Annotated in this window: 53 protein-coding genes and 2 pseudogenes (2 of these 55 running past the window's edge); 29 read left to right on the top strand and 26 right to left on the bottom strand. The window is 72.9% G+C overall.

Features of this window, described 5'->3' with window-relative positions:
• The 8 genes from ACZ4FH_RS06875 to ACZ4FH_RS06910 form a co-directional block, all read left to right on the top strand.
• Positions 1–1,191, top strand: partial view of a S8 family serine peptidase gene (locus ACZ4FH_RS06875; RefSeq protein WP_467302860.1) — the end only. The gene continues 2,559 nt to the left of window position 1, outside the view; 1,191 of the gene's 3,750 nt are visible here — the last part of the coding sequence; the start codon falls outside the window, past its left edge; the stop codon is at positions 1,189–1,191.
• Positions 1,192–1,435: 244 nt separating this feature from the next.
• The gene (locus tag ACZ4FH_RS06880; RefSeq protein WP_239221042.1) at positions 1,436–1,738 is read left to right on the top strand and encodes an urease subunit gamma; all 303 of its coding nucleotides are present in this window, start codon (positions 1,436–1,438) and stop codon (positions 1,736–1,738) included.
• Positions 1,735–2,082, top strand: coding sequence for an urease subunit beta (locus ACZ4FH_RS06885; protein WP_467302862.1), 348 nt, complete (start codon positions 1,735–1,737; stop codon positions 2,080–2,082). The genes ACZ4FH_RS06880 and ACZ4FH_RS06885 overlap by 4 nt, the downstream gene beginning before the upstream one ends.
• The gene (locus tag ACZ4FH_RS06890; RefSeq protein WP_467302863.1) at positions 2,070–3,773 is read left to right on the top strand and encodes an urease subunit alpha; all 1,704 of its coding nucleotides are present in this window, start codon (positions 2,070–2,072) and stop codon (positions 3,771–3,773) included. The genes ACZ4FH_RS06885 and ACZ4FH_RS06890 overlap by 13 nt, the downstream gene beginning before the upstream one ends.
• Complete coding sequence (locus ACZ4FH_RS06895; protein ID WP_467302864.1) at positions 3,773–4,438, top strand: urease accessory protein UreF; 666 nt, start codon at positions 3,773–3,775, stop codon at positions 4,436–4,438. The genes ACZ4FH_RS06890 and ACZ4FH_RS06895 overlap by 1 nt, the downstream gene beginning before the upstream one ends.
• Positions 4,431–5,159: an urease accessory protein UreG gene (gene ureG, locus ACZ4FH_RS06900; protein WP_467302865.1), complete on the top strand. Its 729-nt coding sequence runs from the start codon at positions 4,431–4,433 to the stop codon at positions 5,157–5,159. Before ACZ4FH_RS06895 ends, ureG begins: the two co-directional genes overlap by 8 nt.
• Positions 5,156–5,872: an urease accessory protein UreD gene (locus ACZ4FH_RS06905; protein ID WP_467302866.1), complete on the top strand. Its 717-nt coding sequence runs from the start codon at positions 5,156–5,158 to the stop codon at positions 5,870–5,872. Before ureG ends, ACZ4FH_RS06905 begins: the two co-directional genes overlap by 4 nt.
• 108 nt (positions 5,873–5,980) lie before the next feature.
• The gene (locus ACZ4FH_RS06910) at positions 5,981–6,724 is read left to right on the top strand and encodes an SDR family NAD(P)-dependent oxidoreductase (protein WP_467302867.1); all 744 of its coding nucleotides are present in this window, start codon (positions 5,981–5,983) and stop codon (positions 6,722–6,724) included.
• On the opposite strand, the gene ACZ4FH_RS06915 is transcribed toward ACZ4FH_RS06910, so the two are convergent.
• From ACZ4FH_RS06915 to ACZ4FH_RS06925, 3 genes are all read right to left on the bottom strand, one after another.
• A complete protein-coding gene (locus tag ACZ4FH_RS06915; protein WP_467302868.1) occupies positions 6,711–7,961 on the bottom strand; it encodes an MFS transporter in 1,251 nt (416 codons plus the stop codon). The genes ACZ4FH_RS06910 and ACZ4FH_RS06915 overlap by 14 nt on opposite strands.
• Before the next feature lie 138 nt (positions 7,962–8,099).
• On the bottom strand, positions 8,100–9,179 hold the full coding sequence (locus tag ACZ4FH_RS06920; protein ID WP_467302869.1) for a hypothetical protein: 1,080 nt from the start codon (positions 9,177–9,179) through the stop codon (positions 8,100–8,102).
• Between the two features lie 115 nt (positions 9,180–9,294).
• Positions 9,295–10,026 (bottom strand): ABC transporter ATP-binding protein, encoded by a 732-nt coding sequence (locus ACZ4FH_RS06925; RefSeq protein ID WP_467302870.1) that lies wholly within the window; start codon positions 10,024–10,026, stop codon positions 9,295–9,297.
• Between the two features lie 175 nt (positions 10,027–10,201).
• Here ACZ4FH_RS06925 and ACZ4FH_RS06930 point away from each other — a divergent pair, with 175 nt between their 5' ends.
• Positions 10,202–10,777: a dihydrofolate reductase family protein gene (locus ACZ4FH_RS06930; protein ID WP_467302871.1), complete on the top strand. Its 576-nt coding sequence runs from the start codon at positions 10,202–10,204 to the stop codon at positions 10,775–10,777.
• A gap of 39 nt (positions 10,778–10,816) precedes the next feature.
• On the opposite strand, the gene ACZ4FH_RS06935 is transcribed toward ACZ4FH_RS06930, so the two are convergent.
• The 10 genes from ACZ4FH_RS06935 to ACZ4FH_RS06980 all read right to left on the bottom strand — a co-directional run bounded on the left by ACZ4FH_RS06935 (position 10,817) and on the right by ACZ4FH_RS06980 (position 22,588).
• Positions 10,817–11,956 (bottom strand): zinc-binding dehydrogenase, encoded by a 1,140-nt coding sequence (locus tag ACZ4FH_RS06935; protein WP_467302872.1) that lies wholly within the window; start codon positions 11,954–11,956, stop codon positions 10,817–10,819.
• Positions 11,953–12,255 carry a putative quinol monooxygenase gene (locus tag ACZ4FH_RS06940; protein WP_467302873.1) on the bottom strand — a complete coding sequence of 101 codons (303 nt, stop codon included), beginning with the start codon at positions 12,253–12,255 and terminating at the stop codon, positions 11,953–11,955. The genes ACZ4FH_RS06935 and ACZ4FH_RS06940 overlap by 4 nt, the downstream gene beginning before the upstream one ends.
• Before the next feature lie 7 nt (positions 12,256–12,262).
• Positions 12,263–12,922 (bottom strand): glycerol-3-phosphate responsive antiterminator, encoded by a 660-nt coding sequence (locus ACZ4FH_RS06945; protein WP_383639333.1) that lies wholly within the window; start codon positions 12,920–12,922, stop codon positions 12,263–12,265.
• A gap of 40 nt (positions 12,923–12,962) precedes the next feature.
• Positions 12,963–14,516, bottom strand: a complete 1,554-nt coding sequence (locus ACZ4FH_RS06950; RefSeq protein WP_467302874.1) for an FAD-binding oxidoreductase — start codon at positions 14,514–14,516, stop codon at positions 12,963–12,965.
• Positions 14,513–16,186, bottom strand: a complete 1,674-nt coding sequence (locus ACZ4FH_RS06955; protein ID WP_467302876.1) for a glycerol-3-phosphate dehydrogenase/oxidase — start codon at positions 16,184–16,186, stop codon at positions 14,513–14,515. The genes ACZ4FH_RS06950 and ACZ4FH_RS06955 overlap by 4 nt, the downstream gene beginning before the upstream one ends.
• An 81-nt stretch (positions 16,187–16,267) precedes the next feature.
• Positions 16,268–17,821, bottom strand: coding sequence for an FGGY family carbohydrate kinase (locus ACZ4FH_RS06960; protein WP_467302878.1), 1,554 nt, complete (start codon positions 17,819–17,821; stop codon positions 16,268–16,270).
• Between the two features lie 82 nt (positions 17,822–17,903).
• Positions 17,904–19,346 (bottom strand): MFS transporter, encoded by a 1,443-nt coding sequence (locus ACZ4FH_RS06965; protein ID WP_467302880.1) that lies wholly within the window; start codon positions 19,344–19,346, stop codon positions 17,904–17,906.
• A gap of 246 nt (positions 19,347–19,592) precedes the next feature.
• Positions 19,593–21,143 (bottom strand): peptidoglycan-binding protein, encoded by a 1,551-nt coding sequence (locus ACZ4FH_RS06970; protein ID WP_467302882.1) that lies wholly within the window; start codon positions 21,141–21,143, stop codon positions 19,593–19,595.
• Positions 21,144–21,362: 219 nt separating this feature from the next.
• A complete protein-coding gene (locus ACZ4FH_RS06975; protein WP_467302884.1) occupies positions 21,363–22,091 on the bottom strand; it encodes a nitroreductase family protein in 729 nt (242 codons plus the stop codon).
• 47 nt (positions 22,092–22,138) lie between these two features.
• Positions 22,139–22,588: a nitroreductase family deazaflavin-dependent oxidoreductase gene (locus tag ACZ4FH_RS06980; protein ID WP_467302885.1), complete on the bottom strand. Its 450-nt coding sequence runs from the start codon at positions 22,586–22,588 to the stop codon at positions 22,139–22,141.
• A 223-nt stretch (positions 22,589–22,811) separates the two neighbouring features.
• Between ACZ4FH_RS06980 and ACZ4FH_RS06985 the strand changes: the two genes are divergently transcribed.
• From ACZ4FH_RS06985 to ACZ4FH_RS06995, 3 genes are read left to right on the top strand one after another with little or no spacing between them, the layout of a single operon-like run.
• Positions 22,812–23,048 (top strand): acyl carrier protein, encoded by a 237-nt coding sequence (locus ACZ4FH_RS06985; protein WP_467302886.1) that lies wholly within the window; start codon positions 22,812–22,814, stop codon positions 23,046–23,048.
• Complete coding sequence (locus ACZ4FH_RS06990) at positions 23,045–24,292, top strand: beta-ketoacyl-[acyl-carrier-protein] synthase family protein (RefSeq protein ID WP_467302888.1); 1,248 nt, start codon at positions 23,045–23,047, stop codon at positions 24,290–24,292. The genes ACZ4FH_RS06985 and ACZ4FH_RS06990 overlap by 4 nt, the downstream gene beginning before the upstream one ends.
• A gap of 20 nt (positions 24,293–24,312) precedes the next feature.
• Entirely contained in the window at positions 24,313–25,257 is a 945-nt protein-coding gene (locus ACZ4FH_RS06995) for an alpha/beta fold hydrolase (RefSeq protein WP_467302889.1), read from the top strand.
• Positions 25,258–25,279: 22 nt separating this feature from the next.
• Here ACZ4FH_RS06995 and ACZ4FH_RS07000 read toward each other — a convergent pair whose 3' ends face one another.
• The 4 genes from ACZ4FH_RS07000 to ACZ4FH_RS07015 form a co-directional block, all read right to left on the bottom strand.
• Positions 25,280–27,688, bottom strand: coding sequence for an endonuclease/exonuclease/phosphatase family protein (locus ACZ4FH_RS07000; RefSeq protein WP_467302890.1), 2,409 nt, complete (start codon positions 27,686–27,688; stop codon positions 25,280–25,282).
• Positions 27,689–27,763: 75 nt separating this feature from the next.
• Positions 27,764–28,228, bottom strand: coding sequence for a DUF5360 family protein (locus ACZ4FH_RS07005; RefSeq protein WP_467302891.1), 465 nt, complete (start codon positions 28,226–28,228; stop codon positions 27,764–27,766).
• A complete protein-coding gene (locus tag ACZ4FH_RS07010; protein WP_467302893.1) occupies positions 28,228–28,554 on the bottom strand; it encodes a DMT family transporter in 327 nt (108 codons plus the stop codon). The genes ACZ4FH_RS07005 and ACZ4FH_RS07010 overlap by 1 nt, the downstream gene beginning before the upstream one ends.
• Positions 28,554–29,090, bottom strand: a complete 537-nt coding sequence (locus tag ACZ4FH_RS07015; RefSeq protein WP_467302894.1) for a TetR/AcrR family transcriptional regulator — start codon at positions 29,088–29,090, stop codon at positions 28,554–28,556. The genes ACZ4FH_RS07010 and ACZ4FH_RS07015 overlap by 1 nt, the downstream gene beginning before the upstream one ends.
• 548 nt (positions 29,091–29,638) lie before the next feature.
• On the opposite strand from ACZ4FH_RS07015, the gene ACZ4FH_RS07020 reads away from it, so the two are divergent.
• The 5 genes from ACZ4FH_RS07020 to ACZ4FH_RS07040 are packed head-to-tail and all read left to right on the top strand — an operon-like array spanning position 29,639 to position 35,561.
• The gene (locus tag ACZ4FH_RS07020; RefSeq protein ID WP_467302895.1) at positions 29,639–30,853 is read left to right on the top strand and encodes an aminotransferase class I/II-fold pyridoxal phosphate-dependent enzyme; all 1,215 of its coding nucleotides are present in this window, start codon (positions 29,639–29,641) and stop codon (positions 30,851–30,853) included.
• A gap of 4 nt (positions 30,854–30,857) precedes the next feature.
• Positions 30,858–31,379, top strand: a complete 522-nt coding sequence (locus tag ACZ4FH_RS07025; protein WP_467302897.1) for a hypothetical protein — start codon at positions 30,858–30,860, stop codon at positions 31,377–31,379.
• The gene (locus tag ACZ4FH_RS07030; protein ID WP_467302898.1) at positions 31,376–32,308 is read left to right on the top strand and encodes a class I SAM-dependent methyltransferase; all 933 of its coding nucleotides are present in this window, start codon (positions 31,376–31,378) and stop codon (positions 32,306–32,308) included. Before ACZ4FH_RS07025 ends, ACZ4FH_RS07030 begins: the two co-directional genes overlap by 4 nt.
• Positions 32,305–34,860, top strand: coding sequence for an MMPL family transporter (locus ACZ4FH_RS07035; protein ID WP_467302900.1), 2,556 nt, complete (start codon positions 32,305–32,307; stop codon positions 34,858–34,860). The genes ACZ4FH_RS07030 and ACZ4FH_RS07035 overlap by 4 nt, the downstream gene beginning before the upstream one ends.
• Positions 34,803–35,561 carry a CPBP family intramembrane glutamic endopeptidase gene (locus ACZ4FH_RS07040; protein ID WP_467302902.1) on the top strand — a complete coding sequence of 253 codons (759 nt, stop codon included), beginning with the start codon at positions 34,803–34,805 and terminating at the stop codon, positions 35,559–35,561. The genes ACZ4FH_RS07035 and ACZ4FH_RS07040 overlap by 58 nt, the downstream gene beginning before the upstream one ends.
• A gap of 32 nt (positions 35,562–35,593) precedes the next feature.
• Here the strand turns inward: ACZ4FH_RS07040 and ACZ4FH_RS07045 are convergent, their stop codons facing one another.
• Together ACZ4FH_RS07045 and ACZ4FH_RS07050 are read right to left on the bottom strand one after the other, a co-directional pair.
• Positions 35,594–35,959: a nuclear transport factor 2 family protein gene (locus ACZ4FH_RS07045; RefSeq protein ID WP_467302903.1), complete on the bottom strand. Its 366-nt coding sequence runs from the start codon at positions 35,957–35,959 to the stop codon at positions 35,594–35,596.
• A gap of 112 nt (positions 35,960–36,071) precedes the next feature.
• A complete protein-coding gene (locus tag ACZ4FH_RS07050; RefSeq protein WP_467302904.1) occupies positions 36,072–36,524 on the bottom strand; it encodes a DUF5709 domain-containing protein in 453 nt (150 codons plus the stop codon).
• Positions 36,525–36,707: 183 nt separating this feature from the next.
• Between ACZ4FH_RS07050 and ACZ4FH_RS07055 the strand changes: the two genes are divergently transcribed.
• The 6 genes from ACZ4FH_RS07055 to ACZ4FH_RS07080 all read left to right on the top strand — a co-directional run bounded on the left by ACZ4FH_RS07055 (position 36,708) and on the right by ACZ4FH_RS07080 (position 42,264).
• Positions 36,708–36,938, top strand: a complete 231-nt coding sequence (locus ACZ4FH_RS07055) for a DUF6296 family protein (RefSeq protein WP_467302906.1) — start codon at positions 36,708–36,710, stop codon at positions 36,936–36,938.
• 210 nt (positions 36,939–37,148) lie between these two features.
• Positions 37,149–37,733 carry a TerD family protein gene (locus ACZ4FH_RS07060; RefSeq protein ID WP_467302908.1) on the top strand — a complete coding sequence of 195 codons (585 nt, stop codon included), beginning with the start codon at positions 37,149–37,151 and terminating at the stop codon, positions 37,731–37,733.
• Positions 37,734–37,897: 164 nt separating this feature from the next.
• Complete coding sequence (locus ACZ4FH_RS07065) at positions 37,898–38,371, top strand: hemerythrin domain-containing protein (protein WP_467302909.1); 474 nt, start codon at positions 37,898–37,900, stop codon at positions 38,369–38,371.
• A 98-nt stretch (positions 38,372–38,469) separates the two neighbouring features.
• A complete protein-coding gene (locus tag ACZ4FH_RS07070; RefSeq protein WP_467302910.1) occupies positions 38,470–39,621 on the top strand; it encodes a winged helix DNA-binding domain-containing protein in 1,152 nt (383 codons plus the stop codon).
• Between the two features lie 97 nt (positions 39,622–39,718).
• Entirely contained in the window at positions 39,719–40,417 is a 699-nt protein-coding gene (locus ACZ4FH_RS07075; RefSeq protein WP_467302911.1) for a response regulator transcription factor, read from the top strand.
• Positions 40,418–41,037: 620 nt separating this feature from the next.
• Entirely contained in the window at positions 41,038–42,264 is a 1,227-nt protein-coding gene (locus tag ACZ4FH_RS07080; RefSeq protein ID WP_467302913.1) for a PP2C family protein-serine/threonine phosphatase, read from the top strand.
• A gap of 19 nt (positions 42,265–42,283) precedes the next feature.
• Here the strand turns inward: ACZ4FH_RS07080 and ACZ4FH_RS07085 are convergent, their stop codons facing one another.
• Positions 42,284–43,126 carry a response regulator transcription factor gene (locus ACZ4FH_RS07085; RefSeq protein WP_467302915.1) on the bottom strand — a complete coding sequence of 281 codons (843 nt, stop codon included), beginning with the start codon at positions 43,124–43,126 and terminating at the stop codon, positions 42,284–42,286.
• Positions 43,127–43,267: 141 nt separating this feature from the next.
• Between ACZ4FH_RS07085 and ACZ4FH_RS07090 the strand changes: the two genes are divergently transcribed.
• Complete coding sequence (locus ACZ4FH_RS07090) at positions 43,268–44,944, top strand: AMP-binding protein (RefSeq protein WP_467302917.1); 1,677 nt, start codon at positions 43,268–43,270, stop codon at positions 44,942–44,944.
• Positions 44,941–46,590 (top strand): AMP-binding protein, encoded by a 1,650-nt coding sequence (locus tag ACZ4FH_RS07095; protein ID WP_467302918.1) that lies wholly within the window; start codon positions 44,941–44,943, stop codon positions 46,588–46,590. The genes ACZ4FH_RS07090 and ACZ4FH_RS07095 overlap by 4 nt, the downstream gene beginning before the upstream one ends.
• Positions 46,591–46,620: 30 nt before the next feature.
• Here the strand turns inward: ACZ4FH_RS07095 and ACZ4FH_RS07100 are convergent, their stop codons facing one another.
• From ACZ4FH_RS07100 to ACZ4FH_RS07110, 3 genes are all read right to left on the bottom strand, one after another.
• The gene (locus tag ACZ4FH_RS07100; RefSeq protein WP_467302919.1) at positions 46,621–46,851 is read right to left on the bottom strand and encodes a hypothetical protein; all 231 of its coding nucleotides are present in this window, start codon (positions 46,849–46,851) and stop codon (positions 46,621–46,623) included.
• A 76-nt stretch (positions 46,852–46,927) separates the two neighbouring features.
• On the bottom strand, positions 46,928–47,512 hold the full coding sequence (locus tag ACZ4FH_RS07105) for a GNAT family N-acetyltransferase (RefSeq protein WP_467302920.1): 585 nt from the start codon (positions 47,510–47,512) through the stop codon (positions 46,928–46,930).
• A 46-nt stretch (positions 47,513–47,558) separates the two neighbouring features.
• Complete coding sequence (locus ACZ4FH_RS07110) at positions 47,559–48,443, bottom strand: hypothetical protein (protein WP_467302922.1); 885 nt, start codon at positions 48,441–48,443, stop codon at positions 47,559–47,561.
• A 284-nt stretch (positions 48,444–48,727) separates the two neighbouring features.
• Here ACZ4FH_RS07110 and gcl point away from each other — a divergent pair, with 284 nt between their 5' ends.
• From gcl to ACZ4FH_RS07125, 3 genes and pseudogenes are all read left to right on the top strand, one after another.
• Complete coding sequence (gcl, locus tag ACZ4FH_RS07115) at positions 48,728–50,512, top strand: glyoxylate carboligase (RefSeq protein WP_467302923.1); 1,785 nt, start codon at positions 48,728–48,730, stop codon at positions 50,510–50,512.
• Positions 50,513–50,740: 228 nt separating this feature from the next.
• Positions 50,741–51,073: pseudogene (locus ACZ4FH_RS07120) on the top strand (transposase); the annotation flags it as partial.
• A gap of 49 nt (positions 51,074–51,122) precedes the next feature.
• Positions 51,123–52,106, top strand: coding sequence for a GNAT family N-acetyltransferase (locus tag ACZ4FH_RS07125; RefSeq protein WP_467302924.1), 984 nt, complete (start codon positions 51,123–51,125; stop codon positions 52,104–52,106).
• Between the two features lie 164 nt (positions 52,107–52,270).
• On the opposite strand, the gene ACZ4FH_RS07130 is transcribed toward ACZ4FH_RS07125, so the two are convergent.
• The gene (locus ACZ4FH_RS07130; protein WP_467302926.1) at positions 52,271–52,804 is read right to left on the bottom strand and encodes a GNAT family N-acetyltransferase; all 534 of its coding nucleotides are present in this window, start codon (positions 52,802–52,804) and stop codon (positions 52,271–52,273) included.
• A gap of 293 nt (positions 52,805–53,097) precedes the next feature.
• Between ACZ4FH_RS07130 and ACZ4FH_RS07135 the strand changes: the two genes are divergently transcribed.
• Positions 53,098–53,934 (top strand): alpha/beta fold hydrolase, encoded by an 837-nt coding sequence (locus ACZ4FH_RS07135; protein WP_467302927.1) that lies wholly within the window; start codon positions 53,098–53,100, stop codon positions 53,932–53,934.
• A 195-nt stretch (positions 53,935–54,129) separates the two neighbouring features.
• On the opposite strand, the pseudogene ACZ4FH_RS07140 reads toward ACZ4FH_RS07135, so the two are convergent.
• Positions 54,130–55,319 (bottom strand): annotated as a pseudogene (locus tag ACZ4FH_RS07140) (dihydrofolate reductase family protein).
• A 30-nt stretch (positions 55,320–55,349) separates the two neighbouring features.
• Positions 55,350–55,401 carry the end of a helix-turn-helix domain-containing protein gene (locus tag ACZ4FH_RS07145; RefSeq protein ID WP_467302929.1) on the bottom strand. Its footprint extends 1,373 nt past the window's final position, so the window shows 52 of its 1,425 coding nt (coding positions 1,374–1,425); the start codon falls outside the window, past its right edge; it ends in the stop codon at positions 55,350–55,352.

The raw sequence follows: 55,401 nt of genomic DNA on the forward strand, positions 1-55,401 counted from the left end.
GACGGCGACGGTGTGCTGATGGAGACCTACACCGAGGACGGCAGCCCGGCGGCCATCCCGGTCGCCTCCGTGCGGCGCCTGGCCGGCGAGACGCTCGTCAAGGCCGCCCAGCGCGGCAAGAAGCTGACCGTCGAGCAGCACCGGTTCGCGGACTACGTGTACGACCTGGTCGACCGTCACGACGGCACGATCCCGGACCGTTCGCTCGCCTTCGCGCCGTCCGCCCGTCAGCTCGCGAAGGTGGAGAACACCTTCTACGGCGACCGTGACGTGGTCGGTGCCGGCTTCCGCTACGACATTCCGGACTACGGACCGGGCGTCGGTTTCACGGAGTACGAGAAGTACCCCGCCACCCGCACCGAATGGGTCACCCCGCTGCCGGGTGCCTCGTTCTGGTACGAGGACCACGCCCACCGCAACGCGACGAACTCGGACACCGCGCTGGAGCAGCGCAGCGACCAGTTGGACTACTCCGCGGGCCGCACCTACCCCGCCGACTGGTTCGCGCCGGTCAGCCGCCCGCGCCTGGGCACCGGCTACTGGGGTCCGTTCCGCTCCTCGTTCAACGACATCCAGTACAACATCACACCCTGGACGGACGCCGGCGCCGGTCACTCCGGTGCGATGCCCGACCTGGAGTACGACAACAGCAGCATCGCCTTCTACCAGGGCGACACGCTTCTCAAGAAGGACGCGGGCCGCGCGGGTTACGCATGGGACCTCTCGCCCGAGAAGCTTCCGTACCGCCTGGTGCTCGACGCCAACCGTGACGCGAAGACCTGGAAGTCCTCGATCCGGACGCACACCGAGTGGAACTTCGTCTCGGGCGCGCTCGACCCCGAGGGGCCGGCCCAGGCCGACATCCCGATGCTCCAGCTGGACTACAAGGTCGACACCGACCTGGCCGGTGACGTGAAGGCCGGCAAGTGGACCGAGATCGGTCTGTCGTCCACCACGCAGGAGTGGCTGGAGGGCGCGGTGAAGGCCACGAAGGCCACCATGTCCGTCAGCTACGACGACGGGAAGAGCTGGAGCGCGGTGCAGCTCAAGAAGGACGCGGCCGGTTCCTGGACCGCCCGGTTCAAGACGCCGAAGAAGGGCGCCGGATCCGTGTCGCTGAAGGCGCACGCGGAGGGCCCCGGCGGTCTCGCGGTCGACCAGGAGATCATCCGGGCCTTCGGCCTCAAGTGACCTGCTGAGCACCGCGTTCGAGGCGGTCGCGCACCCCGGGGGACCGGGGTGCGCGACCGCCTTTTCCGTGCCCCGCGAAGATCAAAATTTGTCTGCTTTGCCCGTATATGGTGGGCGATAACGCCAGAAAGGGACTTTTTGCGGTGCGACGGAAGTTGCCACGGTGCCATCCGGAGGTTTATAAGAGGAACGTGGCCGAGGCGATTCCGGGAATTCCGGGGATCCGCCGCCATGGAGGTTTCCCATGTTTCTCACTCCGTCCGACACGGAGAAATTGCTGCTGAGCGTCGCCGGAATGGTCGCCCGTGACCGCCGCGCGCGAGGCGTCCGCCTCAACTACCCCGAGGCCACCGCTCTGCTCGCCTGCTGGGCGATGGAGCGGGCCCGCGAAGGGGCCCGGGTCGCCGACCTCATGACCGAGGGGCGCACCGTGCTCACCCGCTCCGACGTGCTGGAAGGCGTTCCGGAGATGCTGCACGACGTCCAGGTCGAGGCGACCTTCCCCGACGGGCGCAAGCTCGTCACGATCACCGCGCCGATCCCGTGATCCCCGGCGAGATCCGGCCCGCGGCCGGTACGGTCGTGCTCAATTCCGGACGCCCCGCCATTCGGCTCACCGTGGTGAATGACGGGGACCGTCCCATTCAGATCGGTTCGCATTTCCATTTCGCCGACGTAAATCCCGCGCTTTCCTTCGACCGCGATGCCGCGCGGGGATTCAGACTGGACATTCCTTCCGGTACGTCGCTGCGCTTCGAACCCGGCGTCGGCGCCGACGTCCCCCTCGTGGCGCTCGGCGGACGCGGTGCGGTGCCCGGCCTCGTCGTCCCCGCCGCCCGCCCGGTCCGCACCCCCGAACAGGAACAGGAGGCCGTGAGATGTCCGAGCTGACCCGCGCCGGTTACGCGGCGCTCTACGGGCCGACCACCGGCGACCGCGTCCGGCTCGCCGACACCGACCTCTGGATCGAGGTCGAGGAGGACCGCTGCTTCGGCGGCGACGAGGCCGTTTTCGGCGGGGGCAAGTCGATCCGCGAGTCCATGGCCCAGTCCACCGCCTCGCGCGCCGACGGCGCCCTCGACCTGGTCATCACCAATGTCGTCGTCCTGGACCACTGGGGCGTCGTCAAGACCGACGTCGGCGTCCGCTCCGGGCGCATCGTCGCCCTGGGCCGCTCGGGCAACCCCGACACCACGGACGGCGTCCACCCGGACCTGGTCATCGGACCCGGCACCGACGTGGTCTCCGGCGAGGGGCGCATCCTCACCGCCGGGGCCGTGGACACCCATGTCCACTTCCTCATGCCGGAGACCCTGCACGAGGCGCTGGCCACCGGCACCACCACCGTCATCGGCGGCGGCACCGGGGCCACCGAGGGTTCCAAGGCGACCACCGTCACCCCCGGCGCCTGGAACCTCGCGATGATGCACCGCTCGCTGGACTCCGTCCCGCTGAACGTCCTGCTCTTCGCCAAGGGGTCCACCGTCGGCGAGGAGGCCCTGCGCGAGGCGGCGCTCGCCGGTGCGGGCGGCTACAAGGTCCACGAGGACTGGGGCGCGACCCCCGCCGCCATCGACGCCGCGCTGAGGGCCGCCGACGCGTACGGCCTCCAGGTCGCCCTGCACGGCGACAGCCTCAACGAGGCCGGCTACGTCGAGGGGACGCTCGACGCCATCGCCGGCCGGGGCATCCACGTCTTCCACGCCGAGGGGGCCGGCGGCGGCCACGCGCCCGACATCATCACGGTCGCCTCCCACCCCCACATCCTCCCGGCGTCCACCAATCCGACGCTCCCGCACACCGTCAACACCGTCGACGAACACCTCGACATGCTGATGGTCTGCCACCACCTCAACCCGCGTGTCCCCGAGGACCTGGCCTTCGCCGAGTCCCGGATCCGCGCCACCACCATCGCCGCCGAGGACGTCCTCCACGACATCGGCGCACTCTCCATCACCTCCTCCGACGCCCAGGCCATGGGCCGCATCGGCGAGGTCGTCTGCCGCACCTGGCAGGTCGCCCATGTGATGAAGAACCGTTTCGGAGACCGGGGCAGCGTGCTGCCCGCCGACAACGAACGCGCCCGCCGCTACGTCGCCAAGTACACGATCTGCCCCGCCGTCGCGCACGGCATCGACCATGTCGTGGGCTCTGTCGAACCGGGCAAGCTCGCCGATCTGGTCCTCTGGGACCCCGCCTTCTTCGGCATCCGCCCCGCGGCCGTCCTCAAGGGCGGCATGGTGGTGTACGCGCCGCTCGGCGACGCCAACGCCGCGATCCCCACCACCCAGCCGGTGCTGCTGCGCCCGACGGCGGCGGCCGGGGCCGCCCCGCACCTGTCGGTCAGCTTCGTCGCCCCGGCCGCCCTGGCCGACGGTCTGGCCGAACGCCTCGGACTCGTACGGGAACTCGTCGCCGTACGCCCCACCCGCCACCTCACCAAGGCCGACCTGCCGAACAACACCGCGCTGCCCGTCATCGAGGTCGACCCGGAGACCTTCGCCATCCGCATCGACGGCGAACCGGTCGAACCCGCGCCCGTCACCGAACTGCCGCTCACCCAGCGGTACTCCCTGTTCTGATGGCGTCCCTGGCCGCCCTCCTGCTGGGCGACGGGCGGCTCCCGGTCGGCGCGTACACCTACAGCGCCGGACTGGAGCCGGCCGTCGCGGCGGGACTCACCCGGGACGCCGTCCCCGCCCTGCTCACGGCCCGGCTGCGCACCACCGCCGTCACCGAGGCGGCGGCCGCCGTCCTCGCGCTGCGGGCGGCGCGGGAGGACCGGCCGGACTACGGGCCGGTGCAACGGGCGCTGGCCGCCCGGACCCCGGTCGCCCCGCAGCGCACGGCCTCGGCGGCGCTCGGCCGGGGGGTGCACCGGCTCGCCCGGCGGCTGGCCCCCGCCCACCCCGCCGTCACCGCGCTGTCCGCCCTGGACGGCCGTCCGCTGCGGCCGGTCGCGCTCGGCGCGCTGGCCGCCGTACTCCCCGCGACCGAGGAGGAACTGGCGCACGCCGTCGTCTACGACGAGCTCCAGACCATCGCCTCGGCCGCGCTCAAGCTCCTGCCCGGCGACCCGCTCGACTCGGTCGCCTGGATCCTCGCCGCCGAACCCGAGGCGGCACGGGCGGTCCGCACCGCCCTCGCCGTACGGAGTCCGGGCCTGCTGCCCGCCCGTACGGCCCCGCTCACCGAACAGTGGGCGCTCGACCACGCACGACGCGAACGGAGGCTCTTCCTTGCCTGACACGACCCCCGACCCCCGCCCCGCCCACACCCACGCCGACGCCCACGCGGCCCCGGCCCGCGCCCTGCGTCTGGGCGTCGCCGGACCGGTCGGCACCGGCAAGAGCTCCATCCTGGCCACGCTCTGCCGCGAGCTGGCCGGCGAACTGGCCATGGCCGTCGTCACCAACGACATCTACACCGACGAGGACGCCCGCTTCCTGCGCTCGGCCGGGGTGCTGCCCACCGAGCGGATCCGCGCGGTCGAGACGGGCGCCTGCCCGCACACCGCCATCCGCGACGACGTCAGCGCCAACCTGGACGCGGTCGAGGACCTGGAGGAGGAGTTCGGTCCGCTGGACCTGGTCCTCGTCGAGAGCGGCGGCGACAACCTGACCGCCACCTTCAGCCCGGCCCTCGCCGACGCCCAGCTCTTCTGCATCGACGTCGCGGGCGGCGGCGACGTGGCGCGCAAGGGCGGCCCCGGCATCACCGGAGCCGATCTCCTGATCGTCAACAAGACGGACCTCGCACCCCATGTGGAGGTGGACGTGGCCGCGATGGTCGCCGACGCCGCGTCCGTGCGCGGCGGACTCCCCGTCCTGGCCCTGTCCCGCAAGGACCCGGCCTCCGTCGCGGAACTGGCCGACTGGGTACGGGACCTCCTCGCCCGCCACCGCGCGGGCGCCCATGTCCCCACCGACCCGGGCCCGATGGCGCCGCACAGCCACGCCCACGCGTGAACGAGCCCGTGGTCGTCGGCGTCGAGCGCGACGCCTCCGGCCGCCATGTCGCCCGCGAACTGCGCCCCGGCGCCTTCCTCGCGCCCCGTCCGCTGCTGCCCGAGCCGGACGGGATCAGGATCGCCCTGGTCGGCACCCGGGCCGGGCTGCTCGCCGGCGACGACCTCGGTCTGCGGATCTCCGTCGGCCCCGGCGCCCGCCTCGAACTCGTCGAGCCGGCCGGGCTCGTCGCCTACGACCACCGGGGCGGTCGCTCCCGGTGGCGGGCCCGGGTCGAGATCGCCGAGGGCGGTGAACTCCTGTGGTGCGGGCAGCCGTTCGTCGTCTCCGACGGGGCGGACGTGCTGCGCGAGATGGACGTCGACCTCGCCGTCGGGGCCCGCATGCTCTGGCGCGACACGCTGGTGCTGGGCCGCTCGGGGGAGCGCGGCGGCAGCGTGCGGGCGGTCACGCGGGTGACGTACGACGACGAGGAACTGCTGGTCGAGGACCTGGACCTGACCGATGCCGCCGTCCGCGCCCTGCCGGGGCTGCTGGGCCCCCACCGCGTCGTCGGCGCGGTCACGGCGCTCGGTGTGCGCCCGCCCGGCCCGGCGCATCCGTGCCGCGCGGAGCTGGCGGGGCCGGGTGCGCAGATCCGCCTGCTGGACACCGCCGCCCCGGCCGTCGAGGCGGAACTGACGGCGGTCTGGGAGGCGTGGAGCCGCCCCTGAGCGCCCGTGCGCCGTATTGATATGCACCATACATATCTGATGTATGGTGCATATTGAGAGGCGTACGGCGGGGGCGGCGCCGCACCAGCGAGTCGAAGGAACAGCGCAATGACACTGGAGAACAAGGTCGCCGTCGTCACCGGAGGAGCCTCCGGCATCGGCGAGGCCGTCACCCGGCTCTTCGTCGAGCGCGGCGCCCGCGTCGTGGTCGTCGACCTCCAGCAGGAGGCCGGGGACGCCCTCGTCGCCGACCTGGGCGACGCCGTCGCCTTCCTCCGCGGCGACGTCTCCGACCGGTCCGTCGCCGACCTGGCCGTCGCCACCGCCGTCGAGCGCTTCGGCCACCTCGACGTCCTGGTCAACAACGCCAGCGCCTCGCGGGTGCGCCCCTTCACCGAGCAGACCGAGGACGACTGGAGGCTCGCCCTGGACACCGGCCTGTTCGCCACCCGCAACTTCATGCTCGCCGCCCACCCGCACCTGCGCGCCCGGCAGGGTGCCGTGATCAACTTCGCCTCGGGCGCGGGCATCGACGGCCAGCCCAACCAGGCCTCCTACGCCGCCGCGAAGGAGGCCATCCGCGGGCTGAGCCGGGTCGTCGCCAACGAATGGGCCGCCGACCAGATCCGCGTCAACGTCGTCTCGCCGATGGCCCGCACCGCCGGGGTGGCCGCCTGGGCGGAGGCCAACCCCGAGCAGTACGCCCTGTCCGCGGCCAAGGTCCCCCTCGGCCGCTTCGGCGACCCGCGCACGGACGTCGCCCCCGTCGTCGCGTTCCTGGCGAGCGACGACGCCCGCTACATCACCGGTCAGACGCTGATGGCCGACGGCGGAGCGATCAAGCTCCGCTGACCGCGTCCGTCCGCGCGCCGGTGTCCGGGGCCCCCGCACTCCGGGACCCGCGGGCACCGGCGCGCAGCACCAGCGGCGCGCACAGCAGGGCGGGGGCCGCCGCCAGGGCGAAGCACAGCGCGAGCGGCAGCCGGTCGATCAGCAGACCGGCCGCCGCGCTGCCGCCCGCCGAACCGGCGTTGAACGCGGTGTTCACCCACGCCCCCGCCCGGGTGCGCCGGCCCTCGTCCACCGAGGCGTCCGCGATCAGATACGCGGTGGTGAGCGCCGGGGCGACGAACAGCCCGGCGACCGCGATCAGGACCGCCAGCACCGGCAGTCCGGGCGAGAACCCGGCCGCCAGCAGCGTCACGCCCAGCGCGGCGGCGACCAGCGGCAGCCGGGTCCGGTCGGACGACTTCCACCGCACCGCCCCGTAGGACAGCCCGCCGACCGCGCTCCCGGCCGAGAGCGCGGCCAGCACCCAGGACACCGAGGACGCGGAGTGCAGCGACTCGGTGAACGCCACGACCAGCAGCTCCAGCGACCCCAGGCCGAGGCCCACCGCGCCCGTCACCAGGACCGCGTGCCGCAGCGGGGCGATCCCGCGCAGCCGCAGCCGGGGCGCGGCGGAAGCCTTGCCCCCGGCCGCCCGCGCACGGCTGCCGCGCGGCACCGCGGGCGAGGTCGCCAGGACCGTCGCCCCGGAGAACACCAGCACCGCGCCGACGAGCACCCCGGCCGAGGGCCCGGAGACGGTGAGCAGCACCCCGACGAGCAACGGGGCGGTGATGTACATCAGTTCCTCGGCCACCCCGTCCAGGCTGTACGCGCGCTGCAACAGCGCCCGGTCGGGGACCAGGGCGCTCCACACCGCCCGCATGACCGGACCGAGCGGCGGCGTGCAGGCACCCGCCGCCACGGTGAGGGCGCCGACGAGGGCGACGGGGGCGCCGGGCCGCCAGGTGAGCAGGGCCACGACGACGAGCAGCCCCGCGTACACCCCCGCCATCGGCGGCAGGGCGCGCGGGGCCCCGTACCGGTCGATCAGCGCCGCACGGGTGGGGGACAGGACGACGCTCAGGGCCCCGAACAGGGCCATCACCCCGCCGGCCACCGCGTACGAACCGGCGGCGTTCTTCACGGCGAGGAGCAGGGCGAGCGGGACGATTCCGTAGGAGAGACGCCCCACCAGGGTGGCGGCGAAGGGGCGCGCGGCCCGTGGGACGCGCAGGACGGAGACATACGAAAGAGACACGACGGCATTCCTCGTGGGAACGGCGCGGCAAGCGCGCCGGGAACGTGCGGGGACACCGGAGCGGCCCACCCGGGACGGGGTCCGGGGCGCGGCCGGGGCGCGGGTCTACGCACGGAGGAATGACATACCGGCAAATTATCAGAGCGGCCGCGGCGGCGGCAGGGCGCTGCCCCCGGTGCACTCCGTGATCTCGGCGTTGGCCGCCAGGATCTCCTCGGCCGTCTCCCACAGCCGGGGCAGGAACCGCAGCACCTTCTCGCCCCGGGCCGGCAGATCGTCCGGCCCCGTGACCCCGGTGAGCGCGGCCACCGCCGCCCGGAACGCCGGCAGCCGCTCCGCGTGCAGCGACGGGGCGTCCGTGGCCAGCACCGTGTGGCAGCGGGCGAGCGTCGCCACGATCCAGAAGACGGCCTCCCGGTGCTCGCCGCGCTCCACCAGGTCCCGGCTGCCGTCGACCGCGACGGGCCGCGCCCCGGCGGTGAGATCGCCGCTGAAGAAGAACGGGGTCCGCGCCACCGGCACCGTCGCGTCGAACGTCCGCTCCAGCTCGTCCAGATGGTGCCGGACCACCTCCGCCGGCACCTCGGCGCAGCCCAGCAGGTCCAGCAGCTCGTGGTGGAACTCCGGCCGCCCGTACGCCTCCAGCACCTCGCGCACCGCCCGGTAGCGCAGCCGGATCGTCGGATTGCGCAGCGCCGCCACCAGCAGCACGTGCGTGGTCACCCCGGTGGGGAACATCCACGCCGTCACCTGCTCGTGGAACGGGGCGCCGGGATCGTACGCGGCGAGCCGGGACTCCACCCGGTGCCGCGCGTCCAGACACCGGCTCCGCACCCGCTCCCGCTCGGCGAACCGGGGCGCCACGGCGGCGTGCAGCGCCCGCAGCGCGCCGCTCGGATCGTCGATCGCCGTATCGGTGCGGAAGGCGCCCGCCAGATGGTACGAGGAGAGCACGGCCGCCGGGTCGCGCAGTTCGGCCCACGGCACGAGGCTGATCTCCAGCAGGGCCCCCTCGTAGCGGAACTTGCCCGGTTTGACGGGGACTTCGTCCGCCTCCGTCACCACCATCACGTCCACGTCGGACGACGGAGCCAGCGCGGCGCCGTCCGGCATGCCCACCGTCGATCCGCCGAAGTAGGCGCCCCGGTAGCCGGGAAGGTCACGGGCGTGCGCGGCCACCCAGTGGCGGGCGGCGGCGCGTGCGGTTCCGACTCTCATCCGGGCGGCTCCTCGGGGACGGTGCGGCGGGGGCGGTCCGCCGAGCGTAGATCACGACGGGGACCCGGCCGCGGGGCGTCCGCGCCGCCGCCGGGCGCGAGGGCGGGCCCCGGTCTCACGCGGCGAGCCGCTCCAGCCGCGCACGGATCGCGCCGGCGCCGGGGCGGTCCAGCTCCTCCACGAGCAGGCCGTCGTCGAGCAGCAGGACCCGGTCGGCGCGGGCGGCGGCGTCCGGATCGTCCGTCACCATCACACAGGTCCGGCCGTCCCGGTCGACGGCGTCGCGCAGCAGCGCCACGATCCCGTGTCCGGCCGCGCGGCCCAGGGAACCGTCCGGCTCGTCCGCGCACAGGATCCCGGGCCCGGACGCCAGGGCCCGCGCGATCGCCGCCCGCTGCCGCTGCCCGGCGGAGAGCGCACCGGGCCGGCAGCGCTCCCGGCCGGCCAGCCCGACCCGGGCCAGCGCCTCGCGGACCCGGTCGCCGTCCGGGCACTCCGGTGCGAGGTGCTGCCCGAGCGTCAGCGCCGGCGTCAGATCGAACGCCCGGCCCACGAACCCGACCCGCTCGCGCCGGAGTTCGGCCAGCCGCCGCTCGGGCAGCCGGGACACCTCCGTGCCGCCCCAGCGCACCGAGCCGCGCGTGGGCCGGTCCATTCCGGCCAGGCAGTGCAGCAGCGTGCTCCGGCCCGAACCGGAGGGGCCCATCACCGCCGTGAACGTCCCGGGGCGCAGGGCGACGGACACGCCGCGCAGGGCCCTGACCGTGGTTCCCCCGCGCCGGTACTCGCGGTGCACTCCGTCCGCCCGCGCGGCCCATTCCGTGGTGGTGCTCGTCGTCTCAGCCATGGCTCCATCCTGGGGCCGTGCGGGGCGGCGATCGATCCCGGCAGCCCCCGGACCGGTGGTGCGGAAAACCGAACCACGGGTGTGCGCGAACCACCCGTACGAGGTGCCGGTGCGCGCCCCGGCCGCCGGGTAGGGTCGGGCACGCCCGCCCCCGACACCCCCGGTGAGGTCCGCGATGCGCAAGATCATCTACTCCATGTCGATCTCCCTCGACGGATACATCGAGGGCCCGGACCAGGACATCGGCTGGCACCGGGTCGACGACGAACTGCACCGGTACTTCAACGAGACCATCGCCGAACTGGGCGGATTCCTGCACGGCCGCGTGGTGCACGAACTGATGGCGGACTTCTGGCCCACCGCCGACGAGGACCCGGCGAACGCCGGTGCGACGGCCGAGTTCGCGCCCATCTGGCGCGACATGCCGAAGTACGTCTACTCCCGCACGCGGGACCACATCGACTGGGCGACCGCCGTCATCCACGACGTCGTGCCCGAGGAGGTGCGGGCGCTGAAGGAGCAGCCCGGCGGCGACCTCGGGCTCGGCGGCGCCGACCTCGCCGCGTCGTTCGCGGCGCTCGACCTGATCGACGAGTACCGCGTCACCGTGCACCCGGTGCTCATCGGGCGCGGGCGGCGTATGTTCCCGCTGACGGACACGGTCACCCCGCTCCGGCTCCTCGGGACCCGGTCCTTCGGCAGCGGGGTCGTGGAGCTGCACTACGCGCGCGACACGGAACGCGGGGACTGACCCGTACGCCGACGGCGGCGCACGGGCCCGTCCCCGCGCTCACACGGCCAGCAGGCCCGAGGTGTCCAGGACCTGACGGATCGCCCGGCCCGAGGCCAGCTCCTCCATCGCGTCGTTGACGTCGTCCAGGGCGAGGGTCCCGGTGTGCATCAGCTCCACCGGCATGAGTCCGGCCCGCCACAGGTCCAGGAAGCGCGGGATGTCCCGGCGCGGCACCGCGTCGCCCATGTACGAACCGAGCAGCGACTTGCCCTCGCCCGCGAAGGCCAGCGCCGGGACCTCCAGCGTCCGGTCCGGGGCGGGCAGCCCCACCGAGACGACCTTGCCGCCGCGCGCCACGGCCGTCAGGCAGGCGGCCATGACCTTCGGACTGCCCACGGCCTCGACCGCCACCTCCGCCCCGCCGGACGTCAGTTCGCGGATCGCGGGGACCGCCTCGTCGGGGGCGTACGCGTGGGTGGCGCCGAGCCGCAGGGCCAGGGCGCGCTTCTCCGGCACCGGGTCGACGGCGATCACCGGGTACGCCCCGGCCGCCTTCGCGCCCAGCACCGCCGAGAGGCCCACCCCGCCCAGTCCGTAGACCACGGCCGACTGGCCGGGGCGCAGCGCCGCCGTGTTGATGACCGCGCCGGCCCCGGTGAGCACCGCGCAGCCGAACATCGAGGCCACGGTGAACGGGATGTCCCGGGGGATCGGCACCAGCGACTCCTGGGCCACCACGGTGTGCGAGGAGAACGCCGAGACGCCCAGCTGGTGGTGGACGGTGGCGCCGGAGGCGTCGGTCAGCAGCGAGGGGCCGTGCAGCAGCGCCCCGGAACCGTTCGCCGCGGCGGCCTGGGCGCACAGGGCGGGACGGCCCGCCGCGCAGTCGGCGCAGAAGCCGCAGCTCGGCACGAAGACGAGCGCCACATGGTCACCGGGGGAGACCCGGCGCACCCCGGGCCCCGTCTCCTCGACCACGCCGACCGCCTCGTGCCCGAGGGCCATCGGCAGCGGGCGCACCCGGTCGCCGTTGACGACGGAGAGGTCCGAGTGGCACAGCGAGGCGGCCGCGACCCGGACCAGGACCTCGCCCTCGCGCGGGGCGCCGAGCTCCAGCTCCTCCACCGCGACCGGACGGGAGTCCGTGTACGGGCGCGCGGTCGAGGTCCCGCGCAGGACGACGGCCCGGGTCCTCACGCTCCCGCCCCCTCGCGGGGGGTGCAGCGCAGCACCTCGCGGCTCTCCAGCAGCGGGACGACCCGGCCGAGCACGATCTCCTCGAAGTGCGGGCTCGCGCAGTGCGCGGTGAAGTCGGCCTCGCTGGCGTACTCCTCGTAGAGCGCGATGGCGCGGGGGTCCTCGGTGCCCTGGTGGACCCGGTAGGCGAGGTTGCCGGGCTCGGCGCGGGAGGCGGCGGCCATGGTGTCGAGGAGCGGCAGGACGGTGTCCTCGGCGCCCTCCCGGGTGCGGTAGCGGGCTATGACGACGTAACTCACTTCGGTACTACTCCTGGGGTGGGGAGGGCCTCTTGAGGGCGCCCGGCGGGACCGGCGGCAGCTGGTCGCGGCGCAGATGCCAGAGGCGGGGGTCGGAGGTGGCGGCCGCGGACGAGCCGAGGGCCAGGGCGAGCGCCACGTCCGCGGGGTCTTCCACGAAGCCCGCGGCCACCGACGGGGACATCGCTCGCTGGGCCTGCGCGCTCATCCGGGCGATGATCGGGGCGGGCATGACCTCGACCAGGTCCGGCGCCCCGCGCGCGATCGCGTCCGTGGAGCGGCGCAGATTGGACCGGTCGGTGACGAACACCTTCATCATCGTCAGCAGGCCCAGCGGCCGGCCCTTCTCTATCAGCGAGAGCCGGGTGCTGACCACGCCGTGCGCGCCCATGTTCTTGATGAACTCCAGCGCGCCCCGGTCCTGCGCCAGACCGGGGCTGCTGTCCACGTTGACGAACACGAGCTTCCCCGCCCGGCCCAGCGCCGGGACGACCTGGGGCAGCTGCCCCACGGCGAACGACGCGAGGATGCACACCCGGGCCGGTGCGGTCAGGAACTGCCGCAGCGGCTGGGCGCCGACGACCGAGGCGATCACGGGCACCTCGGCGAACGCCGAGGCGAGCCGGGGATCGAGCGGGGCGCCGGACCGGGACGGGGAAGGGGTCATGCCATGGCCTGCCTGGGAGGAGGGGTGCGCGACTGCCGGGTCAGTTCAGCGGAGACGTACCGAATCGGCTGGGAAGGCCCAGTTTGCCAGGGTTGAGAATGCCGGCCGGGTCCAGGGCCTTCTTCACCGCGACGAAGGTCTCGAAGCCGGCGCCCAGCGATTCCCGCAGGTAGGGGCCGCGCAGCAGACCGCAGCCGTGGTGGTGGCTGAGCGCCGCCGCGTGCTTGATCAGGACGGCGTTCGCCGCGTCCCACACCGCGCGGTACCAGTCGCGCCGCGCCTCGGGGGCCACGTCGCCGCGGAGCGAGAAGTAGACGCAGGCGCCGTCGGTGTAGGCGTGCGACTGGTGCGCGGAGGCGGCCAGGGTGCCCGGCACCGACTGGATCGCGGCCACCACCTCGTCGTAGATCACCGGCAGGTCCGCCCAGGACGCCGCCATCTCCAGGGTGTCCGCGACGAAGCCCGGACCGGGGGTGAAGCCGTCCGAGGACTTGCCGACCAGCATCCGCTCGTCCAGCCACCGCTCGAAGACGGCCCGGGAGTCCAGCTCGGGGCCGTACTCCGCGCAGACCTCGGCCGCCACCTTGAGCGAGGCGTCCACGATCGCCGGGTCGCCCTCGTCCGCGACCAGCAGCAGATTGGTCTCGGGGTGGCCGAAGTGGGTGCCCGACTCCAGGGCGTCGTACAGCCGCAGCACCGCCGGGGTCGCCCCGCGCTGCATGATCCTGCGGCAGGCGTCCAGGCCCTCGGCGAAGGTCGCGAAGCCGTACGCGACGGCGTTCGCGTACTCCGGGAGGGGGTGCACCCGCAGCCGCGCCGAGACGATGACGCCGAGGGTGCCCTCGGAGCCGATGAGCAGCTGGCGCAGGTCCGGGCCGACGGCCGCGCGGGCGTAGTCGCCGTAGGTGGCGCGGGTGCCGTCGGCGTGGATCACGTCCACGCCCACGACCATGTCCTCGATCTTGCCGTAGCGGGTCGAGAGCTGGCCGGCGCCCCGGCAGGCGATCCAGCCGCCGACCGTGGAGACGGCGAACGCCGACGGCCAGTGGCCCGTCGTGACCCCGTACTCCTCCTGGAGCTGCTTCTCGAAGAGGTCGCCGAACATGCCGGCCTGCACGTCCACCACGTTCGACTCGGCGTCGAAACCGGTGATCGCGTTCAGCCCGCAGACGTCCAGGACCACACCGCCGAAGACGGGCAGCGCCGCGCCCGTGACGTTGGAGCGGCCCGCCGACGGGGTGACCGGGATGCCCGCCTCGTGGCAGATCCGCAGCACGGCCGCGATCTGGTCGGCGTCGTCGGCCTCCACGACCACGGCGTCCGGCGTCGCGGGACGGCCCTCGGTCTCGCCGATCATCGAACCGGCCCACCAGTCACGGGTGCGGGTGACGACCTCCTCGCGCTCCACGTGCACGGCCCGCGCGACCTCGCGCAGCGCCTCGATCACGGCCTCCGGCACCTCGACCGGGTTGTTCTGGAGCGCGGCCTCGCCGTCGCCGACCGGGGTGTTCTGCGCCCACTTGGCGAAGCTCGGGGCGCCGACCGTGTAGTTGCCCCGGTTGAACGGGTGGGTGATGGTCTGACGGCTGATCATGCTGCGGCCCCTTCGAGGAGTACGGACTTTTCGTGGCGGACGGAGGCGAGGTAGTCGGAGACGGAGCGCTCCACCTCGGACTGGCTGAGGTTCAGTTCGCGGCCGAGGATCGCGCCGACGGCGCCGGCCGCCTCGGCGGAGGCGTCGCGGGCGAAGAGCCGGGCGCGGGTGCGGCGGGAGAGGACGTCGTCGACCGAACGGGCCAGCTCGGCCCGTGCCGCGTACACGACCTCGGCCTTCGTGTACGGGAGTCCGGCGACGACGGGCTCGGCCAGCGTCGGGTCCTCCTGGACGAGGTCGCCGACGAAGCGGGCCTCGGTGCCGAAGCGTTCGCCGAGATGGGCGGCGAGCCCGCCGGACGCGGCCACGGCCTCGGCGTCGTAGCCGGCGCCGCCGAGCAGCGGAAGGTCGGTGGTGCGGCTCTTCCCCCGGCGGCCCAGGACGGTCATCACCTTGTCGATGACCAGCTCGCCCATGTGCCGGCTGGTGGTGAGCTTGCCGCCGGTCACCGTCACCATGCCGGTGCGGCCGACGCTGATGTGGTGGTCGCGGCGCATGTCGAGCGTCGCACCCTCCTTGCCGCCGACCAGCGGGCGCAGCCCGCCGATCGAGCCGACCACGTCGTCCGGGGTGAGCTTCCCCTCGAAGGCGGTGTTGGCGCCCTCCAGCAGGAAGTCCATCTCCTCGCGGGTGCAGTGCACATCGTCAGGCGAGCCCTGGTAGTCCTCGTCCGTGGTGCCCAGCACCACGGCGTTGCCCCAGCGGGTGCAGGTCGCGCGGCGGGCCCGGCCCGGGATCGGCACGGTGACCGTGCAGTTGATCCGCACCTTGTCCCACGGCACCACGATGTGCACGCCCTTGGCGGGCCGCACCTGCGGCCGGTGGCCGTCGACGGCCTTGGCGTCCAGCTCGTCGGTCCACACCCCGGTGGCGTTGACGACGGCCCGCGCCCGGATGTCGAAGGTGTCGCCGTCCGCCGAGACCCGCGCCCCGGAGACCTTCCCGGCCTGCATGAGCAGTCCCTCGGCCTTGGCGCCGTTCAGCACGGTGGCGCCCAGGGCGGCGGCCGTGCGCACGATGGTCAGCACCAGCCGGGCGTCGTCGGTGCGGGCGTCGAAGTACACCAGCCCGCCCTTGAGGTTCTCCGCGCGCAGCGTCGGCGCCTGCGCGAGGACCTCCGGCACGGTCAGCCGCTGGTGCAGCTTGCCGATCCGCCAGCCGCCGACCAGGTCGTAGGTCCACAGCAGACCCTCGAAGCCCTTGGCGAGCCGGGCGTCGAAGACGCCCTCCTTCTCCAGGATCGGGAAGAGGAACGGCAGCCGGTGCACCAGGTGCGGGGCGTTCTTGCGGAAGCGGTGGCGCTCCAGGAGCGAGTGGCGGACGAGGTTGACGTTGCCCTGCTCGATGTAGCGCAGGCCGCCGTGCACCATCTTCGAGGACTTCGACGAGGTGCCCGACGCGAAGTCGTCCTTCTCGACGAGCGCGGCGCGCAGCCCCCGGGAGGCGGCGTCCAGCACGGCGTACGCCCCGGTGACGCCGCCGCCGATGACGAGGACGTCGTACGTGTCGTCGGCCAGCCGCCGCTTGGCCGCCGCGCGGTCCAGCAGCAGCGGGGTGCGGCGGGTCGCCGCGGCGGCGCGCCGCGGTTTCCTGGCGGGCATGGTGATCACAACATCAACTCCTGGTGGTTCAAGGTGCGGTGGCCGCGCGGTCGGGCGGGCGGCCACCGCCTGCCGACGGCTGGGGGGCCGTCAGTGGGGGGTGAGGGGTGTGAGGGCGGGGTCCTGGAGGTGGTCGATGAGCACGTCCCGCCAGGCCGCGCGCTGGGCGGCGCGTTCGTCCGCGCCGAGGGACGGTTCGAAGATCCGGCCCCGGGGCTGCGCCTCGACGACCTCCTCCAGGGAGCCCCAGAGCCCCTGGGCGACCCCGGCGAGATAGGCGGTGCCGCGCAGACTGGCGGTGGCCGAGTCGGCGACCCGCTCCAGCGGCAGACCGGTCAGATCGGCCTGGATCCGCAGCAGCGGGTCGCTGCCCGCGACCCCGCCGCCGACCCGCAGCCGGGTGAAGGGGGCGTCCATCGTCGCGGCGACCCCGTCGACGAGGTCGCACACCGAGTGCGCGATGCCGTCCAGGACGGCGCGGGCCAGATCGGCCCGGGTGGTGGCGAGGGTGAGCCCGGTGAGGGCGGCGGTGGCCTCCGGGTGCCAGACCGGCGTCCTGACCCCGGCGAGCGCCGGGACGAAACGCGGGGTGCGGCCCGGCCGGGTGGGGACCCGGCCCGCCTCCTCACCGAGCTCCTTCGGCGAGGCGAACAGGCCCAGGTCGTCGCAGAGCCAGCGCAGCGCCGAACCCGCCGTGGAGGTGTAGGCCTCCAGGCTGTAGTGGCTGGTGGAGCCCTGCCGGTAGCCGGGCTGGGCCAGCACCCCGGCGATGTCCGGCCGGGGCAGGGCGGGCGTGGTGCCGGTCGCCGCGTCGACGAACGCGCCGGTCCCGTACATGCACATGCCCTGCCCGGCGGCCAGCCCGCCGAGCGCGATCAGGGCCGCGTGCTGGTCGCCCATGGAGGCGGCCAGCGGTACGGAGATGCCGAGGGCGGCCGGGTCCGTGGTGCCGAATCCGGCGTCGTCGGAGCGGAGCTCGGGCAGCAGGTCGAGGGGGAAGCCGAGATGGCCGATCCACTCCTCGTCCCAGGCGTGCCGCTGGAGCAGATAGCCGCCGGTGGACGCGGCGTTGGTCGGGGTGGTGGCGTGCACGGCGCCCCCGGTCAGCCGCCAGATCAGCCAGGTGTCGACGGTGCCGAAGAGCAGCCGGCCCGCGCGGTACGCCTCGGCCGCCTCCGGGTGCGCGGCGATCTGCCGGGCGGCCCAGAGGAACGGCGCACGGGCCCCGACGGGCCGGCCCTGACGGGCGGTGAGGACGGCGTCCCACCGCTCCTCGTGCGCGGTGAGTTCGGCGGCGTACCGCCGGTCCTGCCACACCACGGCGGGCAGCAGCGGCCGCCCGGTCACGCGGTCCCACAGCATCGCGGTGGCCCGCTGGGTGGAGAGGGCCACGGCGGTGACCGCGATCCCCTCCGCCCGCGCGGCGGCGACGGCCCGGCGCGCCACGTCGAGCGTGGCGGTCCAGATCTCCATCGGGTCCTGTTCGACCGAGTGGTCGTCCGGATGGCTGACCGCGATCGAGCGGTAGAACACCTCGTGCGCCCCGCCGGAGTCGAGTACGACTCCGGCCCGGGTGCCGGTGGTGCCCTCGTCGATGGCGAGCACACCGCGCCGGGAGGCGGCGCCGGGGAGCGTCTGCGTCATTGCGGGCCTTTCCTTGCGAGCGTCGCGAGCTGTACGGAGGGGGAGAGGGACCATCGTGGGGTGCGGCGGGACCGGCGGACGGTCAGCGCGCGGCGGCGGCCGGCGCGGATTCCCGCGCGTCCGGTCCGGCGGCGTCCTGCCCCGCCACCTCGTCCGGCGAGGGGGCCTTCATCGGGTCCCACTTGATCGCCAGGCAGGTGATCATGCCGAGCAGCGGCACGACGGACAGGACCAGGAAGGTGTCGGCGAGGCCGAGCCCCTCCTTGATCTGCGGGAAGAGGTAGAGCCCGGCGACACTGCCGAAGCTGCCGACCATTCCGGTGACCCCGGTGCCCAGCGCGCGCACATCACTGCTGTACGAGAGCGCGGCGATGGACTTGCCGTTGGCGCCGGGCCCCGTGGAGTGGCAGAGGATGAACAGCACCGGCAGCAGGAACGCCACGGCCGTGGGCACCTTCTCGAAGGTCAGCCCCATCGCGACCAGGGCGACGAACACCCCGGCGAACCCGGCGGCGGAGCTGAGCCGCAGCCCGAGCCGGCGGCCGAAGTACGCGGACAGCAGTCCGCCCGCGATACCGAAGGCGTTGAACACCATCGAGCCGACCGTGGCCTTCTCGAAGCTCTCGCCGAAGATCGTCAGGCTGATCAGCGGGAGGTACCAGCCGACCGCGAAGTACTGCATCGACTGACCGAGCGAGATCACCGAGGACAGGATCGTGCGCGGCAGGTAGTCGCCGCGGAACAGCACCCCGGCCTGCCGGAAGCCGATCGCGGGGGCCTCGCTCGCGGCCCGGGTCGCCTCGTCGGGCTGCCCGGCGACGGCCTCGATGCCGTAGATCCGGTCGAGGTTGAGGACGGCCTCGTCGAGCCGGCCCTTGCTCGCCAGCCAGGTGGGGCTCTCCTTGAGCATCAGCCACTGGCCCAGCAGCAGCGCGACCGCGACCACGGCGGCCGAGCCCACCGACCAGCGCCAGATGTCCGCGCCGACGTCCAGGTTGAAGAAGAGCAGGGCGAGCGCCAGATTGCTGGTGGTGGCGACGTACCAGACGGCCTGCCACAGGTTCAGCCGGCCGCCCAGCTTGGCGGGGGTGTACTCGGCGAGCAGCGCCATGGCGACGGCGAAGTCGATGCCGTACGCCACACCCACCAGCACCCGGCCCAGCCAGACGACGGTGAAGTCACCGGCGAACGCGGCGAGCAGCGCGCCCGCGATGGCGAAGACCTTGGCGATGAGCAGCGGGGGGACCCGGCCGATCCGGGTGGCGAGCCAGCCGCCGACCGGGTTGAAGATGATCGCCAGGGCCGGAGCGGTGGCCGTGAGGATCGAGACCTGGGTGCTGGTCAGCTCCATCTGGGTCGTCATCGGCCCCAGACCGGCGCTCAGCGCCGCGTTCGAGTAGGCGTCGAGGAACAGCCCGCCGAATACGAGGAACCAGATGACCTGCGCCCGGCCGGTGATCTTTCCCAGCCCATCGATGAGCGCAACGACGTCGCCGACGCCTTTGACGCTCGGACGTTGTGCCATGAATCCGCCTTCGAGGAAGACCCATCGGCGGCACGGGGAGCACAAAAAAACAGGCATGACGAAACCACCGACAGGTGGTCTATGTCTGTGCCTGCCAAAACACTGCGGAAAGCGCCGCAGCACGTGAGGAGCGACTTACACGAGGAGGTTAAGAACGCCCCCACAGGCGCGTCAAGGGTTTCCGGGAGGTTACCCAAACGTGACGAGCGGTCCCGGAGCCGCCGCGCGGCCCCGGGACCGCGCAGGTCAGCGGCCTGCCTGGAGGGCAGCCCAGGTGGCCGGGCCCGTGATCCCGTCGGCGGACAGGCCCCGGGCCGACTGGTAGGAGCGCACCGCGGTCGCCGTCGCCGGGCCGAAGGAGCCGTCGATGCCGACCGTCGAGCCGAGCGCCGCGGTCAGCGCCCGCTGGAGCCGCTTCACCGCGTCGCCCGAGCCGCCCTCGGCCAGCACGGGCGTGCTGCCGGCCGACAGCAGCGCGGTCCAGGTCCTGGCCCCCACCACCCCGTCGGCGTCCAGCCCGCGTGCCTTCTGGAACGCGGTGACGGCCGCCGCGGTGGCCGGCCCGAAGCTCCCGTCGACCGAGCCGGACGGGAAGCCCTGCGCGTTGAGGAGGGTCTGCACGGCGCTCACCTGCGGGCCCGCCGAACCGCTGCGCTGGGTCGCGTACGCGGGGAAGCTGAGCGCGTCCGTGCCGGGCGAGCCGCCGGTGCTCCCGCCGACCAGCTGCATGTAGCGGTTCCAGTCCCAGTACTGCCCCGGGTCGGTGTGGTCGTTCCCGGGCGCCTCGCTGTGCCCGATGATGTGCGCCCGGTCCTTCGGGATGCCGTACCGGTCGCACAGGTACGCGGTCAGCGCCGCCGAGGAGCGGTACATGCTGTCGGTGAACCAGGTCGGGTCGTCGATGAAGCCCTCGTGCTCGATGCCGAGCGAGGAGGAGTTGGCGCTGCGCGCGTGGTACGCGGTGTCGGCGTCCCGCACCATCTGGGTGATCTGGCCGTCCGAGGAGCGGACCACGTAGTGGGAGCTGACCTGGGACGCCGGGTTCTGGAACCAGCTGATGGAGCCCGCGTACGAGCCCTGGGTGACGTGGATGACGACCTTGTCGATCGTCGCCGAGCGGCCCTTGGCGTAGTTGGCCGGGTCGGCCGGCACCCAGAGGGCGGAGGGGTAGTCGGCGCTGCGGGTGCTGACGGCGGTGGCGGTCGCGTCCTTCTGCGGGGAGACGGGGCGCGCGGTCACGGAGACGGGTTCGCCGTCGGGGGTGACGGTGTCCAGCCCGTCCGCGAGGAAGGTGAAGACCGTGTCGGCGTAGAGGGCGGCCGTCGGTCCCTGCGAGCCGCTGTAGCGGGCGACGACCGGGTACCAGGCGTTCAGGTCGTCGCGGTCCTTCGCGTCGAGCCCGAGGGTGTCGGCGTAGCCGCGCAGCACCGCCGCGCCGCCCAGGATGTTGGTGGCCGTGTCGGTGCGCAGCCGGATCAGGGGGGCGCCGGTGAGGGCGGCGGCCCGTTCGAGGGTGTGCTGGGCGGGGTTGCTGACCAGGTGCATCACCCCATAGCCGTTCGCCTGGCTGGGGCGCCCGTGGTGGCCGTCCAGCCGGGTCTCCCCGTAGCCGACGGCGGCGAGCAGATCGCGCGGTACGTCGTAGGCGGCGGCCGCGCGGGCGAGGGCCCGGTTCATCGGGTTCCCGGTGTCCGTCGAGGCGAGGGCCGGGGTGCCGGTCGCGGCGAGGACGGTGGCGGTGAGGGCCGCCAGCACGGAGGCGCGGGCCTTGGTGTGGGCGGCGGCGCGTGTGGGCATACCTGCTCCTGCTCTGTGGGGGAGAAGAGGAGCGGCCCCCGGGCCCGACGGGCGGGCCGAGGGGCCGCGAAGCCCGGCCAGGCTATCGATCTGTTCAGGGCATGACAACGACTCCCTGGCGTGTCGAACAGCCTTTCACTCCAATGGAGTTGACGAGCACTCAGGACGCGAAGGCGGACCGCCGGGCCCCGTCCGGGAGACGGGGCCCGTCGGTGCGGGCTACCAGCGGTCGCGGTGGACGACGTCGGCCACCGGGCGCCGCCGGACAGGCCCGAAGTTGCCCATCGGCAGGCCGACCGGGATCGCGGCGAAGGTCTGCATGGATTCCGGGATGCCCAGGGCCTCCTTCCACTCCTGCTCCAGCATCAGATGCCAGATGGTGATGTTCGCCGCGAGCCCCAGCGAGCGGGCGGCGAGCAGGATGTTCTGCACCCCCGGGTAGACGCACGAGCCCTCGGCCAGGGCCTGGAAGCGGGTCTGGGTGCTCATCATGTGCTCGACCCCGGCGGGGCCGAGCGCCTGCGCATACACCCCCAGCCCCTCCTCGTCCAGCCGCGGCTCCGGGAAGCGGTAGCAGGGGACGATCAGCGCCGGGGTGTCCGCGAAGTGGTCGCGCTGGTACTCGATCGCGGCCACCATCCGCCCGTACGCGGCCTCGTCCATGCCCTCCGGCGCGAACTTCCCGGTCGTCGCGAGATAGGCGTCCACGCACCGCTTCCACAGCGGGGCCAGACGCGCCATCACCTCACGGTCCGTCACCACCACGTACTCGTAACACTGCATGTTGCCGCCGCTGGGACCCCAGACGGCGGCCTGTATCAACTGCTCCAGCGTCTCCTCCGGAAGGGGCTCCGGCCTGAGACGGCGCATCGCGCGCATCGTGGACATGGTGGCGAACAGGGCATCGGACGCGGCCGTCGAGGCCCCGGGCGTCGTTTCAGTCGTCATGATCGCGGAGTGTACGGGCGTGCGCCCGCGCCGAGGAGACCAGCCCGTCAGCCGGTCCGGCGCAGCCGGACCACCGGGATCTCGCGCGCGGTGCCCTCCTGGTACTGCGCGTACCGGGGGAAGAGGTCCACCAGACCCGGCCAGACCCGCTCCTTCTCCCGCGTCGACAGCGTGCTCGCCTCGGCCGGGAAGCGCTCGGTGCCCACCCGCAGCTCCACGGCCGGGTTCTCCAGCAGGTTCAGGTACCACAGCGGATGGCTGTCGGAGCCGCCGTTGGACCCCACGATCAGATAGTCGTCGCCGTCGCGCCCGTACATCAGCACCGTGCGCCGCACGGTCCCGCTGCGCCGGCCCACGTAGTCCAGCAGCAGACAGGGCACCCCGAGCTGGGTGGTGCCCTTGGTGCCGCCCGAGGACTCGTACAACTCCGCCTGCTTCGCCACCCAGCCGCTCGGGCTGAGCCGCGGGGCCGCCCCGCCGTCGCTCTCCACCGCCATGCCGACTCCCTCGCTCGTAGATCCGCCCATCGTGCCACCCCCACCCCGCCCGGCACGGGATTCGCACACCTGGACAGGCTCCCCACCGCACGGGGGAACGCGGACGGGGGGCGCCTCCCGCAGGGCGTATAAAAGGTTCCAACCGGACCGGCCGGCGTCCCCCGACGGCACTCACCCCGCACGCGGCAAGGCGTCACCGCGTACGACAGGCAGGAGTGCCCCCATGAACACGGCAGACGAGATCCGGACCTTGCTGGTGGCGAACTTCGGGACCGATCCGGTGGCGATCCGCCCCGAGGTGTCGCTGCGTCAGCTGCGCCTGGACTCCCTGGCCCTGGAGGAACTGCGGCTCCTCATCGAGGACCGGCTCGGCGTGGACCTCGACGACGTCCAGCTGACCTCGCGCGACACCGTCGGGCAGCTCGTCGAGGCCGTCCACCACGGACGGGCCGCCGCATGACCGCCCCGTACCGGGTCGCGCCGTTCGCCGCCGCCGTCACCGGCATCGGGCTGGTCACCTCCGCCGGCGTCGGTACGGCCGCCGCCTGGCACGGGGTCTCCTCCGCCGAACAGGCCCCCCACGTCCCGCACCGGTCCGAACTCCACGACCTGCCCTGCGACTTCATGTACACCGTCGCCGGGCTCGATCCGAGGGCGGTGCTCGGCGTCGCCGTGCAGCGGCTCATGGACCGCTTCTCCCAGCTCGCCGTCATCGCCGCCCGCGAGGCCGTCGCCGACGCCGGACTCGACCCCTCGGTCTGGGACAGCGGGCGCGTCGCCGTCGTCATCGGCTCCGCCCACGGCGGACTGCCCTTCTACGACGAACAGCACACCGCCCTCACCGAACGCGGCGCCCGCCGCGTCTCCCCGAAGCTCGCCCCGCTCTCCGTCGTCAACGGGGCCGCCAGCAGCGTCGCCACCGACCTCGGCGCCAAGGGCCCCAGCCAGGCCGTCTCCACCGCCTGCTCCTCCGGCACCGTCGCCATCGGCACCGCCCACCAGATGCTGCGCACCGGCGCCTGCGACATCGTCGTGGCGGGCGGCGCCGAATCCGTCTGCTCCCGGCTCCTCATCGCCAGCGCCTGCCGGCTGGGGGCCGTCTCCACCCGGCGCGACGAACCGCAGGCCGCCTGCCGCCCCTTCGACACCCACCGCGACGGCTTCGTCGTCGGCGAGGGCGCCGGCCTCCTCGTCCTGGAACGCCCCGAGCACGCCGCCGCCCGGGGCGCCACCGTCCGCGCCCGGATCGCCGGCTACGGCGCCTCCAGCGACGCCTACTCCGCCGTCGCCCCCGACCCCGACGGACTCGGCATCGAACGCGCCCTGCGCACCGCGCTCGCGGACGCCGGACTCACCGGCGCCGACATCGGCCACGTCAACGCCCACGGCACCTCGACGGTCGCCAACGACCTGATCGAGGGGACCGTGCTCCGCCGCGTCCTCGGTGAACACCCCCTGGTCACCTCGACGAAGGCGATGACCGGGCACACCCTCGGCGCGGCCGGCGGCATCGAGACCGCCCTCACCGTCCTCGCCCTCCAGCACCAGCTCGTCCCGCCCACTGTGAACCTCGACGCCCCCGACCCCGAGATCCCGGTCGAGGTGGTGAGCAAGGAGGCCCGCCCGGCCGTGTTCGAGGCCGCCGCCAAGACCTCGCTCGGCTTCGGCGGACACAACGCCGCGCTCGTCCTCACCCGGGCCTGACCGACGGGACCCCGCAGCCCATGCCCCTGCCCCAGCCCCTGCCCGACGCGACCGTCCGCGAGCTCACCGTCCGCGGACTGCGCTACCGCTACCGCGTCCTGCCCTGCCCCGCCCCCCGCACCGAACCCGTCGTCCTGCTCGGCGGCGCGCTCCAGGGCATCGACGGCTGGCCGCAGATGGACGCCCACCTCGGCCCGTACGCCGACGTCGTCACCGTCGACCTGCCCGGCATGGGCGACGCGGACCCGCTGCCGGCCGAGGGCGGCGGCGACGACCTCCTGTGCGAGGCGGTCACCGGGGTCCTCGACGACCTCGGTGCCGAGCGCGTCAACCTCTTCGGCTTCTCCTACGGCACCACGATGGCGTTCGGCTGCGCCCGCCGACACCCCGGCCGGATCGCCCGGCTGGCGCTCGGTGGGGTGCCCGCCCACATCGGGGACGGACAGCGCGAGCGGTGGGCCGCCGCGATCGCCCGGCTGCGCGCCGGGGACGCCGAAGGGCTCGCCGCGCTGGCCGCGGACGTGCTGCTGTGCACCGACCCGGAGCGGCCGGTCCACCGCAGGGCGCTCGCCCGCAGCTACGTCCGCCGGGCGTTCGTGCACGCGCTCACCCGGTCCCCGCACGCCGAGCATTCGCTGATCCGGGCGCTCGGCCACCGGCCGGACTTCTCCGGCGGGCTGAGCGGGGTGCCCGCCCTCGTCTTCGCGGGCGAGCACGACACGGTGACCTCCGCCGAACGGCAGCGGGCCTTCGCCGCGACGATCGAGGGCAGCCGTTTCCTGACGATCGGGGAGTCCGACCACTGGGTCGTGCTGGAGCGCTCCGAGGACGTGGCCGAGCTGGTCACCCGCTTCTTCACCGACCGCCCGCTGGAGCCCGCCGCCGCACTGCGCCCCGTCGCCCCGCTGCCGCGTCCGCGCAGGGCGGACGCGGCGTTGCCGACGGGCGGCCGGGGCGTCCGCTGAGCGCCCCGGCCGCCCGGCCGGATCAGGGGCGGCCCTCCACCTTGACCCGCACGATCTGCGGGTCGTGGTCGCTCGCCTGGTCGGCGAACTCCGCGTTGATGTGCACCACGTCGTAGTCGAACCGGCGGATGCCGGGGCTCGTCAGGATGTGGTCCAGCGTCTGCGAGTTGCCGTCGTACACATAGCTGTACCGCTCGTCCGCCGGCAGCGTGGTGATGAGCGGCTTGAGGACCCTGCCGTCGGTCAGCGCCGAGACCGCCGGCGAGAACGCGAAGTCGTTCAGGTCGCCGAGCGTGATGACCCGGGCCGACTTGTCCGCCGCCAGCAGCGACTTGACGAAGGTGTTGACCTCGGTCGCCTGCTGGATCCGCTTCGACTCCGAACTGCGCGACGGCTCCTGGTAGCGGCCGTGCAGCGGCTGGTCGCCGCCCTTGGAGGCGAAGTGGTTGCCGATCACGAAGACCGGCTTGCCGTGGAAGCGGAACTCGCCGACCAGCGGCTTGCGGCTGTCCTCCCACGCGGCGCTCGCCGGGTTGATCCGGCCGGGCGACACCGACAGGGTCACGCCCTTCTTCGTCGGCACGGCGGCCACCGGGGTCGTCGCGTCGCCGCCCGCGCGGTCCGTGAAGGAAACCCGCTTCGGGTTGAAGAGGAACACGTTGCGGATGTTGCCGCCCGGCTCCCCGCCGTCCTGGCCGTCCTCGGGGGCGACGTACCGCCAGGCGTAGCGGGGCCCGCCCGCCGCGACGATCGCGTCGGTGAACCGCTTCAGCGTGGCCTCGGAGCCGACCGTGCCGTCGTTGACCGCGCCGTTGTCGTCCTGGATCTCCTCCAGCGAGACGATGTCGGGGGAGGAGAGGTTGACCGCGACGCCCTCGGCGAGCGTGTCGAACTTGGCCTGCTCGTCCAGCGCGTCCAGGTTCTCCACGTTGTACGTGGCGACGGCGAGTTCGCCGCCCTTCTGCTTCCGGGTGACCTCCCGCTTCAGGTGCTTGTCGACGAGGGTGCCCAGCTCGGTGGCCTGGAGGTTGTAGCCGCCGTACGAGGCGTAGTCGATGACGCCCGTGGTGGTCCCCGCCAGCACGTCGCCCACGTTGCCGACCGGGAAGGGGCGGCCGGTGTCGAGCGACATCACCTTGATCCGGCCGCTGTTCTGGTCGGTGTACGAGGAGTAGAGCGTTCCGCCGCGCTCCGTGGGGTTCTGCTTCGGGGCGACGGTCACCCAGATCTCGTCGTACGCGGTCGTCGCACCCGTGACCCGGGTGTCGGCGATCCGCACGCGGGCGCCCTCCAGCGACTCGTAGAGGTCGAGGGCGTACGCGGACGGCTCCAGCGGCAGTCCGTCGATCGAACCGCCGCCCGCCGTCGGGGTGTAGGCGGCGGGCACGGAGGCGGCGTTCAGCACCACCGGGGCGGGCAGCGCGTTGCCCGAGGACAGGACGGTGACGCGGGGCGCGGTGATCTCGGTGACGGACTGGGTGGTGGACGACGGGTAGTACTCGTCGACGACCCCGCTGACCAGCACCGAGTCGCCCACCGCGACCTTCGGTTCGGCCGAGCCGGTGTAGACGAACACGGCCTCGCTGGTGCGCGCGTCGGCGTCCGGGGCGGTGTCCTGGATCCAGAAGCCGCGCGATCCCGAGGTGCGGACGGCGGTGACGACACCGGGCACCCCGGTGACGGCCTTGCCGTCCAGCGGGGAGACACGGGTGGTGCCCTGGATGTCGTGGACGCGCACGGTGCCGGGCTCGGTCGGGTTGCCCGGGTCGCCGGGCCCCTCGCCGCCGCCGGAGGTGTCGCCCGCGGCGTTGACCGGGGTGGGCGTCCCCGCGGCGAGGTCCGCCGCGTTGTCGTCGGTGTCCGCGAGGGAGGCCGGGCGGGCCACGGAGGCGGTGGCCGAGGCGCCGGTGGCGGGACCGCTGCCCTCCCGGACGACGGCGGAGCCGTAGCCCACGAGGTCGACGATCCGGGTGTCGGCGGCGCAGTCGGCCGCGGTCTTGCAGGTCAGCGGGGTGGTCCCGGAGACCAGGGCGATGGTGCCGCTGGCGGCGGACATCGCGACGGTGCCGGTGGCGTCCGGGGCGGGCAGCGCGACGGTGCCGCCGGTCCCCGCCGCCTCGGCGACCAGATAGCGGCCGCCCGCGGCGACCGAACCGCTCAGCGCGGAGACCTGCCACAGCGAACCCGCGGACGGGGCGCCCGGCAGGTACTGGACGCTATAACCGGACAGGTCGAACGTCCCCGAGCCGACCCCGGCCAGCTCGACGAAGTCCCGGGTGAGCGTCGCACCCGAGTTGCCCCCGCCGCCGTACACCTCGGAGATCACGACGGTGGAGGACGGAGCGGCGAAGGCGGCGGGCAGCGCGGTCGCCGAGAGGGTCACGGCTACCGCGCCGGCCAGCAGGACGGAACGGTGTCTGGATATACGCACGGAAACTGCCCCTCAGAGTGTGGTGAGGGTGCACAAGCTATGCGCGTAGAACAGCCGATGACAAGGCATCAGAGGTTAATTCCAGGAATCGGTCCGATCCGGTCGGGACCGGGCGCGCGCGGTCAGATACAGCGCCGGGACCGGGAAGAGCAGCAGAAAGAGGTTGGGGATCCACCAGACCGGTGACCAGTCCCCGCGCAGCGCCCAGAAGGCCACGGCCTGGAGCCCGGCGGTGCTCGTCAGGGTGAGCGAGACGGTCATGAGCGTCCGCCATCCGGGCCGGCCGCGCCGGGCGAGGACCAGGGCGGCCAGTCCCGTCGCGCTCGCGGCGATGTCCAGGGGGAGGAAGGAGTAGTTCCAGTCGGTCATGACCGGGTCGGTGTAGTCCTTGTAGGCCAGCTCCGCCGGGACGAGCCCGAGCAGGGCCGTCGCCCAGTAGAGGACGAACCCCAGATCGGTCACGAGCATCGTGGCCTTGACGGCGCCGACGGCGGAGGGCCGCCGGGGCAGGCAGGAAGCGGGGACGGCCGGGCGCGCCATCAGTGGGCGAGCCCTCCGCCCAGATACATCACCGCGACCCCGAGCACGATGAGTCCCGCGCCCACCACCGTCGCCGTGTGCAGCTGTTCGTCGAAGAGGAGCACCCCGCCGACCAGCGCCCCCACGGTGCCGAGACCGGACCAGACCGCGTAGACCGGGCCGACGTCCAGGCTCTTGAGGGCCTGGGCGAGCAGGACGAACGCCGCCGCGTAGCCGATGACGACGACCAGGGTGGGCCACGGCCGGCTCAGTCCGTGCGAGGCGCGCAGCGAGAGGGTGGCGATCACCTCGGAGACGATGGCCCCGGCCACCATGGCGATCCCCATCAGGCGGCCGCCCTTCCCTCGATCAGCCCGAGCACCAGGGCGCGGAGCCGGCGGTGGTCCTCGCCGCGCGGGTCGGCCAGGCCGAGGAGCCGGGCGGTCCACCAGCCGTCGACGGCCATCCGGACCAGGGTGCTGACGCCGGGCGGCAGTCCGTCCCGGTCCAGGCGCTCCTGCCAGGCGCGGTAGCGCTCCTGGAGGACGTCGAGCACGGCGGGGCCGTTGGCGGCGGCGAACAGGGCGACCGGGACCGAGCCCTTCGCCGGGTCGTCGTCCTCGGGGGACTCCGGCGGGATGGAGGCGTCCAGCCAGGCCAGGGTGAAGGCCCCGGGCGGGGCGTCCTCCCCGGGCAGGACCGCCTCGAAGCGGCCGACGAGCCGGCGCACGACCCCTTCGACCAGGGCCTGGCGGTTGGGGAAGTGGTGCAGCAGTCCGCCCTTGCTCACGCCCGCCTCGGCCGCCACGGCATCCAGCCGGACCGCGTCGATGCCCCTTTTCAGCAGCACGCTCTCCACTGCGTCAAGGATTCGATCATGCATCGACGGCCCCGTTCTCCGACTTCCGGTATTGTCCGACCGTCTGGACGGTCGAATGCAGGCTAGCATGGCCTCCGAGGTGATTCCCGGAGATGGTCCAGGGGGCGTTCCGAGGGTGGGGCAAAGGGGCCCCATAAATCGGAACCGTTAATTCCATATCAACGGCCGAGCGCTGTGGATGTGGGTTGACATGGCGTCTGCGGCTTGCCTACGTTCTTTGTCGGCGGGGCCGGCGCGGATTCGGGAACCGGCCGAAGTGATCTGTCAATCGGGGGGATTTGAATGGCTCACGGTTCGTCCGAGAGGTAACGGCGACTCCCGGGTGCTTTCGCGCCCCGGTTGAGCGACCACGGCGAGCGCATTCCGGTGGATCAGCGTCGATCCGCCCCGCTCGCTCGTCCGGGAATGATGCACCGGACCAGGTGACGGCTCGTTTTCGAGTTCTTGCGACACGTCCTCGGCATAGGCCGCCGACGTGATCGCCCCTTTCTCTGGAACATCCGAATGAGGCGGGCACCTGTGGCGTGCCCGCATTCCGGTGGGAGAGTTTCGTGAACGCTCGATTAAAATTCCCCGACGTCTACGACCGGCTCGATGAATACCGCGCGGCCTCCGATCTCATGAGCGCGGGAATGTATCCCTTCTTCCTCCCCCTCGACGGGCACGAGGCGTCCGTCGTCCGGCGGGCCGGCCGCGAACTCATCATGTGCGGCTCCAACAACTACCTGGGCCTGACCGGCGACGACCGCCTCGTCGAGGCCGCCGAGGACGCCCTGCGCCGGTACGGCACCTCCTGCACCGGCTCCCGCTTCCTGAACGGCAACACGGACCTCCACGAGCAGTTGGAGGCCGAACTCGCCGCCTTCCTCGGCAAACCCGCCGCGCTCGTCCTGCCCACCGGCTACCAGGCCAACCTCGGTGCCGTCGCCGGACTGCTGTCGCCCCGGGACTACGTCGTCGCCGACCGGGACGCCCACGCCTCGCTCATCGACGGCTGCCGGCTCAGCGGCGCCCGGATGCGCTGGTTCCCGCACAACGACGCCGAAGGACTGCGCACCGCCCTGGAGCGCATACCCGACGACGCCGCCCGGCTCGTCGTCGTGGACGGCGTCTACTCCATGGAGGGCGACCTCTGCGACCTCCCCGCCGTCGTCGGGGTCTGTGCCGAGTACGGCGCCCGGCTCCTCGTGGACGACGCCCACGGCCTCGGCGTACTCGCCCGGGGACGGGGCACCGCCGCCCACTTCGGACTGACGGACCGGGTCGACCTGATCACCGTCACCTTCAGCAAGTCCCTCGCCTCCATCGGCGGAGCCGTGCTCGGCAGCGAGGAGGCCGTCCACTACCTCAAGCACCACGCGCGCAGCCTGATGTTCAGCGCCTCGCCCACCCCGGCGAGCACGGCCACCGCCCTCACCGCCCTGCGCGTGCTGCGCGCCGAACCCCACCGCGTGGGCCGGGTCCTCGCCAACGCGGCCCGGGTGCGCCGCGGCCTGGCCGACGCAGGCATCCCCACCGGCGACAGCCCCACCCCGATCGTCCCCGTGCCGATGGCCGGGAGCACGGAGACCCTCACCGCCTGGAGCCGCCTCGTCGAACGGGGCGTGTACGTCAACCCGGTCATCCCGCCCGCCGCCTCGCCCCGCCTGCGCACCAGCTACACGGCGGCGCACACCCCCGAACAGCTCGACCGGGTCGTCGAGGCCCTCGCCGCCGAGGTCCCGGCCGGCAGCCCACGGCACCGTGCCGCGGCCACCGCGGCCTGACCCGGTGCGGTCCGCCACCGGCGCCCTCCTGGCCGTGGCCGCGGCGGCCGGGGTGATCGCCACCGCGTACCTGCGCCCCTGCGCCGACCGCTTCGGGACCGGGGCCGTCCTCACCGCCCTGCTCGTCTGCGCGGCGGCGGGCGCGCTGGGCTGCCGGTCCGCCGCGCGGCTCGCCGCTCCCCGGCTGACCGGGGCCCTGGCCGCCGCGCTGCTCGGACTCGGCACGGCCCTGGCCCTGCCGGGCGCCCCGGAGGCGGCCGGCACCGCCGCGGCCGTGCTGGTAGCCGGGGTCCCGGCGGCGGTCTTCGCCACCGGCTGCCTGCTGCGCGTCCTCGCCCCGTCCGCCCGGCGGGCCTGCCTCCGGGCCGGGCCCGCACTGGCCGTCGGGGGAGCGCTGGGCGCGCTCTGGCCGCCGCAGGCCCGCGCGGCGGCCGGCGCCTGCCTCTGCGCCGTCGCGCTGCTGCTCATCCTTCCGGCCGCCACGACCCCTCCCGACCGAACCACCGACCAAGGAGCCCGACCATGAGCCGACTGCGTCTTGCCGCACGAGCACTGCGCCTGACCCTCAGCGGGGCCCATGCCGACCCCACCGCGGACTACGACGCGGCCAGTTCGGACTACGACACCTTCTTCAGCCCGGTCATGGGCGGCCACTCCGTGGCGGCCCTCGACGAGGTCACCGTGGCGCCGGGCAGCGATGTCGTCGAACTCGCCTGCGGCACCGGCCATCTGACCGCCGAACTGGTCCGCAGGCTCCGGGGCCGGGGCTCGCTGCGGGCCGTCGACAAATCGCCCGGCATGCTGGGCGTGGCCCGGGAGAAGGTGCATCCCCTCGTCCGCAGCACTCCGGAACTGACGGTGGAACTGAGCGAGGGCGACATGGAGACCTTCGTCCAGGGGCTGCCCGCCGGCTCCGCCGACCTCGTCGTCGTCGGCTGGGCCATCTGCTACGCCAAGCCGGTACGGCTCCTCACCGAGATCCGCAGGGTGCTGCGCCCCGGCGGCCGGGTCCTGGTCATCGAGACCCGGGCCGACGCCCACCACGCCCTCACCCAGGGCCTGGAGCGCGTCTTCGCCGACGACCCCTCGCTGCTCACCAGCATGGTGCGGGTGTCGCTGCCCAAGGACGCCGCCACCGTGGCGCGCTGGTTCGCCAAGGCGGACCTCACCGTGGACGTGCGGCGCGAGGGATCCCAGACGATCCCCGCCCACACCCCGGCCGACGTCATGGAGTGGGTGCAGCGCTCCGGCGCCGCCGCCGGCTTCAAGACCGCCGTGGACCAGTCGCGCGAACAGCTCGTCCTGGACCGTGTCGAGGCGGCCCTGGCCGAACTCCTGGCCCGCGAGGGCACCCTGGAGATCGAGCACACCTTCGTCGTGGTGGCCGGCGGCAGGCCCGCGGCCGGGCGGGGCGGCGGCCGCACCCCGGCGAACGAGTCGGCGGGTGCCGCGTGAGCGACGCCACCACCACGACCGCCGGTCCGGCCTCCCGGGCAGGCGGCCCCCCGGCCGCCCCCGACGGCCGCCTCCAGCGGGTCCTGCGCCGCTTCGCACACGCCCTGGTCGGCCACCCGAAACTGGTCGTCGCGGCCTGGGCCGTCGTCATCGCCGCCTGCACCCCGCTGGCCACCGGACTCACCGACGTCCTCACCGACCAGGGAGCCTCCAAGGTCGTCCCCGGCACCAGCAGCGCCCGTGCCGACGCGCGGATCAAGGAGTCCTTCCCGCACCGCTCCGAGCGGGAGGTCGTCGTCGTGGTCCAGGGCGCGGACGTGCGCACCCCGCAGGTCCGCGGTCTGCTGGCCGACCTCGACACCCGGATCGCCGGGCTGCGCCGCGACGGCGAGGTCGAGCGCTCCTCCTCCGCCTTCACCGTCTACCGCGACACCACCGCCGGGTTCCTCACCGGCGTCCGTGACCGGGTCCGCGAGCGGGCGACGACCGAAGCGGCCCGGCGCGCGGCCGTCGACGACGAGGTCCGGCGGGGCACGATCCCCACCGCGCTCGCCGGACCCGCCAAGGAGGCGGCCGCCGCCGACGACGCCGCGGCGGTCACCGCCGCGGCCGCCCGGTTCGCCCGGCGGGCGGACTGGTCCGCGTTCCCCCTCGACGTACCGAAGGAACTCGTCGACCGGCTCGTCGCCCCCGACGGCACGGCCGCCCTCGCCTCCGTCGCCTACACGGACAAGGCCGGCAGCGACCCGGACGTGGAATGGCTGCGCGACACCGCCCGTACCCTCTCCGAACGCGCCGGAGCCGGTGTCGAGGTCCATGTCACCGGCGAACTCGCCCTGATCCACGACACGTACGAGAAGGCCGAGTCCGACAACGCGCTGATGGAGTCGGTCGCGTACGTGATCATCTTCGTCGTCCTGCTCTTCTTCTTCCGCGCGCTCGTCCCGGCCGTCCTGACGCTCGCGGTCGTGGGCCTGTCGATGAACGTCAGCCAGGCCGCGCTCAATCTGCTCGGACGCGAGGTGACGCTCACTCAGTTCACCGTCACCATCATGCAGTTCGTGATGCTCGGCGCGGGCGTCGACTACAGCATGCTGCTGTCCTCGCGCTACCGGCAGGAACGCCTGGCCGGGCGCGGCCCGAAGGAGGCGGCCGTGCACGCCACGGTGCACGCGGGCGAGAGCATGGTCCTCGCGGCCGTCGCCGTGGTCCTGGCCTTCGGGGCGACGCTGCTCTCCCCGGTGGACTGGATCCCGCCGCTCGGCTACGGCGGCCTCCTCGGCATCCCCATCGTGCTCGCCGCCGCCCTCACCCTCACCCCGTGCCTGCTGGCCCTGCTCGGGGACCGGTTCTTCGCCCTCGGCCGGTCGCCCCTCGCCGATCTGGAACGGCACGGGGCGATGGCGCGACATCTGCGCCGCACCGCCGAGTTCGCCCGCCGCCGCCGGGCGGCGATCGTGGTGCTCTTCCTCGTCGCGACCGTGCCCTTCGCCCTGCTGGTGAGCGGCAACCGCTCCACGTCCGACCCGGTCGCGCTCAGCCCGGCGACCGATTCCCGGGCCGGGTACGAGACCGTGGCCGACACCTGGGGCGACGCGGCGGTGCTGCCCACGATCGTCACCGGGCGCGCCGCCGACGGCGTCCTCGACGACGGCCGGCCCACGCCCGGGGGCCTGGCCGCGGTCGCCCGCCTCACCGAGGCACTCGCGGCGACCGACGGCGTCGCCTCGGTCGACTCCCTCAGCCACCCCTTCGGCAGCCGCTGGAGCGCGGAGCGGCTGACCGCCGCGGGCACGGGCGTCACCGAGGACTACGCCTCGCCGGACGGCGCGCTGCGCTTCGTCGTGGCCCTGGAGGACGACCCGTACTCCGAGGCGGCGGCCCGCACCGTCCAGCGCCTGGACACCGTCCTGGCCCGCGACGGCGCGGCGGTGGGCACCCTGAACCTCGGCGGGGCCACCCAGGTCGACCTCCAGTACGGCGCCGCGCTGCGCTCCAGCTTCTGGCGGATGGTGCTGCTGGTGAGCCTCGGCGTGTTCGTCATGCTGGTGATCACCCTGCGCTCGCTGCTCGTGCCGGTCCGGCTGATCGCCACGATCATGCTCAGCAACGTCCTCGCGATCGGACTGACCGTGCTGCTCTTCGCCTGCTGGCGCGGCGAAGCGATCATCGACGACCTGCCGATCTTCCTCACCGTCCTGATGATGGGACTCGGCATGGACTACGAGATCTTCCTGGTCACCCGCGTCCGCGATCTGATCCGAAGCGGTCTCGACCAGGACGAGGCGACCATGGAGGCGGTCGTCGACACCGGCCGGGTCATCAACGCGGCCGGGCTGGTGATGGCCGGAAGCCTGGGCACCATGGCCCTGTCGTCCACGCTGATGCTCAGGGAGTACGGCGCCGGGCTCGGCCTCGCCGTCCTGCTGGACGCCACCGTGATCCGGATGCTCTTCGTCCCGGCCTCGCTGATGCTGCTGCGGAAGTACAACTGGTGGCTGCCGCCCCTGCCCGGCCGCCGCCGCAGCGCCGCCCCCTCGGCCGGCGGATGACCGGGCCCGTGCCGGACGTCCTGGGCCAGCTGCGCCGCCGGCACGAGCGGGCCCCGCTCGCGTCGGCGGCGGCGCTCTTCGCCGTTCTGGCCGCCGTGCGGCTGGCCGGGGCGTACAACTTCGCGTTGATGGTGCTGTCCGTCGCGTTGAGCGCCTGCGTCCTGCTGGTGGTGGAGCGCCGGGGCTGGCCCCGGACCGGGCTGCGCGGCTTCCCGCCGCGCACGGCGCTCCTGACGACCGGGCTCGTCGCCCTGGTCTACGCCCAGACCTTTCTGGCCGCGCGCGGCGCCTTCGGGGCGGGCGACGACAACTGGACGGTCTGGGTGCCCCGGATCTTCCAGGGCATGGTGCCCGGTGCGCCCTGGGCGGACACCGCCGCCATGCTGCTCTGCCTCGGGCTTCTGGTGCCGCTGGTGGAAGAGGTCTGCTACCGGGGCGTCCTGTACGAGGCGGTCGAACGGGAACGGGGCGGGGCCGCCGCCGTCGTCACCACCGCGGCCGCCTGGTCGTTCGTCCACCTCGGCGACTACGGCCTGAAGCCGTTCGACGCCGAGGTGGCGGCGGGCGCGGTGCTGTCCGTCTTCCTGATGGGCCTCGCGCTCGGCCTCTGCCGGGCCGTCACCGGATCGGTGCTCGCCTGCACGGCGGCGCAGGGCGTCTGCAACCTGCTGCTGCTCGCCGCCGTGTACGCCGCGCGATGACCGGGGCCGGGCGCGGCGGCGGGGCCGGGCCGTCAGGACGGCAGCCGGTCCAGGAAGCCGCTGACCGAGGCGATGCGCCCGTCCTCGGCGAGGGCGATCACGTCCGAACCGGCCACGGGCGCCGAGCCGTCGGCCCCCGAGACCAGCTCCCAGCCGAAGCGGGCCAGGGCGTGGTGCCCGTCCACCCCGCCCAGCTGCCGGAACGTGAAGCCGGGGAACTGCTCCCGCGCCCCGTTGATCGCGGCGGCCAGCGCCTCGTGCCCCCGGACGTCGGCGAGCGGATCGGTGTACGTGGCGTCCTCGGTGAAGGCCGCGGCGACGGCCTTCTCCAACTCCTCGGCGGTGGCGGCGTTCCAGGCGGCGAAGTAGCGCTGGACGGCGTCGTCGTAGGCGGTCATCGTGCGGTCCTCTCGTCGGTTCCGGCCGGTGGCCGGGAGCGCTGTGCTCGTGAGGAACACGATGTCGGACGGGCCGTGGAGCGTCGATTACCTCCGAGGTCAAGGTCCGTCGTCAGGAGGAGGCGTCGGGGATGACGTGCACCGCGGCCTCCTCGGCGGAGGCCGCGGCCCCGTCGATGCCGACGTCCTCGCCGGCCGTGGTGTCCGGGTCGTTCCGGTCGAGTTCACGGGTGAGCCGGCCCGCGCGTACGGTGCCGACCTCGGCGTCCCAGGGCTCGCCGTCGCCGTCGGCCACATCGCCCACGCCGTCGCCGTCCGGGACGGGGCCCTCGGGCAGCTCCCGGGCCAGCCGGTCCTCCAGCGTCTCGCCGCGGTGCTGTTCGGACGCGGTGGTGCCGCGGTCCTCCACGGCCCACGGCCGCTCGGGCGGGGAGTACCCCTCGTCCAGGACGTCGGTGAGGTCCCGGTTGTCGAGGGTGTCCTCCGGTTCGAGCTGCTCGACGGGGTCGGAGGCCTCCGGCTGCTGGGGCTGATAGACGTCGTCGCCCCGGTCGGCATCATCCATGACGCTTTCCTTCCGGGTGTCGGGAATCCCGGGCCTGCGCGCCGGCCCGGTCCGCCGTGACCGGCCCCTTCAGGATAGGCGGCAGGGGCCGGGCCCCGCAGCGTGCGCCCGGTGCGGGGGCGTCGCCGCCCGGGGTGCGAGACCATGGAGGGGAAGGCCGCAGTCCGTCGTGGAAAGGCCGTCATGGAGTACCCGGAGAGCTATCAGCTGGTGTTTCAGTCGTCCGCCGTGGAGGACGACGCGGTGGTGGTCCACCGGACCGAACGGTCCGGGGCGGGCGGGCACCCGGTGTACGAGGACGAGACCGGGATCGTCCGCGCGGAGATCAGCGACCACGGGGAGGTGCGGATGCTCGCCAGCGGCGGGCACCAGCTCCTCGGGACGCCCCTCGTCGTACCGGAACCCGCCCCGTAGGCACCGCATCCCCGTCCCCACCGCCCCCGTGGTCACCGCCGCGGGGGCGTCTCCCTATCACGGGCCCGAGCCGCGCGCCATCCTGCCCGAGCAGGACAATTCGGCGTCAGTCGTCCAACACTTGGTCGAAATTTTGCCCCCGGGGGGCTGCTCCCGGAAGACACCAGGCACACTCGACCTGTAGGAATCTCGCCACGAAGAGGATCACGCATGATCACGTTGAAGAAGGAAGACGGCCCGGCGGATCTGGACGGGGTCACCCACCTGTCCATCGGGGTGTCCTGGGATCCCACGGCCGGTTCCAGTGGCGGGCTGGTGGGGAAGCTGCGCCAGAAGAAGGGCACCGACCTCGACCTGATCGCGATCGCGATGGCGGACGGGGACCCCGTGCGGCTGGCCGGGCTGGACTCCCTGGACCCGCTGGGCAACGGCTCGCTCCAGCACAGCGGCGACAACCAGACCGGCCGCGGTGACGGCGACGACGAGACCGTGACGGTCGACTTCGCGCGGATCCCGCAGAACATCACGTCGATCGTCTTCATCGCCGCCGCGTACAAGAAGCGCAGCTCCTTCCAGGACGCCCGCAACATCAGCTTCAAGGTGTACGACGCGACGGGCGGCAGCTCGCAGCAGGTCGCCGACATCTGGCCGAGCCTGCTCACCAACGACAACGGCTGCGCCGTGGCCAAGGCGATGCGTGTCGGCGGCGGCTGGAAGCTCCAGGTGATCAACGAGACCGGCAAGATCAAGCAGGGCGACGAGCAGGCCCTGATGCGCTTCGCCGTCAGCAAGTAACGGACGACGCGTCCGGGGTACGGCCCCGGTCCGGGCATGCGGGAAGGCGATCCGCGGCCACGGACCGGGGCCGTCGCGCTCCCGAGAGGCACTGTTCGCCGAGTACTCCACGAAATGCCTGCGCAAGAGGCTTTACGGTAGATATCTCCGGTTACGGTGGCCCCATGTGCCACTACTGCGGCTGCCGCGAGATCCCCCTGATCAAGGAGTTCATCGCCGAGCACGAGACCGTCACGGACACCGCCGGAGAAGCGCTGCGCGCCCTGGACCGGGGCGACACGGACCTCGCCACCGGCCTGATCGCCCGGATGGCCGGGGAACTGCGCGCGCACTGGCGGGGTGAGGAGGACGGCCTCTTCACGGTCATGGGCGACGACCCGGAGTACGCCGGCTACATCGACGCACTCGTCCTGGAACACCGCCAACTCGCCGCGTTCCTGGACACGGTGGACCTGACGCACCCTCAGGACGTGGTCCGGCTGCGGGAGTCCGTCGACGAACTCCACCACCACATCGCCAAGGAGGAGGACGGTCTCTTCCCCGCCTCCCTCACCGCCCTGTCCGGGGACGAGTGGGACCGCTCGATGTCCGCCTGGCGCGCCGCCCACCCCGGCGCCCCCGGCGACCTCGGACGCTGAACCGGCCCTGCGCCCGGCCCGATCCGGCCCCGCGCCCGCCCCGATGACTGGCCCCTATTAGGTCAGAGTCCGGCCGGATGACCGCGTAGCGTGCGCCCATGGCCGTGAAGAAGAAGACCTCCACCCCGGTCCCCGTACTGACCCCCCGGGCCCTGGGACGCGCGACCCTGGCGCGCCAACTCCTGCTCCGCCGCACCGCGATGAGCGCCGAGAGCGCCGTGCACCACCTCGTCGGGCTCCAGGCGCAGAACGCGAAGCCGCCGTACTACCAGCTCCTCGCCCGGCTGGAGGGATTCGCACCGGCCGAACTCTCCGGGCTCATGGAGTCCCGCGCGGTCGTCCGCATCGTCAGCCTGCGCTCCACCGTCCACACCCACACCGCCGACGACGCCCTGACCCTGCGCCCCCTGGTCCAGCAGGCCCGCAACCGGGAGCTGCGCATGTTCCGCGCCGGGCTGACCGGCGTGGACCTGGACCGGCTCGGCGCGCTCGCCAAGGCGTACGTCGAGGAGGAGCCCCGCACCCCGAAGGAGATCCGCGAACACCTCCTCCTGGAGTGGCCCGACGCCGACCCGCAGTCGCTGAGCACGGCGGCCCGCTGTCTGCTGCCCCTGGTCCAGGTCCCGCCGCGCGGCCTCTGGGGCCGCAGCGGCAAGGTCTCCCTGACCACCGTCGAGCACTGGCTGGGCCGTCCGACCCGCCCCGCCGCCACGACCGACGCCACCGTGCTGCGCTACCTCGGCGCCTTCGGCCCCGCCTCCGTCAGGGACTTCCAGTCCTGGTCGGGACTGACCCGGACCCGGGAGGCCTTCGAACGCCTCCGCCCGGACCTCCTCACCTTCCGTGACGCACACGGCGTCGAACTCTTCGACCTGCCCGACGCCCCCCGCCCCGACGAGGACACCCCCGCCCCGCCGCGCTTCCTGCCCGAATTCGACAACGTCCTCCTCGGTCACGCGGACCGCACCCGTGTCATCCCGCCCCACCTCAAGGGGCGCAACGGGGTCGGCAACCAGTCGTACGGAACGGTCCTGGCCGACGGCTCCCTCGCGGCGATCTGGCGCCACGGCACCGCGACCGGACCGGCGCCCGGGACGCTCACCGTCCAGCCGCTGCGCGCGCTCACCTCCGCCGAGCGCGACGCGGTCACGGAGGAGGCCGCGGCCCTGCTCGCCGCGACGGCGGAGCCGGACGCCCCGGCCACGCCGTACGACGTGCGGTTCGACTCCTTCATCGACTTCGGGGACTGAGCCGCTGCGGACCGGCGGCCGGGCTGGTTGACTCGAAGGAGCCCGCCGCCCCGCCCCGGGACGGCGGGGAGTCACCGTCCGGGTACGGCAGGTCGTGATGGACCGATTGCTCATCGTGGAGGACGACGCCGCGACGGCACTGGCGCTGCGGGAACTGCTCGCGGCCCGGGGGTACGGGGTGCTGTGCGCGGCGGACGGCCGGCAGGGGCTGCGGCTGCTCTTCGCCGAGCGCCCCGCCCTGATGGTGCTGGACCTGCGCCTGCCCGAGCTGGACGGCTGGCAGGTCCTGGCCCGCGCCCGCGACATGAGCGATCTGCCGGTCCTGGTCCTCTCCGGCCTCGACGCGGTCGCCGACCGGGTCCGGGCCCTGCGCGGGGGCGCCGACGACTACCTGGTCAAGCCCTGCGAACCGGAGGAGCTGCTGGCCCGGATCCAGGCCCTGCTGCGCCGCTCCGGGCACCGGGAGTGGACGGGCGACGAGGCGCTGGACGAACTGCGGCTGCTGCCCGAACGGCGTGCCGCCCTCTGGCGCGGCGGCGAGGCCCGGCTCAGCGCCATCGAGTACCGACTGCTCCAGGTGCTCGTCCGCAACCGGGGCCGCGTGGTCACCACCGAACAACTGCTCGACCAGGTCTGGGACGACCCGCTGGCGGTGGGCCGCGACCGGGTCAAGTTCGGCGTGCTCCGGCTGCGCCGCAAACTGCGCGCCGCGGGCGGCCCGGGGGCCGGCGACCCGGTGGAGGTCCTGCGGGGCGTGGGGTACCGCTTCGCGGCCGGGGGGCCTGGGGAGACGTGAGCCCGGGGGCCCGGGAGGCGCGGGATCGCTCGGGGGGCCGGATGCCCGGGGTCCGGATCCCGCGGAGGTCCCGGTGGTCCTGGATGCCCGGGGTCCGGATCTCCGGGAGGTCCCGGTGGTCCTGGATGCCCGGGGTCCGGATCTGCTGGAGGCCCCGGGAGCCCGGAAGGGGCGGGAGGCGCCGGATCCCCCCGGATCCCTCCGGATCCCTCCGGATCCCCCGGATCCCCCGGATCCCCCCCGGAGACCCGGAGACCCGGAGACCCGGTGGTCCTGGAGGCCCGGATCCCCGCAGGCCCGGGAAGCCCGCAGAAACGGGCAGGCCCCGGGAGCCTCTGGAGCCCCGGCCGAAAGCCCCCGGCCGGAAGCCCCCGGCCGGAAGCCCCCGGCCGGAAGCCCCCGGCCGGAAGTCCGGGACCGAAGTCCGGGACCGAAGTCCCGGACCGTGACCCAGGACACACGGCACCTCGTCCGGGACGAACGTCCCGAACCGCCCACGCGGCCCGGACGGCAACGGTCCGGCAACCGTGCCGCACCGTGCGGGGCAACGTTGCCCGGCCATCCTCGGCCGGGACCGCCCGTTCCGCGCGCCACGGCACCGCCGGGGAGGAGACAGGACCATGCACAAGCCGAGGTGGCCCACCGCCCGGCACCTCGACTGCCGGGGCGTCGCGGCCGTGCTGCTCGTCGCGCTGGTGGACGTCCTCCTGGGCGAGGAGGTCAGACTGCTGCCGCTCTACGCGGTCGGCCCGGCCCTCGCCGGCTGCCGTGCCTCGGTGCGCGGGGTGCTGGGCACGGGGCTGTTCGCCGCCTCCCTGGCCACGGTGCTCGCCCTCAACGACGGGATGCTCGACTCGCGCCGGGGCGTCTCCTCACTGCTGGCCATCACCTTCGTCACCCTGTTCTCCGCGGCCGCCGCCCGCACACGGCTGCGCCGCGAATGCCGCCTGGCCGCGGTGAGCGACGTGGCGGACGCCGCCCGGCGGACGATCGTGGCACCCGTGCCGGTGGACCGGGGCCCGGTGCGCATCGCCGCCAGCTACGAATCGGCGGCCGAGGCGGCCGGCATCGGCGGCGACTTCTACGAGGTGGTCCCGGTCGGCGGCGGGGTCCGGATCCTGGTCGGCGACGTCCAGGGCAAGGGCCTGGACGCGGTCGGCGTGGCCGCCGCCGTCCTCGGCGCCTTCCGGGAGAGCGCCCCGGTCGCGGACCGGCTCGACACGGTCGGCGTGAAGCTGTCCTGCGCGCTTCTGCGGCGCGGCGACGAGCGCTTCGTCACCGCCGTCATGGCCGAGGTGACCTGGGACGGCACCATGACGGTCCTGAACTACGGCCACCCCGGACCGCTCGTCGTCCCGGCCTCCGGCGACGTCGTGCGGGCCGATCCGGAACACCCGGGCACCCCGCTCGGTCTGGACGGGCTCATCGAGTGCCGCCCCGGCCGCCACACCCGGGTCCTGTCCGCCGGGGACCGGGTCCTCTTCCACACCGACGGACTCGACGAGACCCGCGACGAGGCCGGCCGCTTCTACCCGCTCCTGGAACGCGGTGCCCTGCTGCGCGGCGGCACCGCCGAGGCCGGGCTGCGGCGGCTGCGCGCGGACGCCTGCCGCCACGCGGCGACCCACTGCGCGGACGACTCGGCCCTCCTGCTCCTCGACTACCGCGAGGAACACGGCCCCCGTCCCCGTACCGCCCCCGCCGATCCGGCCCCGCCCCCGCTCCGCACCACCGACCTCGGCTGCCACGTCTGCGCCGTCACCGACTGCCCCCTCGCCACCCTGCTCCGCTCCCGCGGGGCGTCCGACGACGTCCCGGCGGAGCGCCGGGAGACGACGACGGTCTGACCCGGCCGCCGCGGCCGCCCTACGGCAGCAACCCGGCCCGCCGGGCCGCCACGACCGCCTCCAGACGGGTGTGCGCGCCCAGTTTGCGCATCGCGGAGCGGAGGTAGCCCTTCACGGTCTCCGGGCGCAGCCCCAGCCGCCCGGCCGCCACCGCGTTGGTCGCGCCGGTCGCGACGCAGGCCAGGACGTCGACCTCGCGGGGCGCGAGCTGGACGTCGCGCTGCCCGGGGACCCGCGTCCCCGACGCGGAGGCCAGCCGCCCGCAGACGGCGAGCAGCTCGTCCCGGAGCGCGGGATCGACGACCTTCGGCACCAGGGCGCGCAGTTCGCGATGGGCCTCCCGCACGTCCTCCCAGGCGGCGGGGGAGGCGGAGGGGCCGGCGACCTCCTCCCGGGTCGCCGCGAGGAGCGTCTGCACCTCGTCGCGGACGACGAGCGCCTGCTCCACGTCACGGGCCGCGGCCACGGCCGCGTCGAAGGTGCGGTCACCGAGCGTCAGCGGCTCGCGCAGCGCCCCGTACAGCACGCCCCGGACCCGGCGGCGCACCACGACGGGGACGGCGACCACCGAGCGCAGCCCCTCCGCGGCCACCGCCACGTCGTACTCGTGGCTGATGTGACGGGAGGAGTGGTAGTCGGTGACCGCGCACGGCCGCGAGAGCGCGATCGACTTCCCGCCGAGCCCGCTGCCCGCCGAGATGACCAGCCCGCGCAGGGCGGCGGTCTGCGCCCCGTTCAGCTCCGCGATCCGGGCGTGACGGGCATCGGAGAGCAGCCCGCCGAAGGCCACGGGCAGCCCGCTCGTCCGGCGCAGCCGCAGCAGCGCCGCTTGCATCTCGACCGCATCGCCCGATTCCGGCACGCCGACGTCCCTCCGCCCGGCCCCGGGAGGCTTGCACCCCCCGCGCACCCCCGTTCGGGGGTGGTGAGACCTGAGTCACTGTTTACATGATGTTAAGTGACCGGTCCGGCCCGTATCGAGGGTCCGCAACGAGGAGGGCACATGTCGGCAACCAGTGCGACGGAGACGTTTCGGGCCGCCCGGGACTTCCTGCTGGAGCACCGCGAGGACTACACCGCGGCGTACGAGGGCTTCAGCTGGCCCCGCAGCGAGCACTTCAACTGGGCGCTCGACTGGTTCGACGTCATCGCCGAGGACAACGACCGCACCGCCCTGCACATCGTGGAGGAGGACGGCGACCGCACCGAGGTGTCCTTCGCCCGGATGTCCGCCCGCTCCAACCAGGCGGCGAACTGGCTCCGCGCCCAGGGCGTCCGCGAGGGCGACCGCATCCTGGTGATGCTCGGCAACCAGGTCGAGCTCTGGGAGACCGCGCTGGCCGCCATGAAGCTGCGCGCCGTCGTCATCCCCGCGACGCCGCTGCTCGGCCCCGTCGACCTGCGCGACCGGGTCGACCGCGGCCGGGTCCGCCACGTCCTGGTCCGGGACGCGGACACCGGGAAGTTCGACGAGGTGCCCGGCGACTACACCCGGATCTGCGTCGGCGCCGAGACCGGGGGCTGGCTCTCCTACACCGGGGCCGACGCCCAGCCGGAGACGTTCACGGCCGACCGCGAGACGGACGCCGACGAACCGCTGATGCTCTACTTCACCTCGGGCACCACCGCCAGCCCCAAGCTCGTCGAGCACACCCACGTCTCCTACCCCGTGGGCCACCTCGCGACGATGTACTGGATCGGGCTCCGCCCCGGCGACGTCCACCTCAACATCTCCTCGCCCGGCTGGGCCAAGCACGCCTGGTCGAACCTCTTCGCCCCATGGAACGCCGAGGCGACCGTCTTCATCTACAACTACACGCGCTTCGACGCCGGCCGGCTGATGGCGGAGATGGAACGATCCGGCATCACCAGCTTCTGCGCCCCGCCCACCGTGTGGCGCATGCTCATCCAGGCCGACCTCTCCCAGCTGAAGACCCCGCCCCGCGAGGTCGTCGCGGCCGGCGAACCGCTCAACCCGGAGGTCATCGAGACGGTCCGGCGCGCCTGGGGCGTCACCATCCGCGACGGCTTCGGCCAGACGGAGACCGCCGTCCAGGTCGCGAACTCGCCGGGCCAGGTCCTGAAGACCGGTTCGATGGGCCGCCCCAGCCCCGGCTACCAGGTGGTTCTGCTCGACCCGGTCAGCGGGGAGCCCGGCGCGGTCGAGGGCGAGATCTCGCTCGATCTGTCCGGCCACCCGGTCGGCCTGATGACGGGCTACCACGGCGACCCGGACCGCACCGCCGAGGCCATGGCCGGCGGCTACTACCGCACCGGCGACATCGGCTCCCGCGACGCCGACGGCTACATCACCTATGTCGGCCGGGCGGACGACGTCTTCAAGGCCTCCGACTACAAGATCTCCCCGTTCGAGCTGGAGAGCGCCCTGCTGGAGCACGAGGCCGTCGCCGAGGCCGCCGTCGTGCCCGCCCCCGACCCGGTGCGCCTCGCCGTCCCGAAGGCGTACATCGTCCTCGCCGAGGGCTGGGAGCCCGGACCGGGCACCGCCAAGGTGCTCTTCGAGCACTCCCGGGCCGTGCTCGCCCCGTACAAGCGGGTCCGCCGGCTGGAGTTCGCCGATCTGCCCAAGACCGTCTCCGGAAAGATCCGCCGCATCGAACTGCGCGAGGCCACGGCCCGGGGCGCGGGCACCGAGTACAGCGAGGGGGACCTGGCATGAGCGAGCCGTCGACCGCCCGGCACACCGCGGGCACCGCGTCCCCGCCGCCGTCCTACGCGCACGGCACCGGCACCACACCGCTGCTCGGCGACACCATCGGGCGCAACCTCGACCGCGCGATCGAGGCGTATCCGGACCGGGAGGCGCTGGTCGACGTACCGTCGGGGCGGCGCTGGACGTACGCGGAGTTCGGCGCGGCCGTCGACGAACTGGCCCGCGCGCTGATGGCGTCGGGCGTGGCCAAGGGCGACCGGGTCGGGATCTGGGCGATCAACTGCCCGGAGTGGGTCCTCGTCCAGTACGCGACCGCCCGCATCGGCGCCGTGATGGTCAACATCAACCCCGCCTACCGGGCGCACGAGTTGGAGTACGTGCTCAAGCAGGCCGGGATATCGCTCCTCGTCGCCTCGCTCGCCCACCGCACCAGCGACTACCGGGCCCTGGTCGACGAGGTCCGCTCCGGCTGCCCCGCCCTGCGGGCCGTGCACTACATCGGCGACCCGTCCTGGGACGAACTCCTCGCCGCCGCGCCCGCGGTGAGCCCCGAGCGGCTCGCGGAGCGGGAGGCCGGGCTGTCCTGCGACGACCCGATCAACATCCAGTACACCTCCGGCACCACCGGATTCCCCAAGGGCGCGACGCTCTCCCACCACAACATCCTCAACAACGGCTTCTTCGTGGGGGAACTGGTCGCCTACACCGAGCAGGACCGGGTCTGTCTGCCCGTGCCCTTCTACCACTGCTTCGGCATGGTCATGGGCAACCTCGGCATCACCTCGCACGGCGCCTGCATCGTGATCCCGGCCCCCGCGTTCGAGGCGGGCGCGGTGCTCTCGGCCGTCCAACAGGAGCGCTGCACCTCGCTGTACGGCGTCCCCACCATGTTCATCGCCGAGCTGAACCTGCCCGACTTCTCCTCGTACGACCTCTCCTCGCTGCGCACCGGCATCATGGCCGGATCTCCCTGCCCGGTCGAGGTGATGAAGCGGGTCGTCGCGGAGATGCACATGGACGAGGTGTCCATCTGCTACGGGATGACGGAGACCTCACCGGTCTCGACCCAGACCCGCCGCGACGACGATCTGGAGCGCCGCACCGGGACCGTGGGCCGGGTGATGCCGCACATCGAGGTGAAGGTCGTCGACCCGGTGACCGGGGTGACGCTGCCGCGCGGCGAGTCCGGTGAACTCTGCACCCGGGGCTACAGCGTGATGCTGGGGTACTGGGAGGAGCCGGAGCGGACGGCGGAGGCCATCGACGCCGGGCGCTGGATGCACACGGGCGACCTCGCGGTGATGCGCGAGGACGGCTATGTGCAGATCGTCGGCCGGATCAAGGACATGATCATCCGGGGCGGCGAGAACGTGTACCCGCGCGAGATCGAGGAGTTCCTCTACCGCCACCCCAAGGTCGCCGATGTGCAGGTGGTGGGGGTGGCGGACGAGCGGTACGGCGAGGAGGTCCTGGCCTGCGTCATCCCCGTCGACCCGGCCGATCCGCCGGAGCTGGAGGAGATCCGGGAGTTCTGCCGCGAGCAGCTGGCGCACTACAAGGTTCCGCGTCTGCTCCAGATCATGGACGCCTTCCCGATGACGGTCAGCGGGAAGGTCCGGAAGATCGAACTGCGGGAGAACTACGGGAAGTAGAGGAGACCGGAGGAAGCGGGAGGGGCGCCGTCAGGCGGCTTCTATGACGTCGCCGGCGGTGCCCTGCGTGGCCGCCGCCCATTCGATCAGCAGGACCTCGTACGCCGCGGACTCCACGGGGGACCATTCCCGGCCCGCGCGCGCGTCGACGAGCGCACGGATCGCCTCGTTCGCCTCGACGGCCGCGGGGTGGGCCGGCTGGGCGGGGAAGACGGTGTGCGACGGTGCCGTAGCGGTGGAATGCCGTGGAGTTAAGACCATGTGCCCACTCTAGAGCCCGCCACTGACAACTCACCGAACAAATGTGTCCCCCTGGCTCGAACGTGACCGATTGCACTCAGTGTGGCCGCCCGGTTCCTGTGAGCTGCGGCACGTCACGGCGCATACAGACCCGTGGCCACCGGTCCAGGCCGTGCCGGGCCTCAGCGGCGCGAATGGCGCGCAGGCCCTCGGTGAGTCCGGATTCGTTCGGTCGGGCCGAGTCCCGACCGTCCGGGCGACCGGGACCGGACCCGTCCAGGACGCGGAAGCCGAGCCGGGCGTAGTACGGGGCGTTCCACGGGACGTCCCTGAACGTGGTCAGGGTCAGCGCCTCCAGCCCCTCGCGCACCGCCCACCGTTCGGCGTCGTCGATGAGCGCGCGGCCCAGCCCGCGCCGGGCGGCCGACGGATGGACGGAGACCTGCTCGACATGGGCGCAGCCGTCGACCCGGTCGACGAGCAGATAGCCGAGCGGCCGGTCGTCGTCGCCGGTGACCACCCGGGCGCGGCCGTCCGCGCGGTAGGCGTCCAGCAGATCCAGCGGCGGGGGAGCGTCGTCGGCCACGGCCGCCATGCCGAGGGCGCGGAACGGTTCGCCGGCGGCGCGTTCGATGTCCTGGAGCAGGGCGAGGTCGGTGCTGCGGGCGGTACGGATGCGCATGCTCCGAGTATCCCGCCCGCCGCCGGCGGGGCGACGGGCGCCCGGCTCAGGGGCCGGTGCCGAGCAGATCGTCGGCCGGGCCGTTGAGCGGGCGCGGCCGGCCCGTCAGATCCATCGTGAAGAGCGGGACGCCGAGTGCGTCGGCCCGTTCCCTGGCGTCCGGGGCGTACCCCGCGAGCGAGAAGAACACCCCGGTCACCGAGGAGTTGAGCGCGTGGAGCCACAGGCACTCGACATCGCGCCGGGTGCTGGTCCGGGTGGTGGCGTCGACCTGGGCGATCGCCCCGGCCGCCCGCAGGTCGATCCGTGACGCCGGGCGTCCGGCGGGCCGGGTCACGTCGCGGTAGCCCAGCCAGGCCAGATACCGCGCGGCGGTGCCGACCGCGTCCCGCGCGGAGCGGATGGCCACCGGCCGGAAGGGCGGGCGGGGCGCCGGGGCGGTGCGGGGGAGCGGGATGTGGGAGGGGCCGGTGGCGTTCGCTCTGCCCGTGGGGCCGGTTCGGCCCGTCCGGGAAGGGCTGGAGGGGCCGGAAGGGTCGGGAGTGGCCGCGGGGCCGGGGGAGCCGGAAGGGTCGGAGGTGGCCGCGGGGCCGGAGGTTCCTGCGGGACGGCCGGGGGTTGCTGCGGGACGGCCGGGGGCGGCCACGGGCCGGACGGGGAGGCGCAGCACGGTTCCGCACGGGCAGCACAGCTCGGGCTGCGGCCACTGGTCGTGCCGGCCGCAGCTGAGACAGCGCACGGTGACCCAGTCGTCGGTCCAGGTGCGGTGGGTGACCGGGGCGACGGGCGCGCCGCGCAGCAGCGGCGGGACGGCCGGGGCGCCGCAGGGGCAGGTGTAGGCGGGCGGGACGTACGCGTGGTCGCGGCGGCAGGCCGGGCACCGTACCGGAACCGCTCCTTCCAGCTGTTCCCTGCGCTCCCCCTCGTCCACCGCGGGCTCCTTCCGGCACGCGGACGCGGCCGGCCCCCGCCGTCCGGGGCGGCTCCGCTCCGTGCCCCATGCTCCACCAAGAGCGATGCCTTGGGCAGGGAGTTGAGCCACTTCGCCGCCACGGCCCGCGCCTGCGCGGAGGCCGCCGTCCTCCCTTGACGCCCGTCCGGACGGACTTTACATTGACTTCCGTATAACAGAATCAAACTTCCGTGATGCGGAATTGGTGCTCTCAGGTGGCGCGACAGAGCCCGACTCCACCCAGGTCCGAGCAGGAGCACTCAATGCCTCGAATGACCGCTGCCCGCGCGGCAGTCGAAATCCTCAAGCGCGAGGGCGTCAGCAACGCGTTCGGTGTGCCGGGCGCCGCGATCAACCCCTTCTACGCGGCGCTCAAGGCGGCCGGCGGGGTTCATCACACGCTCGCCCGCCACGTCGAGGGCGCCTCCCACATGGCGGAGGGCTACACCCGGGCCCGCCCGGGGAACATCGGCGTCTGCATCGGTACGTCGGGCCCGGCCGGCACCGACATGATCACGGGCCTGTACTCCGCGATCGCCGACTCGATCCCGATCCTCTGCATCACCGGCCAGGCCCCGACCGCCGTCCTCCACAAGGAGGACTTCCAGGCCGTCGACATCGCCTCGATCGCCGCCCCGGTCACCAAGGCCGCCACCACGGTCCTGGAGGCCGCCCAGGTCCCCGGCGTCTTCCAGCAGGCCTTCCATCTGATGCGCACGGGCCGCCCCGGCCCGGTCCTCATCGACCTCCCGATCGACGTCCAGCTCACCGAGATCGAGTTCGACCCCGATCTCTACGAGCCGCTACCGGTCCACAAGCCCGCCGCGTCCCGCAAGCAGATCGAGCGCGCGCTCGACCTGCTGAACGCCTCCGAGCGCCCGCTCCTCGTCGCGGGCGGCGGCATCATCAACGCGGACGCCTCGGACCTCCTCGTCGAGTTCGCCGAACTCACCGGCGTCCCCGTCGTCCCCACCCTCATGGGCTGGGGCACCCTCCCCGACGACCACGCGCTCAACGCCGGCATGGTCGGCCTCCAGACCTCCCACCGCTACGGCAACGCGAACTTCCTCGAATCCGACTTCGTCCTCGGCATCGGCAACCGCTGGGCCAACCGCCACACCGGCAAACTCGACGTCTACACACAGGGCCGCACCTTCGTCCACGTCGACATCGCGCCCACCCAGATCGGCAAGATCTTCGCCCCGGACCTCGGCATCGTCTCCGACGCGAAGGCGGCCCTCGAACTCTTCGTGGAGGTCGCGCGCGAACGGAGGACGGCGGGCCGTCTGAAGGACCGCTCGACCTGGGCCGCCACCACCCAGGAACGCCGCGCGACCCTCCAGCGCCGCACCCACTTCGACAACGTCCCCCTGAAGCCCCAGCGCGTCTACGAGGAGATGAACCGCGCCTTCGGCCCGGAGACCCGGTACGTCACCACGATCGGCCTCTCCCAGATCGCCGGCGCCCAGATGCTCCACGTCCACCGCCCCCGCCACTGGATCAACTGCGGCCAGGCGGGCCCCCTCGGCTGGACCATCCCGGCCGCCCTCGGCGTCGCCACCGCCGACCCCGACGGCTCCGTCGTCGCCCTCTCCGGCGACTACGACTTCCAGTTCATGCTGGAGGAACTGGCGGTGGGCGCCCAGCACCGCATCCCCTACGTCCACGTCCTCGTCAACAACTCCTACCTCGGCCTCATCCGCCAGGCCCAGCGCAACTTCGACATCGACTTCCAGGTCAACCTGGAGTTCGAGAACCTCAACTCCCCGGAACTCGGCGTCTACGGCGTCGACCACGTCAAGGTCGTCGAAGGCCTCGGCTGCAAGGCCATCCGCGTGACGGAACCCGACGCCCTCCTCCCCGCCTTCGAGGAGGCCAAGAAGCTGGCGGCGGAATTCCGCGTCCCGGTCGTCGTCGAGGCCATCCTGGAACGCGTCACCAACATCGCGATGAGCGGCACGGACATCGCCTCGGTGAACGAGTTCGAGGACCTGGCGACGGAACCGGGTCACGCGCCCACGGCGATCAGGCCGTTGGCGACGGGCTGAGTCCGGCGGGCCGCGGTCACGGTGGTCCCGGGGGTGGGTGCGGAGGTCCGCAGGCACCCCCGGGACGACGTGTCGGCCCGGGGCACGGAAGCCCGACGGCCAAGTGACGTGTACCGGGGGAGGTCAGTTCGAGTCCCGGAGCGCCCTCACCGTCACCAGCCGGGATTCGGCAAGAAGGCATTCCTCCCCCGACTGCGTTCTCCCGATCAGACCGTGGTCGAAGAAGCCCCCAAGGCCGTCAAGAAGATCACCGATGACGATGACGATGACGATGACGATGACGAACGACTGGCCTTCTGCGACTTCCCCGCCGAGCACTGGGTCCGCCTGAGGACGACCAACCCGATCGAGTCGACCTTCGCGACCGTCCGTCTGCGGACCAAGGTCACCAAAGGGGCCGGCTCACGAGCGGCCGCACTTGCGAGGGTGTTCAAGCTCGTCGAGTCGGCCCAGGCCCGCTGGCGGGCCGTGAATGCACCCCACCTCGTTGCCCTCGTCCGAGTCGGAGACCGCTTCGAACGCGGCTACCCCGGGGAACGGCCGCAGACGACCGCAGCATGAATCATGAACAGGGTGGCAGACCTGCCTCAAAGTTCGAGATCATCCGATCATGTCGGATGACACGCCAGGACAGGACCTCCCAGCCGGCTTCGGGTTCCGGCCGTATCGGGGCGACGAGGACCACGGCGCCATGGCCGCGGTGCGGCTGGATTGTGTCGAACGGGACCGGGTCGACGCCCGTTCGGTTGTGGAAGGGCTCCCGACAGCCGCCGAGATCGCCGAGGCCTCTGCCAAGCTGGACGAGCCGTCCAAGAACCAGGTTCTGGTGGTGCGCGACGGGAGCGTCGTCGGCTACTCGACCATCCGGTGGTGGCAGGAGCGGGACGATACGTGGCTGTACCTGCACCGCGGTTACCTCTTGCCCGAGCATCGCGGCCAGGGGATCGGCTCAGCCATGCTGCGCTGGGCCGAAGAGCGGATCCGCCAGCTCGTCGAAGAACATGGAACGGCGCGGACGGCAGTGATCGGTGCGAACGCCATGGCCTCCGAGCAGGACGCCACGGCGCTCCTGCGCGCAGCCGGCTACCGACGTGTGTTCAGTCTGGTCGAGCTGGAGCTGGGCGATCTGCAGCAGGTGCCCGAGCCGGCCAGCGAACTCCCCGCCGGGATACGGACGGGGCCGATCGGGACCAGCCACTACCGCGCGGCCTGGAGTACGGTCGTCGATTCGTATGCGGACACCGGTTTCACTCAGAAATGGTCCTTCCAGGACTTCGTCGACACCGCCGACCCGGCATGTTGGAGGGCTGCCTGGAACGGGCAGGACATGCTCGGCGTGGCCCTGTGCTCCATCCGCGGCCACGACCGCACCGTGGGCGAGGTCGAAGAGCTGAGTGTCCGAGCGGACCAGCGACGCCTCGGAATCGGCCGGATCCTGCTGCTGGACGGGCTGCGAAGCCTTCGCGAGCAGGGTGCAACGACTGCCAGGTTGTACACGGGCACGGCAAATCCGCACCGATCCTACGATCTCTACGAGAGCGTGGGGTTCCGGAGACAGAACGAGTATGTCCGCTACCGCAAGCCGCTCGCTTGATCGACCGGTCATGGGACTGTCCGGTCGGTCCACAGAATCTGACCATTCCTCGTCGCCATCGCTGCATCTGCGTGAGGGATGGACAGCGAGCCCTTTCCATCCTGCGGTGGGCAGACGTGAAGATGCCGATCGCTTCGCGTGCTCAGGCGCCGGAGTGCAGCCGATCAGTGCTGGTCTTCTCGTTCTTCCGGCGGGCCGGTCCGGGCCATGCGGAGGTTCGGCAGTTTGTCCCGCCACAGGTGCCGCTCGCCGGTGTTTTCGAACCCGTAGCGCCGGTAGAAGTTGATGGCCCGCTCGTTGTAGGCGGTCACCCACAGGCGGATGGGCGCGTCGTCGGCCCAGGCGAGGAATGCCGTCATCAAGTCGCGCCCGATGCTTCGGCCCTGCGCCTGGGGCAGCAGGTACATCGGTCCGAGACTGAACGCCTCGTCGCGGCGCCCGCACAGGAAGCCGATGATCTCGTCCCCCTGGCGCACGACACGGCAGAAGAGATGGGCGGGCCGGCGCTCAGCCTCCTCGATGAACTCCCGCCACTGGGCAACGCCCTCGTCGGTGACCACATTGCCGCGCTGCGCCCGGATCCATGCCTCGTCGATCCCTGCGTCCTGGTTGGGATACGTCAGGAGCCAGGCCGCCAGGAGCGTGTGGGCGAGGGCTGGGGCGTCCTCCACTCGGGGGGTGTCGATCACGAAGTCCACCTGGGCATTGTCCAGCGTGGTCCTTCGGGTTGTCTTGCGGTATTCGTCGCGTGGCGGACGCCATCGCCCCTGAGACGGCAGTCGCGGAGGAACTTCCAGCGCCGGTAGGCCGCCACCTGCCGGCTGCGACCCCAAGGCCCTCAATCTTGCGCGAGAGGGCCGTCCTCTCCACAGCATGACGGCTTCGGCGCCGGACGCCTGGCGCACCGATGAGTTCTCTGCGCTGCGGACGTCCTATGGGAAGTAACGCACACACCAGCGGTACGGCCCCTACGTGAACCGGAGAGAGAAACATGGCAACAGCGCGAGAGCAGTCGGCCGGAGCCGAGGCCCGCGTCGTCTCCGCCGACGGCACCGAGATCGCGTTCGAGCTGTCGGGCAGCGGTCCGGCCGTCGTCCTGGTCGCCTCGGCATTGGCGGACCGCTCGGACACGACCAAGCTCGCGGCCCTCCTCGCCCAGCACTTCACGGTCATCAACTACGACCGGCGCGGGCGGGGTGCCAGCGGTGACACTCTTGATTACGCCCCTGACCGCGAGATTGAAGACATCGTCGCGTTGGTCGAACACGTCGGCGGTTCGGCGTCGCTGTTCGGGTCGTCCTCCGGAGCGGTGCTTGCCCTGCGCGCGGCCGCGGCCGGAGTGAACGTCGACCGCTTGGCTCTGTACGAACCGCCGTTCGTGGTCGCCGAGGGCGACGACGGACCGCCCAAGGATCTCGCGCAGCAGATCACCGCGCTCCTTGCGGAAGGCCGGCACGGCGACGCGGTCACGTACTTCATGACAAGGGTGCAGGGCATGCCCGGCATCGCCGTGTTCTTCATCAGGCTCATGCCGAAGATGTGGGCAAACCTCACCAGGCTGGCCCGCACCCTGCCCTACGACATCGCGGTCATGGGCGATACCCAGCAGGGCAAGCCGCTCGATCCGGAGGAGTGGAAAGGGGTGGGCATACGCACCCGCGTGCTGACCGGTGGCAAGAGCCCGGCCGCATTCCGGCGCGCCGCCCTCGCCGTCACCGAGATCCTGCCGCAGGCCGACCACCGCACCCTGCCCGGACTCAACCACGGCGCCGTCGTCATGGCCCCGAAGAAGATCGCCCCGCAGATCATCGAGTTCATCCAGGGATGAGCCGGTCGTTCGAGCGGTTCGGCGGCGCTTGGCACCTCTCCTGGCACCTGGAGAGGAGTGCGACCCACCCGCGACTGGCCGCCGAACACCCGAACGACCGCAACGTACGGGACAGCCTTCGGGCGAACCCGATTGATGAGCGCCTGCGCGCCCTAACCGCTCTGGGGAGAGCGGGTCTGATGGCATGACTGATGGTCACAGCAGATGAAGATTGGGGGCCTGCGCGGCATCCAGGAATGCGGGCATCGCCACAACCGTCACGCCGGCGCCTTCAAGCGTCTCGGTCCCATTCGCCCCGGCGACGAACGTGTCCGGCTCACTCCATGCCGTGACGACGCGTCGCAGACCGGCCTCTTTGATGAGCTGGGCACAGGGGCGAGGGCGGGACGCGCGTTTCGCGCAGGGTTCCAGGGAGCTGTAGATCGTGGCGTCGGTGAGGCGGGGATCCTGGGGAGCCAGCCTGGCCAGGGCGGCTTCCTCGGCATGGTCGTGGGGATCGCTCTCCCGGGAGTGGCCGCGGGCAAGCTCGGTCCCGTCTGCGGCGACGATGACGGCCCCCACACTGAACGCGGTGTCCGACGGCGGGCACAGCGAGGCGAGTGCGCAAGCGAGGCCGAGCCATCTGCCATCGGCCGCGTTCGGCTCGCGGCCGGTGCCCGGGGCATCGGGCGAAGGGTGCGTGGTGCTCATCGTGGCTCCGTCGAGGTGTCCTTGGGGGCGTACCTCAGGAGTACCACGTCGCCGATCTGACGCGTCTCCAGCAGCCGAAGTCGCGCGTCGGGGCCGCCCGGGTAGTGGGCGGCGCCGAGCATGCGTACGGCGTCCGGCTGGCCGACGAGCAGCGGGGCGACCACGAGGTGGAGTTCGTCGGCCAAGCCCGCCGCCAGGAGCTGGGTGTGAACGGTTCCGCCGCCTTCCACCATGAGCCGCTCGATGCCGTACACCTCGCCCAGGATGTCGAGAGCGGCCGGCCATCCGTCCTCGGTGGGGATGGTGGCGACCGTCGCCAGGTTGCCGAGGGCGGCACGGGCCTTGCCAGTGGCCGCGTCGCCGGCGGCCAGGACGAGCTTGTCCCCGCCGTGGTGCCAGAACTTCCAGTCCGGATCGAGGTCTCCCGTTGCGGTGACGGTGACCTTCAACGGGTACTCCGACCGGCCGGAAGCCAGCCGGGCCGCCCTGCGCTGTGCCGAGTTGACCAGGAGGCGTGGGTTGTCGGCGCGTAGCGTCCCGGCGCCGACGAGGATGGCGTCGACGCTGGCCCGTACTGAGTCGACCCGGTCGAAGTCCGCCTTGTTGGACAGCATGAGTCGGTCCTCGCCCGGACGGGTGTCGAGGTGGCCGTCGATCGATACGGCTGCTGAGAGCAGGACGTACGGGCGTGGCATGGGGGTCTCCAGGATTCCGGCGTCGGTGGGTCAGGCAGGGTGCAGGACGATGCGGTCGAGCGCGGCTCGGAATTCGTCGACG

Source organism: Streptomyces sp. NPDC024555 (assembly GCF_055559335.1).

Excerpts from the sequence above, each read along its gene's own strand:
- ACZ4FH_RS06880 (WP_239221042.1), top strand. The coding sequence starts at position 1,436 with ATGTTTCTCACTCCGTCCGACACGGAGAAATTGCTGCTGAGCGTCGCC.
- ACZ4FH_RS06890 (WP_467302863.1), top strand. The coding sequence starts at position 2,070 with ATGTCCGAGCTGACCCGCGCCGGTTACGCGGCGCTCTACGGGCCGACC.
- ACZ4FH_RS06895 (WP_467302864.1), top strand. The coding sequence starts at position 3,773 with ATGGCGTCCCTGGCCGCCCTCCTGCTGGGCGACGGGCGGCTCCCGGTC.
- ACZ4FH_RS06910 (WP_467302867.1), top strand. The coding sequence starts at position 5,981 with ATGACACTGGAGAACAAGGTCGCCGTCGTCACCGGAGGAGCCTCCGGC.
- ACZ4FH_RS06920 (WP_467302869.1), bottom strand. The coding sequence starts at position 9,179 with ATGAGAGTCGGAACCGCACGCGCCGCCGCCCGCCACTGGGTGGCCGCG.
- ACZ4FH_RS06925 (WP_467302870.1), bottom strand. The coding sequence starts at position 10,026 with ATGGCTGAGACGACGAGCACCACCACGGAATGGGCCGCGCGGGCGGAC.
- ACZ4FH_RS06930 (WP_467302871.1), top strand. The coding sequence starts at position 10,202 with ATGCGCAAGATCATCTACTCCATGTCGATCTCCCTCGACGGATACATC.
- ACZ4FH_RS06945 (WP_383639333.1), bottom strand. The coding sequence starts at position 12,922 with ATGACCCCTTCCCCGTCCCGGTCCGGCGCCCCGCTCGATCCCCGGCTC.
- ACZ4FH_RS06950 (WP_467302874.1), bottom strand. The coding sequence starts at position 14,516 with ATGATCAGCCGTCAGACCATCACCCACCCGTTCAACCGGGGCAACTAC.
- ACZ4FH_RS06960 (WP_467302878.1), bottom strand. The coding sequence starts at position 17,821 with ATGACGCAGACGCTCCCCGGCGCCGCCTCCCGGCGCGGTGTGCTCGCC.
- ACZ4FH_RS06965 (WP_467302880.1), bottom strand. The coding sequence starts at position 19,346 with ATGGCACAACGTCCGAGCGTCAAAGGCGTCGGCGACGTCGTTGCGCTC.
- ACZ4FH_RS06970 (WP_467302882.1), bottom strand. The coding sequence starts at position 21,143 with ATGCCCACACGCGCCGCCGCCCACACCAAGGCCCGCGCCTCCGTGCTG.
- ACZ4FH_RS06975 (WP_467302884.1), bottom strand. The coding sequence starts at position 22,091 with ATGACGACTGAAACGACGCCCGGGGCCTCGACGGCCGCGTCCGATGCC.
- ACZ4FH_RS06980 (WP_467302885.1), bottom strand. The coding sequence starts at position 22,588 with ATGGCGGTGGAGAGCGACGGCGGGGCGGCCCCGCGGCTCAGCCCGAGC.
- ACZ4FH_RS06985 (WP_467302886.1), top strand. The coding sequence starts at position 22,812 with ATGAACACGGCAGACGAGATCCGGACCTTGCTGGTGGCGAACTTCGGG.
- ACZ4FH_RS06990 (WP_467302888.1), top strand. The coding sequence starts at position 23,045 with ATGACCGCCCCGTACCGGGTCGCGCCGTTCGCCGCCGCCGTCACCGGC.
- ACZ4FH_RS06995 (WP_467302889.1), top strand. The coding sequence starts at position 24,313 with ATGCCCCTGCCCCAGCCCCTGCCCGACGCGACCGTCCGCGAGCTCACC.
- ACZ4FH_RS07005 (WP_467302891.1), bottom strand. The coding sequence starts at position 28,228 with ATGGCGCGCCCGGCCGTCCCCGCTTCCTGCCTGCCCCGGCGGCCCTCC.
- ACZ4FH_RS07010 (WP_467302893.1), bottom strand. The coding sequence starts at position 28,554 with ATGGGGATCGCCATGGTGGCCGGGGCCATCGTCTCCGAGGTGATCGCC.
- ACZ4FH_RS07015 (WP_467302894.1), bottom strand. The coding sequence starts at position 29,090 with ATGCATGATCGAATCCTTGACGCAGTGGAGAGCGTGCTGCTGAAAAGG.
- ACZ4FH_RS07030 (WP_467302898.1), top strand. The coding sequence starts at position 31,376 with ATGAGCCGACTGCGTCTTGCCGCACGAGCACTGCGCCTGACCCTCAGC.
- ACZ4FH_RS07045 (WP_467302903.1), bottom strand. The coding sequence starts at position 35,959 with ATGACCGCCTACGACGACGCCGTCCAGCGCTACTTCGCCGCCTGGAAC.
- ACZ4FH_RS07050 (WP_467302904.1), bottom strand. The coding sequence starts at position 36,524 with ATGGATGATGCCGACCGGGGCGACGACGTCTATCAGCCCCAGCAGCCG.
- ACZ4FH_RS07055 (WP_467302906.1), top strand. The coding sequence starts at position 36,708 with ATGGAGTACCCGGAGAGCTATCAGCTGGTGTTTCAGTCGTCCGCCGTG.
- ACZ4FH_RS07060 (WP_467302908.1), top strand. The coding sequence starts at position 37,149 with ATGATCACGTTGAAGAAGGAAGACGGCCCGGCGGATCTGGACGGGGTC.
- ACZ4FH_RS07065 (WP_467302909.1), top strand. The coding sequence starts at position 37,898 with ATGTGCCACTACTGCGGCTGCCGCGAGATCCCCCTGATCAAGGAGTTC.
- ACZ4FH_RS07070 (WP_467302910.1), top strand. The coding sequence starts at position 38,470 with ATGGCCGTGAAGAAGAAGACCTCCACCCCGGTCCCCGTACTGACCCCC.
- ACZ4FH_RS07075 (WP_467302911.1), top strand. The coding sequence starts at position 39,719 with ATGGACCGATTGCTCATCGTGGAGGACGACGCCGCGACGGCACTGGCG.
- ACZ4FH_RS07080 (WP_467302913.1), top strand. The coding sequence starts at position 41,038 with ATGCACAAGCCGAGGTGGCCCACCGCCCGGCACCTCGACTGCCGGGGC.
- ACZ4FH_RS07090 (WP_467302917.1), top strand. The coding sequence starts at position 43,268 with ATGTCGGCAACCAGTGCGACGGAGACGTTTCGGGCCGCCCGGGACTTC.
- ACZ4FH_RS07095 (WP_467302918.1), top strand. The coding sequence starts at position 44,941 with ATGAGCGAGCCGTCGACCGCCCGGCACACCGCGGGCACCGCGTCCCCG.
- ACZ4FH_RS07100 (WP_467302919.1), bottom strand. The coding sequence starts at position 46,851 with ATGGTCTTAACTCCACGGCATTCCACCGCTACGGCACCGTCGCACACC.
- ACZ4FH_RS07105 (WP_467302920.1), bottom strand. The coding sequence starts at position 47,512 with ATGCGCATCCGTACCGCCCGCAGCACCGACCTCGCCCTGCTCCAGGAC.
- gcl (WP_467302923.1), top strand. The coding sequence starts at position 48,728 with ATGCCTCGAATGACCGCTGCCCGCGCGGCAGTCGAAATCCTCAAGCGC.
- ACZ4FH_RS07125 (WP_467302924.1), top strand. The coding sequence starts at position 51,123 with ATGTCGGATGACACGCCAGGACAGGACCTCCCAGCCGGCTTCGGGTTC.
- ACZ4FH_RS07135 (WP_467302927.1), top strand. The coding sequence starts at position 53,098 with ATGGCAACAGCGCGAGAGCAGTCGGCCGGAGCCGAGGCCCGCGTCGTC.